Origin of the sequence: Mycolicibacterium tusciae (assembly GCF_002086795.1) — a bacterium.
Taxonomy (GTDB): Bacteria; Actinomycetota; Actinomycetes; order Mycobacteriales; family Mycobacteriaceae; genus Mycobacterium; species Mycobacterium tusciae.
Genome location: NZ_MVIM01000004.1, coordinates 341,988 through 398,365, shown reverse-complemented (window position 1 = coordinate 398,365; position 56,378 = coordinate 341,988). Strand labels below are relative to the sequence as shown.

Genomic DNA, 56,378 nt, shown 5'->3' with positions numbered 1-56,378 from the left:
CCTCGGGGACCGCTATCACGTCGCGAGTTCATTCCCTGAACCGGCCGAACATGGTCAGTGTCGGAACGATCGTGTGGCTCTCCAGCGAGCTGATGTTCTTTGCCGGGCTGTTCGCGATGTACTTCACCGCCCGCTCGCAGGCCGGGGGCAACTGGCCACCCGAGCCGACCGAGCTGAACCTGGTCCAGGCCGTTCCGGTGACGCTGGTGCTGATCGCCTCGTCGTTCACCTGCCAGATGGGCGTGTTCGCCGCCGAGCGCGGTGACGTCTTCGGGCTGCGGCGCTGGTATGTCATCACGTTCTTGATGGGTCTTTTCTTCGTCCTCGGCCAGGGCTACGAGTACATCCAGCTCGTCCACCACGGCACCACGTTGTCCAGCAGCGCCTACGGGTCGGTCTTTTATCTGGCCACCGGATTCCACGGCCTGCACGTCATCGGCGGGCTCATCGCATTCCTCTTCCTACTGGCCCGAACCAGGATGAGTAAGTTCACGCCTGCTCAGGCCACCGCGGCGATCGTCGTCTCGTACTACTGGCACTTCGTCGACATCGTGTGGATTGCCCTGTTCGCCGTCATTTACTTCGTTCGGTGATCGGCTCGCCGATGCGTCCGCTGAGGGGTTCGAAGAGAAGGGGTTCGATGACCGAGAAGGCCACCGAAACCGGCAAACCGGCGACGATCAAGCGCCGCCGGCTACGCCGCCGCCTGTCAGCGGCGATGCTTCTGCTCGTCGGGCTGGGGGTCGCCGGTGGTCTGGCGGCGACGCTGACCCCGACCCCGCAGGTCGCGGTCGCCGACGAGTCGCAGTCGGCTCTGCTGCGTACCGGTAAGGAACTGTTCGACACCTCTTGCATCTCGTGCCACGGTGCGAACCTGCAGGGTGTGGCCGACCGCGGACCCAGCCTCATCGGTGTCGGTGAGGCCGCCGTCTACTTCCAGGTGTCCACCGGCCGCATGCCCGCCATGCGTGGTGAGGCCCAGGCACCGCAGAAGCCCCCGCAATTCGACGCCGAGCAGATCGACGCCCTCGGCGCATTCGTGCAGGCCAACGGTGGCGGCCCCGTGGTTCCACGCGACGAGAACGGGGCTATCGCCAACGAGTCGCTGCTGGGCAACGACGTCGCCCGCGGCGGTGACCTGTTCCGGCTGAACTGCTCGTCGTGCCACAACTTCACCGGCAAGGGCGGCGCGTTGTCGTCGGGCAAGTACGCACCCGACCTGGCGGGCGCCAATCCTGCCCAGATCTACACCGCGATGCTGACCGGACCCCAGAACATGCCCAAGTTCTCCGATCGGCAGCTATCGCCGGAGGAAAAGCGGGACATCGTCGCCTACGTCCGCATGGCCAGCACGGCTCCCGACCCGGGTGGCTACGGACTCGGCGGCTTCGGCCCCACGTCCGAGGGCATGGCGGCTTGGATTATCGGCATAGTGGGCGTCGTCATCGCGGCCCTGTGGATCGGAGCGCGAGCATGAGCGACGGCGACGGTAGCAACGATCGAGTCAAGGGAACCGACACCCCCGGACAGCAGGGCGTCCCCGGGCAGCCGACCGACGCCGAACTCGCCGCGATGTCGCGTGAGGAACTGCTGGAGCTTGGCGGCAAGCTCGACGGTGTCGAGATCGTCTACAAGGACGACCGCTGGCCGGTTCCCGGCACCAAGGCTGAGAAGCGCGCCGAGCGCGTGGTCGCGTATTGGCTGATGCTGGGCGGTCTTTCGGGCCTGGCGCTGCTGGTGGTCTTCTTGTTCTGGCCGTGGGAGTACCGCAGCGGAGCCGACCCCGACCACCTCTGGTACGACCTCGCCACCCCCATGTACGGGCTGACGTTCGGTCTGTCGATCCTGGCGATCGGCATCGGCGCCGTGCTGTACCAGAAGAAGTTCATCCCCGAGGAGATCTCGATCCAGGAGCGCCACGACGGCGCCTCCCCCGACATCCACCGAAAGACGGTGGTGGCCAACCTGTCCGATGCGCTCGAAGCGTCAACGCTGAAGCGGCGCAAATTGATTGGTCTGTCGCTCGGAGTCGGCCTCGGCGCGTTCGGCCTCGGCACCCTGGTGGCCTTCGCCGGTGGTCTGATCAAGAATCCGTGGAAACCGGTGGTGCAGACCGCCGAAGGCAAGAAGGCCGTGCTCTGGACGTCCGGTTGGACGCCGCGCTTCAAAGGCGAGACCATCTTCCTTGCCCGCGCAACCGGCAATGGCACCTACGCCAAGATGCGCCCAGAGGACATCGACGCCGGCGGAATGGAGACCGTGTTTCCGTGGCGTGAGGCCGACGGTGACGGCACCACCGTCGAGTCGCATCACCGGCTGGCCGAAATCACCATGGGTGTGCGCAACCCGGTCATGCTGATCCGCATCAAGCCGGTCGACTTGCCCCGGGTCGTCAAGCGAAAGAACCAGGAGAGCTTCAACTTCGGCGATCTGTTCGCCTACACCAAGGTGTGCTCGCACCTGGGTTGCCCGTCGTCGCTCTACGAGCAGCAGACCTACCGCATCCTCTGCCCGTGCCACCAGTCGCAGTTCGACGCGTTGCACTTTGCGAAACCCATATTCGGCCCGGCTGCGCGCGCGCTGGCGCAGTTGCCCATCACGATTGATCAGGACGGATACCTAGTCGCCAACGGCGACTTCATCCAACCCGTCGGCCCGGCATTCTGGGAGCAAACAAATTGAGTCCGAAACTGCCAAAACCACCGAACATGGCCGAGATCGCGGCCAGCCAAGGCGACGCCATCGATTCGCGCTATCACCCGTCGGCCGCGGTGCGGCGGCAGCTGAACAAGGTGTTTCCGACCCACTGGTCGTTCCTGCTGGGTGAAATCGCGCTGTACAGCTTCATCGTGCTGTTGCTCACCGGCGTATACCTGAGCCTGTTCTTCGATCCGTCGATGGCCGAAATCGTCTACGACGGTGTGTATCAGCCGCTGCGCGGTATCGAGATGTCGAAGGCCTACGCGTCGACACTCGACATCAGCTTCGAGGTGCGCGGCGGGCTGTTCGTCCGCCAGGTCCACCACTGGGCAGCGCTGCTCTTCGCCGCGTCGATCATGGTGCACCTCGCCCGCATCTTCTTCACCGGCGCATTCCGCCGTCCCCGCGAGGCCAACTGGGTCATCGGCTCCCTGCTGCTGATTCTGGCGATGTTCGAGGGTTATTTCGGCTACTCACTGCCCGACGACCTGCTGTCCGGCATCGGCCTGCGGGCGGCCATGAGCTCCATCACCCTCGGCATGCCGGTGATCGGAACGTGGCTGCACTGGGCACTGTTCGGCGGCGACTTCCCATGCGGCGGTGTGGGGTACCAGTGCGCGCAAGACGGCTACTGGATCCCGCGAATGTACTCACTGCACATCCTGTTGATACCCGGGATCATTCTGGCGCTCATCGGGATTCACCTCGCGCTGGTGTGGTTCCAGAAGCACACCCAGTTCCCAGGTCCAGGACGAACCGAGTCGAACGTCGTCGGTGTACGGGTCATGCCGGTGTTCGCGGTGAAGTCCGGTGCGTTTTTCGCGATGACCACCGGCATCCTTGGCCTGATGGGCGGCTTGCTGCAGATCAACCCGATCTGGCAATTAGGCCCCTACAGGCCGTCGCATGTGTCGGCAGGCAGCCAGCCGGACTTCTACATGATGTGGACGGAGGGCCTGGCACGCATCTTCCCGGCGTGGGAGTTGTACTTCCTCGGCCACACCGTGCCCTCGCCGGTCTGGGTGGCGCTGATCATGGGCCTGATCTTCATGCTGCTGCCCGCGTGGCCGTGGCTGGAGAAACGGTTCACCGGCGACAACGCTCACCACAACCTGCTGCAGCGACCTCGAGATGCACCGGTGCGCACCGCAATCGGCGCCATGGCGATCGCGTTCTACATGGTGCTGACGCTGTCGGCCATGAACGACGTCATCGCGCTGAAGTTCCAGATCTCGCTCAACGCGACGACGTGGATCGGCCGCATCGGCATGGTGGTCCTGCCGGCGATCGTGTACTACATCGCCTACCGCTGGGCCATCGGTCTGCAGCGCAGCGACCGCGCGGTGCTCGAGCACGGCATCGAGACCGGCATCATCAAGCGGCTGCCGCACGGCGCCTACATCGAGCTGCATCAGCCGCTCGGCCCCGTCGACGACCATGGTCATCCGATTCCGTTGGAGTACCAGGGCGCAGCGGTTCCGAAGCGGATGAACAAGCTCGGTTTCGCAGGCGCTCCGGGCAGCGGCAGCTTCCTCAAGGGAGATCCGCTGTCGGAGAACGACGCTCTCGTCGAGGCCGAGCACACGGCTCACCGCAGGGCGCTCACCGCATTGCGCGAGCACCAGGACCGCAACGGCTCGTCCAACGGCTCGTCGAATGGGTCATCCAACGGAGAGACGAACGGGCACCACTGAGCTGAAGTTACGCGCTCTCGCCGTCCAGCAGGGCGCGTAACTCGCGCAGGTAGAACCACGGGATCGCCGGCATTGCCAGCGTGACAAGCCCGCTCAGCACAAAGAAAACCCATGCGGCGGTGTCGCTTTCGATGGCCATCAAGTAGGTCGCCACGCCGATGACGACCATCGCGATGCCGACGGCGCACGCGATCAGGACAGCGCAGCGCAGCCACACCTGGTCGATGGCTGCCACCAGCGGAGCGGGCAGTGACGTGCTGTGCGTGACCGCAGCCGCATAACCCGGGCCGTTGTGGATACGGCCCACCGGTGCGCCGGAGATCCGCAGCCTCTCACTGCGCGTCGCGTCACCGCGTCCGAGGTCCTCGCGGCCGGGAGCCGGTCGCGATGCGTCACGGGCGGGCGGTTCGGGGGCGTCGGACATCGCGTCGCGGCGCGCGCGAATCAGCAGCGGCACCGCCCCGATGATCACCGCGGCGGAGACCGCGATCACGACGTAGAGCAGCCACGGGGTGCCCGAACTGTCCGCCGACTCCTGTTGGCTGCTCCCCAGATCGACAAGGGCCACGACAGCCGCAACGGCCGTGCCCAGCGCCACGAGCCATATCACCGCACAGGCGCCCAGCAGGATGCGGTCGGTTCGATCGAAGCCGCCGGTATCGAGGTTGGGGCGCACATGCAGGCTCCCCACGGGATCAGTGGCGTAAGGCATCAGCAGGCTGTCTGTGCGGAGTTATTGGTGTTGGACGACAACACGGTGCCGTCGCTCGTGGTGATCGAGCAGTTGAGCCTGCTCACGAGGAACAGGCTGGACGCCTGGACCGATCCCACCTCGGACTGCGAGATCGGCGTCACGGTGAGTGACCACGGGATGTAGACGTTGCGCTGGGTGCGACTGCGGCCGGATGCGTCGATATAGGTCACCGTGATGATGTCCCCCGGCGCCTTGGTTCCCGTGACCGAGTACGTGACCTGACGTGGTCCCGCGCGGGTGGTCGGCGGTGGCGGCGGCGCGGTCTCAGGAGGCGGCGGAGGCGGAGTGGTCGTGGTGATCTCGTCCTGCACCGGCGGCGGAGGCGGAGTGGTCGTTGAGGTTTCGGGCTGCGAGAGGTTGTCGGTGTCGGTCCGGGTCACCAGGACGGACACGGACACGACCAGCGCGATGGCGGCGACGATGGCCACCACCCCGACGACCCAGGGCCACCTCGGCGGCTCAGCAGGGTCCAGCCGGTCGCTCGGCTCGAAGGTGTCGTAGTCGTACAGGCCGGAGTCGGCGGGCACGTAGGGGCCGCTGGTGAACTGTTCGGACTCAGGAGCCGAGTAGGCCTGCGAGTAGGCGTCGGTCTCACTGCTCTCCGGCCCACCGGGGCTGCTGCCCTGACCAGGAAGATCGTCCCCTTCGTGATCCGGGGGGTTCGGCCCGCTCATTTACGCCTATCCTTCTCGACTCACACCTGTGGCGTAATCGGCCGCGTGTCCGCGACAAGCGACTGACCGTGCCTCGGCAACATTATCCAACCACCCGATCCGGATGGATTCACAGCACGGATAACGGGCGAAGTAGTGCTCCGATTGTGACCTTGTCCCGGTGCGGCGTTCGCGACGGCCTGGGCCCACGCGAAGCTGGGGAGCGTCAGTGCTTCTCGGCTCCGGTGTAGTACTCGAACACCAGGCCCCCGACCGTCGTCAGCACGAAGCAGACGCCGGCCACGATCAGCCAGGGGAGCCAGAGCGCGACGCCCACGGCCGTGATCGACGCCGACAGGGCGATGAAGATCGGCCACCAGCTGTGCGGGCTGAAAAAGCCCAGCTCGCCTGCGCCGTCACTGACCTCGGCGTCCTCGTAGTCCTCGGGCCTGGTGTCCAGGCGCCGGGCCACGAACCGGAAGAACGTACCGGTGATCAGGGTCAGGCCCGCCGTCAGAATCAGCGCGGTGGTACCGGCCCACTCGACGCCGCCGTACTGGAACATCGCCGTCAGCACGCCGTAGACAACCGCAGACAGGACGAAGAATCCGGTCAGGAACTCGAACAGCCTGGCTTCGATATGCATGTGGTGTCCCTACCCCTACTTGCTGGCCTGCGTTAGCTCGGGTGCCTGCTCACCGCGGCGGGTGTCGAATGGCTTTGTGGTGACCGCCAGGGGCTCCTGATTGATCGCCTGCAGCGCCTCGGCGTTGGTCTTGCCGTCCACCCGCTGCTCCAGGTACGCCTTGAAGTCGTTGGGCGACACCACTCGCAGCTCGAAGTTCATCATCGAGTGATAGGTGCCGCACATCTCCGTGCACCGGCCTACGAACGCACCGTTTTGGTTGATCTCGCTGATTTGGAAGATGTTGTCGGAGTTGTTCGCCTCGGGATTGGGCATCACGTCGCGCTTGAACAGGAACTCCGGCACCCAGAAGCCGTGAATGACGTCCGCGGATGCGATCTGGAACTCGATGCGCTTACCGGACGGCACCACCAGAACCGGGATCTCGGTGGACGTGCCCAGCGTCTCGACATCGTTGAAGTTCAGGTAGGTGCGGTCTTCGGGGTTCTTGCCCGCGATGGCGCCGAACTCGCCGCCGTGCTCCCCGATCTCGCCACCTTCAGGTCCTTCGACGCCTTCCGGCCCCGATGCGAGCGCTTCCTTGCGCTCAGGGTCGGCGCCCTCGTAGCTGAAGGTGCCGTCCGCGTAGTTGACCTTCTGATACCCGAACTTCCAGTTCCACTGGAAGGCGGTGACGTCGATGACGACCTCGGGATTGGGCTCCTTCTGCAGCATCCGTTCCTGCACCACGACGGTGAAGTAGAACAGCACCGAGATGATCAGGAACGGCACCACGGTGAGCACCAGCTCCAGCGGCATGTTGTAGCCGAACTGGCGCGGCAACTCGGTGTCGCCCTTCTTGTGCCGGTGAAACGCCGAAGTCCAGAAGATAAGGCCCCACACGATCACGCCGACGACCAGCGAGGCGATCACGGAGCCGATCCACAGCTCGCGGTTCAGATGCGCCTCGGGGGTGATGCCGCGGGGCCAGCCGAGGCCAAGAACCGTAGACCAGTCACACCCGCTGAGCAGCACCGTCATGCTGCCGAGGACGACTGACAACGCCACCACCTTCACACCGCGAGGTGTCACGCTGGCGCCTCCTAGAAGTCGGGACAGAAAGCCGAATACTACGCAGCGTAGACCACCTCAGGACGCAGGTCTCGACACAGGTCAGTCATTAGGCATACTGGCGCGGTGTGCGGACTGCTGGCCCTGGTAACCGACCCGTCCGCTGAGGTGTCCGGCGACCTTGTCGCCGCGGTATCGGGCGCGTCGCACCTGATGCGTCACCGCGGCCCCGACGAACCCGGTACCTGGTCCGACGACGCCGAGCATCCCACCACGGTGCTCGGGTTCAACCGACTGTCGATCATCGACATCGCCCACAGCCACCAGCCGCTGCGCTGGGGCCCGCCGGAGTCACCGGACCGGTATGTCCTGGTGTTCAACGGTGAGATCTACAACTACCTCGAGTTGCGGGAGCAACTACGCACCGAGCACGGCGCCGTGTTCGCCACCGACGGTGACAGCGAGGCGATCGTCGCCGCCTATCACTACTGGGGCACCGAAGCGCTGACCCGGCTTCGCGGCATGTTCGCGTTCGCGCTGTGGGACACCGTCCAAGGCGAATTATTTTGCGCCCGCGACCCTTTCGGCATCAAGCCGCTATACATGGCCACCGGTGGGGGCGGCACCGTATTCGGTAGCGAGAAGAAGTGCCTGCTGGATCTCGCCGGGGTCGTCGGTATCGATCTCGGTATCGACGAACGTGCATTGCAGCACTACACCGTGCTGCAGTACGTGCCGGAACCCGAGACGCTGCACCGCGGCGTGCGCAGGCTCGAATCGGGCAGTTATGCCCGCGTGCGCCCGGGTAAGCCACCCGAGGTCACCCGGTACTTCACCCCGCGGTTCACCGCGGTCGGGTTCACGTCCGGCGGCGAACGCGCACGCTACGACGAGATCACCGCCGTCCTGGAGGACTCGGTGGCCAAGCACATGCGCGCGGACGTCACAGTGGGCGCGTTCCTGTCCGGCGGGATCGACTCGACGGCGATCGCGGCGCTGGCCATGCGGCACAACCCGCGGCTGATCACGTTCACGACGGGTTTCGAACGCGAGGGCTACTCCGAGGTCGACGTCGCCGTTGCTTCGGCCGAAGCCATCGGCGCGCGGCACGTCACCAAGGTGGTCAGTCAGGCGGAGTTCGTCGCGGCGCTACCCGAAATCGTCTGGTATCTGGACGAACCCGTCGCCGACCCGGCGTTGGTCCCGTTGTTCTTCATTGCCCGCGAGGCCCGTAAGCACGTCAAGGTCGTGCTGTCCGGCGAGGGCGCCGACGAACTGTTCGGGGGGTACACCATCTACCGGGAACCGTTGTCGCTGCGCCCATTTGACTATCTGCCGCGACCGGTGCGACGGTCGCTTGGCCGTGCGTCGCGACCGCTGCCCGACCGCATGCGCGGGAAAAGCCTGCTGCACCGAGGATCGCTGACGCTCGAGGAGCGTTACTACGGCAACGCGCGTAGCTTCTCGGACGCGCAACTGCGCGCGGTCCTGCCCGGCTTCCGCCAGGAATGGACGCACACCGACGTCACCGCGCCGGTGTACTCGGCGTCCGACGGCTGGGATCCGGTGGCGCGTATGCAGCACATCGATCTGTTCACGTGGCTGCGTGGCGACATCCTGGTCAAGGCCGACAAGATGACGATGGCCAACTCGCTCGAGTTACGGGTGCCGTTCCTGGACCCGGAGGTCTTCGCGGTGGCGTCGCGCCTTCCGCTGGACCAGAAGATCACCCGAACCACCACCAAGTTCGCGCTGCGCCGGGCACTGGAACCGATCGTGCCGGCGCACGTGCTCAACCGGCCGAAGCTCGGCTTCCCGGTACCGATCCGGCACTGGCTGCAGGCAGGCGAGCTGCAGGACTGGGCATATCGGACGGTCGCGACGTCACAGGCAGGCGAGCTTGTCGATCTCTCGGCGGTCACGCGGATGCTCGACGAACACCGAAGCGGCACAAGCGATCACAGCCGACGGCTGTGGACCGTGCTGATCTTCATGCTGTGGCACGCCATCTTCGTCGAGCACAGTGTGACCCCGCAGATCAGCGAGCCGACCTACCCCGTCCAGCTCTGAGAAGGAAGCGCACCCGACTATCTGTCGGCGCCAAGCGCCTCCGAGATCTCCGCACCAGCCTCGGCGCCGTAGGCGTCGCTCAGCCGCTGTACGGCCTCCTCGCGGTCCCAGCTCCACTCCTGCGGTCCCGGCGCCTCGAAGACGAGAACGGCGACCAGCGAGGCCAGCTGAGCTGACCGCTCGTCGCTCAACCCGGCACTGCGGCCGGTGAGGAATCCGGCGCGGAACGCATCGCCGATGCCGGTCGGATCGGCCTGATGCTTCTCCGGGACGACGTCGACGTGAATGAAGGTGCCGGCCGAGCCGACGAGGTCGACGCCCTTGGGGCCCAACGTCGTGACGCGCATACCGATCTGGCTCATCACCTGAGCCTCGCTCCAACCCGACTTCTGCAGCAGCAGATCCCACTCGTAGTCGTTGGTGAACAGGTACGTCGCGCCGTCGATGAGCTTGCGAATCTCCTCACCCGACAGCCGGGCCAACTGCTGGGACGGGTCGGCTGCGAACGCCAGACCGAGCTTGCGGCACTCCTCGGTGTGCAGGAACATGGCCTCGGGGTCGTTGGCGCCGACGATCACCAATTCCGGTGTGCCGACGCGCTTCACGACGTCGGCCAGCGAAATGTTGCGTGCCTCCGACATGGCTCCGGGGTAGAAGGATGCGATCTGGGCCATGGCATCGTCGGTCGTACAGACGAACCGCGCGGTGTATGCGGTGTCGGAAACGAGCACGCTGCCGGTGTCCACGCCGACGGCCTCGAGCCACGTGCGGTATTCGTCGAAGTCGCGTCCGACTGCGCCGACCAGCGCGACGCTCCCACCCAGCACACCGATCGCGAAGGCCATGTTTCCTGCGACGCCACCGCGATGGACGACCAGATCGTCGACCAGGAAGCTCAGCGACACCTTCTGCAGATGCTCGGGCAGGAGTTGTTCGGAGAATTTCCCGGGAAACCGCATCAGATGGTCGGTCGCAATTGATCCGGTTACCGCAATGGTCACGAAACGTCACACCCTTCGTTCATTAAGCCGTCTACATAAACCTTACCCAGCGGGCCTCCGCCCAACGTGCGCTAACCTGCGTACGAGTGCCCGTTGGGCCACTGTAGACAGACCAATTCCGACGCACACTTCTGGGGAGCAAATATATGTCCGGTCCGTACCCGCCCGAATACGGCGCTGGACCGGCCGGCCCGCAAATGTATCCGAACACCGGGCCGCAACCATTTCCCCAACAGCCCTTTGCGGAGCCCTATCCGGACAATGCGCCGCCGTCGTACCCGGGAATGCTCCCGCCGCCGGTGCAGTACCGGAAAAAGCGGCGCTGGCCGCTGATCGCGGGCGCGCTGATCGCTGTTCTCGTCGCCGCCGCCACCGTGACGGGGATCGTGCTAGCCACCCGCGGCGGTGACGGGGCGTCGTCGGCTTCGGGCACATTGTCCGACGATGCGGCCAAGACCGCGATTCAGGAGTACCTGGATGCGATGACCAACGGCGACGACGAAACCGTCGCCAGGCACACGTTGTGCGGGATGTTCGACGCGGTCAAGGAGAAGCGCTCCGACTTGGCGCTCGCCAGCCTGGCCAGCGACGCCTTCCGGCAGCAATACGGGCGCGCCGAGGTGACGTCGATCGACAAGATCGTGATGTGGTCGCCCCATCAGGCGCAAGTACTGTTCACCATGCGCGTCGAGCCGTCGGGCACCTCGCGCCGTGGCGAGCCACGCGCCGAAGGTGAACAGCAGGGCGTGGCCCAACTGCTCGCCCAGGGCGACGAGGTGCTGGTCTGCTCTTATCTGCCGCGAACGGCCGGGCAGTACTGAATCAGTTGAACGAATCGCCGCAGGCGCAAGAACCGGTGGCGTTCGGGTTGTCGATGGTGAAACCCTGCTTCTCAATGGTGTCGACGAAGTCGATGACGGCCCCCTCGACGTAGGGCGCGCTCATCCGGTCGATCGTCAGTGCGACGCCGCCGAACTCGGCGGTCACATCGCCGTCCAAGGTCCGGTCGTCGAAAAACAGGTTGTAGCGCAGCCCGGCGCAGCCACCCGGCTGCACGGCGATACGCAGGGCCAGATCGTCGCGGCCCTCTTGGTCGAGCAGCGCCTTGGCCTTGGCTGCGGCGGCATCGGTCAGCTTCGCGCCATGGGTGGCGGTCCCGGTGGCCGACTCTCCCTGAACAGTCATTACGTCTCCTGTAAAGCCTCATCAAATGTGCGGCGTACTAGCTCAACGGTACCTTGTCCCGGCCCTATTCCCGAGTTTGTCCCCAGGTCCCGCCGGGCACGCCCGCGGACGGAAGTAATCTGGCAGGCGTGAACCTGCTGGGCCGAAAGAAAGACAACTCGCGGACACCCGATTCTGATGTGTCCGAAGACACCCCCGACGCCGGCCTCGAGGACACTGCGACAGGTTCCGGGGAGTCCGGGACCACCGCGCCCAAGGGCCGTCCGACACCCAAGCGCAGCGAGGCGACCCGGAAGCGCGGGCCGGTGGCGCCTGCTCCGATGACCGCCGCCGAGGCGCGCAAACGCCGCAAGGAAGCGCGCACCAAGCTGAGCAAGGAAGAGCGCAAGGCCGAGAAGCTCACGCGTCGCGCCGACATGGCTCAGCGCCGCGAGAAGATGATGGCCGGTGACGACGCCTACCTGCTGCCCCGGGACAAGGGTCCGGTCCGCCGGTATGTCCGCGACATCGTCGACTCGCGCCGCAACGTGCTGGGCCTGTTCATGCCTGCCGCGCTCGCGCTGATCTTCGTGATGCTCTCGGTGCCGTCGGTGCAGGTGCAGCAGATGGTCTCCCCCGCGATGCTGGTGCTCGTCCTCATCATGGTGATCGACGGATTCATCCTGGGACGCAAGGCCAACAGATTGGTCGATGCAAAATTCCCGGAGAACACCGAATCCGGTTGGAAGTTAGGCTTTTACGCGGCCAGCCGCGCCTCGCAGCTGCGCCGCATGCGCGCACCCCGGCCGCAGGTGGAACGCGGCGCAAGTGTCAGTTGACGGAACCTGACACCCTGGTGCGCATCCTGGTGCTCGGTGGCATCCGGTCGGGAAAATCGCAATGGGCGGAGTCGGCGATCGCCGAGTCGGTCGATGCGACGGCGGCCGTGCGCTACCTGGCCACCGGCCCCGCGGCGCACGGTGACGTCGAGTGGTCTGCGCGGGTGGAGGCACACCGCCGGCGCCGGCCCGCAAATTGGTCCACGGTCGAAACCGCCGACGTCGCAACGCAGTTGCGCGAAGACTCCACCCCGACGGTCGTCGACGACATCGGAGCGTGGCTGACTGCGGCCATGGATCGAACGGGCGCGTGGACTGACGGATCTGTGTCGGCCGACGTCGACGACCTGGTCGATGCGGTGGACACGTTCGACTCTGCGTTGGCCCTGGTGTCTCCCGAGGTTGGGCTGACGGTAGTGCCCGCAACGACGTCGGGCCGACGGTTCGCCGATGAACTGGGCGCCCTCAATCAGCGACTCGCCGCCGTGTGTGACCGCGTGGTGCTGGTGGTCGCCGGTCAGCCCGTCACCGTCAAGGACGCCGCGCTGGGGGCAGGGGGATGACCGAGTTCGAGACCGTCTCACCACCCGACCCCGACGTCGCCGTCGCCGCGCGCGCCCGCCAGCAGCGCTTGACCAAACCGCCTGGCTCACTGGGCCGGCTCGAGGACCTCTCGGTCTGGGTGGCGTCATGCCAGGGCGAGTGTCCGCCCCGGCCGTTCGAGCGGGCACGGATTGTGGTGTTCGCCGGCGACCACGGCGTCGCGGCGGCCGGGGTCTCTGCGTTTCCCGCCGAGGTCACCGCTCAGATGGTCGCCAACTTCGACGCCGGCGGCGCCGCCATCAATATCCTCGCCGAAGCGGCGGGCGCGACCGTGCGCGTGGTGGATATCGCCGTCGATTCCGACGAGCCGTTCGCGCCGTCCATCGGTGCACACAAGGTGCGCCGCGGCAGCGGCAACATCGCCGTCGAGGACGCGCTGACCGACGACGAGGTGATAGCTGCGCTCGATGCCGGGTGCCGGATCGCCGACGAAGAGGTCGACTCGGGCGCAGACATTCTCATCGTCGGTGATATGGGGATCGGAAACACCACGCCTGCAACGACTTTGATCGCCGTACTAACCGACTCCGAACCGGTCGCGGTGGTCGGCCGGGGCACCGGCGTGGACGACGCCGGATGGGCCCGCAAGACCGCCGCCATCAGGGACGCATTGTTTCGGAGCCGTGGTGCCCGCGATCCCGTTGCGCTGCTGCGGGTCTGCGGTGGGGCCGACCTGGCGGCGATGGCGGCATTCTGCGCCCAGGCCGCCGTCCGGCGTACGCCCGTGCTACTCGACGGTGTCGTGGTGACGGCCGCGGCGCTGGTGGCCGACAAGCTCGCGCCCGGCGCCCGGCAGTGGTGGCAGGCCGGCCACCGGTCCACCGAGCCCGCGCATGCGCAGGCATTGCGCAAGCTGGAGCTCGAGCCGATCGTCGATCTGCAGATGCGTCTCGGCGAAGGCACCGGCGCCGCGGTCGCGCTGACGATCGTGCGGGCCGCGGTGGCGACGCTGGGGTCGATGGCGACCTTCGATGAAGCCGGCATCACCCAGGCACCCGCGAAGCAGTGATCCGTTCGGTCGCCGGGGCGCTGGCATTCGGGACCGTGCTCCCGGTGCGTTCGCCGACGCCGTTCGGCCGGGGGGCGCTGACCGCGCTGCCACTGGTGGGCATCGCGCTGGGGGCCGCAGCCGCCGCGACGGTGTGGGCGTCGGAATGGGCCTTCGGATCGGCGAATCCGTTGGGTGGCGTGCTCGCGGTCGCGGTGCTGCTGCTCGCCACCCGCGGGCTGCATGCCGATGGGCTCTCCGATACCGCCGACGGCCTCGGCTGCTACGGCCCGCCCGACAGGGCTTTGACGGTGATGCGCGACGGGTCGGCCGGGCCGTTCGGCGTCGCGGCGTTGGTGGTCGTCCTCCTGACGCAGGCATTCGCGTTCACGGCCTGCGGCCCCGTCGGGGTGATCGTCGCAGTGACCGCGGGCCGGGTCGCCGCGGTGTTGGCGTGCCGGCGTTCGGTGCCCGCCGCGGCGGGGAGTTCGCTCGGTGGGATGGTCGCGGGCACCCAGCCGATGGCGGTGGCGGGGCTGTGGGTGGTGGCGGTCGCGGCGACGGCCGTAGTGGCCGGCCCGCGGCCGTGGCAGGGTCCGGTGGCCGTACTGGTTGCATTGGCCTGCGGCGCCGCGCTGGTCGCACATTGCGTGCGCCGGTTCGGCGGTATCACCGGCGATGTGCTGGGTGCGGCGGTCGAAATCACGACGGCGGTGGCCGCCGTCGGACTGGCGATCGGGCCGTCGTAGCGCCTCCAAGAATCTGTCAAGAATTCGTCAAGCGCGGTATCGGAGTCTCTTCCTACCCCACCGGGAAGATCGACCACCGAAAGGAACCGCAATGCCCACCTTCCGTCACCTCACCGCCGCCATCGCCGCTGCCGCCGCCGCCTCCAGCCTGGGCATCGCCGCGCTCGTCGGCGCGGGCATGGCAGGAGCGACCACCACCGACGACATGTTCGTCAGCGTGCTCACCGACGAGGGCATCCAGCCGCCGTCGACCGAGGAGGCCGTCAGCCTCGCCTACGACGTCTGCGTGATGTTCGATCACGGCCAGTCGCTGTACGACGCCGTCGGCTCCGTCTCTGACACCACCGACTTGGTACAGGAGGATTCCGCGTTCTTCGTCGGCGCGGCCGTCGCCACCTACTGCCCTGAACACGAGGCCGCGCTCGGCTGACGCACTCTCAATAGACGGGGACCCCACTGCGGTGGGGTCCCCGGTCTTTCAGTTCAGCCTGGCCATCCAGCCGTGCGTGTCGGCGAACATGCCGCGCTGAATTCCGGTCAGCGTGTCGCGCAGGGCCATGGTGATCTCGCCGGGACCACCGTCGGCGATGGTGAACTCACCGTCGGCGTGCTTGACGTGGGCGACGGGTGTGATGACCGCGGCCGTGCCGCAGGCGAACACCTCGGTGATCTCGCCCGCCGCCACCTTCTTCTGCCACTCGTCGACGTCGATCTTGCGTTCCTCGACGGCGAATCCGGCGTCGCTTGCCAACTGCAGCAACGAATCTCGCGTGACACCGGGAAGTATCGAGCCGCTCAACTCGGGAGTGACCAGGCGCGCCGATCCGCCGCTGCCGAACACGAAGAACAGGTTCATTCCACCCATCTCTTCGACGTAGCGGCGTTCCGCCGCATCCAGCCACACCACCTGATCGCAGTCGTGCTCGACGGCCTGCGCCTGCGCCAGCAGCGATGCGGCGTAGTTGCCGCCGAACTTCGCCGCGCCCGTGCCGCCGGGGCAGGCCCGCACATACTCGGTCGACAGCCACACGCTGACCGGCTTGATGCCGCCCTTGAAGTACGCCCCGGCCGGCGAGCCGATGACCATGTACCGGTACTCGTTGGCCGGCCGCACGCCAAGGCCCGGTTCGGTGGCGATGATGAACGGCCGCAGATACAGCGACTCTTCGCCGCCGGCCGCGGGCACCCACTGCTCGTCGACGGCGATCAGTTGGCGCAGCGATTCGATGAACACTTCTTCGGGCAGTTCGGGAATGGCCAGCCGCTTCGCCGAGGTCTTCAGCCGCCTGGCGTTGGACTCGGGCCGGAACGACACGATGGACCCGTCCGCCCATCGATACGCCTTGAGACCCTCGAAGATCTCCTGGGCGTAATGCAGCACGATCGCTGACGGATCGAGTTCGATCGGGCCGTACGGGACGACCCGCGCGTCGTACCAGCCTTTGCCGTCCGCGTAATCGATCGACACCATGTGGTCGGTGTGGAACTGGCCGAATCCGGGATTGGCCAGTATCGATGCCCGTACCTCGTCAGTCGCCGGAGTTGCGTTGCGCTCAACCGTGAACTCGAGGGGGCCGTCAGTCATGCAGCGATTGTATATCCGCTGACTACCGAGTTTTCGGCTCGACGAACGGGGGCTTGACCACTTCACATTCCAGCGCGCGCCCACGGACGTCGACCGACACGTGTTGCCCGTCGGCGATCTCGGCGTCGGTGTCGATGAGCGCTAGCGCGATGCCGACTTTCAAAGTCGGAGAAAAGGTTCCCGATGTCGTGACGCCGATCTGGCGGTCGCCGTCGAGCACGGTGAGGTCGGGCCGCAGTACTCCGCGGCCGACGGCCTTCAGCCCACGCAGCAGCCGTCGCGGTCCGGCCTCCTTTTCCGCCAGCAGCGCGTCGCGGCCCCAGAACGCGTCCTTCTTCCAGCCGATGGCCCAGCCGCAGCGCGCCTGCAGCGGCGACAGGTCGAGCGACAGTTCGTGGCCGTGCAGCGGATAACCCATCTCGGTGCGCAGGGTGTCGCGGGCGCCCAGGCCGGCCAGCTCTCCGGGGGCCGAACCGACCGCGTCGACGAGAGCGTCGAACACGACATCGGCCCGATCCCACGGCGGCAGCAGCTCGTAGCCGTGCTCGCCGGTGTAGCCGGTGCGGCAGACCCGCACGGGGACACCGCGGAATTCGGCGTCCACATAACCCATGTAGTCCATGTCCGTGGCCAGCCCGAGCGCGCCGAGGACCTCGGGCGACTTGGGCCCCTGCACCGCGAGCACGGCATACGAGCGGTGCTCGTCGGTGATCGTGAGTCCGGCAGGCGCGCGATCTTTCAATGCGGCGACGACGGCGGCGGTGTTGGCCGCGTTGGGCACCAGGAAGATCTCGTCGTCGGAAACGTAGTAGGCGATGAGATCGTCGACAACGCCACCCGAGTCGGTGCAGCACAATGTGTATTGCGCCTTGCCGGGTCCGATGCGGCGCAGGTCGTTGGTGAAGGCGGAGTTGACGTACTCGGCCGCGCCCGGGCCGCGCACCAGCGCCTTGCCGAGGTGGCTCACGTCGAAAAGCCCGACGGCGCTGCGCGTGGCAGCGTGCTCGGTGACGGTGCCCGCGTACGAGACCGGCATCAGCCAGCCGCCGAACTCGGCAAAGCTGGCACCGAGCTGGCGATGACGTTCTTCGAGGGGGCCCTGCAAGACTTCGCTCGTCACGGAAATCCACCCTAATCGGATCGTCGACGCTGGCAGACTCGGGTAGTGGTCGATTTCGACGCGCTCGAAGCCGCAGGAATCGCCAATGCGCGCGGCCGGGCGGCTTTGATCGATTACCTGAACAAGCTCGGGTTCTCGGCCGACGAGATGGTCGAGGCCGAGCGCCGAGGCCGGCTGTTCGGCCTGGCCGGCGACGCGCTGCAGGGGCCGGGTCGTCCGATTTACAGTCTGCGGACGGCCGCCGACGCGCTGGCCGTGTCGCTGCCAGAGGTGGCGACCGCGTGGACCGCGTTGGGACTGACCATCGCCGACCCGGACGCGCTCACGCTGAGTCAGTTGGACGTCGACGGGCTGTCGACGTGGGTGGCGATCAAGGAGCTGGTCGGCGACGAGCCTGCGCTCGCCTTTCTGCGGACTCTCGGCAACGCGATGGCGCGGGTCGCCGAGGCTGGCGGGACGATGGTGCGGATGGCGCAACCCGACCTGCTGATGGCGATCAGCAACGACGAACTCACCACGGCGATGGCATATCGCGAAATCACGGAGATCACCCAGACCTTCGGCGTGCTGATCGATGCGGTGTTCCGACAGCACATCATCAGTGCCAGAACGCATTTCGAGGGTGTCATCACCGACGCGTCGGCGAATGTGACGTGTGGCGTCGGGTTCGCCGATCTCACCGGCTTCACCCAACTGACGCAGGTGATGGACCCGACCGACCTGTTGGACCTGCTCATGGAGTTCGGCGGCTCGGTGTCGGACATCGTGCACACCGACGGTGGCCGCGTGGTGAAGTTCATCGGGGACGAAGTCATGTGGGTGACCTCGACGCCAGAGCTGCTGGTCAAGGTGGCGATCGACCTCGTCGAGCATCCGCGGGCCCGCGAGACCGGCCTGAGGGTGCGCGCCGGCCTCGGATACGGCTCCGTGCTGGGCATATACGGCGACTACTTCGGCAATCCGGTGAACCTGGCGGCCCGCCTCGTCGCGGCGGCGGCCCCCGGCCAGATCCTGGCCTCCTCCGATGTCCGCGACCAGCTGCCGGAATGGCCCGCCATTCCGCAGGAACCGTTGACACTCAAAGGTTTCGACGAGCCGGTCGCGGCCTACGACCTGCACCTTGCCCGGTGAGCGATATGGTTATCGCTCGTGAGCCCAGCTAGCACCGGTTTTCAGGTCCCCACCGTCACCGTCAGTTCGTCGCTGCCCAAGCGCAAGGTCGACGACTCCGTGCTGATCGTCGCCGTGATCAGCGGCTCCGATGAGGACGCCAAGGCAACGGTGGTCGGCAACCCGTTCCTCGACGCCGAAGCGGTCGGTGAGATCGAGGTGGCCCTCGAGGCACTCGGCGCGAAGGGCGGCTCCGACCAGGTCACCCGAGTCGTCGCGCCGTCGCTGCCGGTGGCGAGCGTGGTAGCGGTCGGGCTCGGTAAGAACCGCGACGCGTGGCCCGCGGACGCGATCCGGCGTGCGGCCGGCGTCGCCGCGCGATCGCTCAACGGTGTCGAGAACGTCATCACCACGCTGTCGGACATCGATCTGGGCGCCGCGATCGAGGGGCTGATCCTGGGGGCCTACCGCTTCAACGACTTCCGCAGCGAGAAAACCGCTCCCAAGGACAACGGCCTGCGCGCCATCACGGCGCTGACGGCCGACACGAAGACCAGGACCAAGGAGGCCGCGGCCAGGGCGACGGATATCGCCACCGCCGTGGCGACTGCGCGCGATTTCGTGAACACTCCGCCCAGCCACCTCTTCCCCGCCGAATTCGCCAAGCGCGCAGAGGCTTTGGGCAAGGCAGCGGGCCTGGACGTCGAGGTGCTCGACGACAAGGCACTCGACAAGGCGGGCTACGGAGGAATCATCGGAGTCGGCAAGGGCTCGTCGCGTCCGCCCCGGCTGGTCCGGCTCACTCACCGCGGAGGTAAGGGCAAGAAATCGAAGACGGTCGCGCTGGTCGGCAAGGGCATCACCTTCGATACCGGCGGCATCTCGATCAAGCCGGCCGCGAACATGCACCACATGACCTCCGACATGGGCGGCGCGGCAGCCGTCATCGCCACCGTGGTGCTGGCCGCCAAGCAGAAGCTGCCGATCGACGTCATCGCCACGGTGCCGATGGCCGAGAACATGCCGTCGGCGACCGCGCAGCGACCGGGCGACGTACTCACCCAGTACGGCGGCATCACCGTCGAGGTGCTCAACACCGATGCCGAGGGCAGGCTGATCCTGGCCGACGCGATCGCGCGGGCCTGCGAGGACGACCCCGACTACCTGATCGAGACATCGACGCTCACCGGCGCCCAGACCGTTGCGCTGGGCGCGCGCACCCCTGGCGTGATGGGCAGCGAGGAGTTCCGCGATCGGGTGGCCGAACGCAGCCAGCAGGCCGGTGAGAACGCGTGGCCGATGCCGCTGCCCGAGGAGCTCAAGGACGACCTCAAGTCGACGGTGGCCGACCTCGCCAACGTGAGCGGTTCGCGCTACGCCGGAATGCTGGTCGCCGGAACGTATCTGCGCGAGTTCGTCGCCGACGGGGTGCAGTGGGCGCACATCGACATCGCGGCGCCCGCGTACAACACCGGCGGGCCATGGGGCTACACCGGCAAGGGGGGCACCGGCGTCCCGACGCGGACGATGTTCGCCGTCCTGGAAGACATCGCCGAGAACGGGTAACTCACCCAACAGCCGGCGAACGTGGGTTACCCGCACGCAATAGGTCGGTTGGGCGTGACACACCTCCACACTCGAGACCGGTGGCGGACACTCGGCTAGCTACAGAATCTTGCCGCGCGCGGTGCTCCGCATCACCTGCGGCAGCAGGCGTGAAACGCCATAGAGGACGTAAGCCTCGGGTGCGACGGGCCGGATCGCCTTGTTCTTGCGCACCGACGAGACAATGGCCTTCGCCACCTTCTCCGGACCGTAACGCCTTGCGGAGAAAGCCTTTTCAATCTGCTTACGGCGCGCTTCGACCTTCGCCAACTTGTTGGCGGGCACGTCGAACCGGGTTGTGTGGACGATGTTCGTGTCGATGACGCCGGGGCAGATCGTCGTGAGTCCGATACCGGCCTCATCGAGTTCGGCGCGCAGGCAGTCGCCGAACATGAACACGGCGGCCTTGCTGGTGGAGTAGGCGTTCATCGACTGTTGTGGCGAGTAGGCCGCCATCGACGAGACGTTGACGACATGCCCGCCCGCTCCGCGGTCGACGAGCCTGCGCCCGAATGACCTGCAGCAGTTTACGACTCCACCGAAGTTGATGTTGAGCACGCGGTCGTACTCATCGCGGGGGGTGTCGAGAAACATGCCTGAATGCCCGACACCCGCGTTGTTCACGACGACATCGGGCACCCCGTGTTCGGCGCACACCTCCTCGGCGAACCGCTCGACGGCGTCGGCATCGGCGACGTCGAGGGCGTACGCATGAGCCATTCCGCCCCTTGACACGATCGCCGCGGCGGTCTCCTTGGCGCCCGCCTCGTTGATATCGCTGACTACCAGTTCCGCACCCAGCCTTGCGAATTCGAGGGCGGTAGCGCGCCCGATACCGCTGCCTGCGCCGGTGACCGACACCAACGTGTCGCCGAACGGTTCACGGGGACGGCCGACCTGTGCGCGCCGCAGCTCTCTGCTCGGCGGCTCGCCCTCGAGGAAGTCGACCAGCTGGTGCACCGACCGCGCGACCGTCGCCGGGTGCGACATCGGCGACCAATGGCCGGCGCCGATGTCGCGACGCCACAGTCGCGGCACCCAGTTGTGGGTGTCCGCATAGACGTAAGGCCGGATGAACGGATCGTTCGAATTCACGATGACCTGGACCGGGACGTCGATATAGGGATCGCGCTTGGGGGGCACGAATGCGCGGAAGTAGTTGGCGCGGTAGACCCTCAAGCTGTTGACAGCGTCGGTCTTGTAGGTCTGCGAATGGTGCACCTGATCGGCCGGTATGCCGTCGCGGTTCTTCAGCATCGAGGTGACCCGATCGGCGAGGGTTCTGCGGACAGCCATCGGTGCGAGCACGGGGACGGAAAACGCACCCATATAGGTCAGCCGGCCCAGCTGGCCGAGCGCCTGCGCGAACCTGCGCAGCTGGTAAGGCCGTCTGAGGCTGCTCATCACGAATCGGTTCGTGTGATCGATGCTGGGGCCGGACAGCGTCGTGAACGACGCGACATGGTCGCTCGCGTCGGGCCGGGCCAGGTACTCCCACATGCCCGCCGAGCCCCAGTCGTGCGCCAGCACGTGCACCTTCTCACCGGGCGCGAGGGTGCCGATCACCGCGGCGAAATCATCTGCGTAACAAGACATCCGATATTCGGATGTCGATGTCGGCGCCGACGAACTCCCCACTCCGCGGTTGTCGTAGCGCAGGACGCGGAAACGGTCCGCCAGCAGCGGCACTACGCCGTCCCACAGCACATGGGAATCGGGCCAGCCATGCACCAGCACGATCGGAGGACCGTCGGGGTTGCCTTCTTCGTACACCGCGATCTGAACTCCGCCGCTGCTGTCGACGCGCCGTTCAGTAGCCTCCGCCGTCGACCTCATGGCACCTCCGCGAGTTAGTGGGACCGCTGGTACCGTATCAGCCTTCCAGCTCCTCGCGGGCGGCACGTTTGCGTTCGATCCGTCGCCGAGCGTCGTAGTCGCGCATCCGTTGTGGGTATCCGACCTTCTGCACGTCGTAGACCGGGATCTTGAGCCGGTCGGAGAGCCTGCGCGCTCCGGCGTCTCCCCCCGCACGTCGCCTCGTCCACTCACCGTCGGCAGCCACCAGCACGACCGTGACGTCGGTGACGGTGGTTCTCGGCTCGACGAATGCTTCGACACCGTGGTGGTCGGCAACCCACTGGCGGAGGTACTTCAGATCCGCGGCCGGGTCGTCCCCGCCGCTCTTTGACCTGCGCGCACCGCGCGAGAACCTGTCGAACAAACCCACCTCGGGCCGCGCTCCCTTCGTCTACCTCCTTCGATAGTGCCAGAGCATCGGCTCACCGAGTCTGCGGCGAAAGCTTGGTACGGACGTGACAGGATGGGAACAGATAGATCGACCACCTGCGACAGACCGTTCGAGGGAGCCCAAACGCATGGCCATCTCCGTTCAGATGCCCGCACTCGGTGAGAGCGTCACCGAGGGGACTGTCACCCGCTGGCTCAAGCAAGAGGGAGACACGGTCGAACAGGACGAGCCGCTGTTGGAAGTGTCCACCGACAAGGTCGACACCGAGATTCCCTCGCCCGCGGCCGGAGTGCTGCAGAAGATCGTGGCCCAGGAGGACGACACCGTCGAGGTCGGCGGCGAGCTGGCCGTCATCGGCGAGGCGGGCGAATCAGGCGGCGATGACTCCGGATCCGACTCCGAGCCCGACGAGAAGCCTGCCGAGGAAGAGCCCAAGCCGGCCGAAGAACCTGCCGCGCAGGAGGAGCCCGCCGCCGAGGAGCAGGAAGAAGAAGAAGCGCCCGAGCCGGAATCCAAGCCCGAGTCCAAGCCGGCCGCCAAGTCATCGGGCTCGGCCACGTCGGTGAAGATGCCCGAACTCGGTGAGTCGGTGACCGAGGGCACCGTGACCCGGTGGCTGAAGAAGGTCGGCGACACAGTCGAGGTCGACGAGCCGCTTGTCGAGGTGTCCACCGACAAGGTCGACACCGAGATCCCGTCGCCGGTGGCCGGCACGCTGGTATCGATCACCGCCGAAGAGGACGACACCGTCGAGGTCGGCGGCGAGCTGGCCAAGATCGGCGACGCGGACGCTGCAGCCGAGTCCGAACCGGAGCGAGAGCCAGAGCCGGAGCCCGAGCCCGAGCCCGAGCCCGAGAAGGAACCCGAACCCAAAGAAGAAGCCAAGCCGGAACCCAAGCAAGAGGCCAAGTCCGAGCCCAAGCCGGAACCCAAGCAAAAGGCCGAGCCCGAGCCCAAGCCGGAACCCAAAGCGGAGCCCAAGCAGGAGGCGAAACCCGACTCCGAGGCGCCGTCGGGTGACGGCTCGCCGTATGTGACGCCACTGGTCCGAAAGCTGGCCGCCGAGAACGACGTCGACCTGGCCTCGGTGAAGGGAACCGGCGTCGGCGGACGCATCCGTAAGCAGGATGTCCTCGCCGCCGCCGAAGCCAAGAAGGCACCGGCGGCCGAGCCGGCCGCGCAGGCGCCTGCGACCCGCGCCGCCGCACCGCAGCAGCCGGCCACTCCGGCACCCGCGCTGGCGCATCTGCGCGGCACCACGCAGAAAGCCAACCGGATCCGGCAGATCACCGCGAAGAAGACGCGTGAATCCCTGCAGGCCACAGCGCAGTTGACGCAGACCCACGAGGTCGACATGACCAAGGTGGTCGCGCTGCGGGCCAGGGCGAAGAAGGACTTCGCCGAGCGCGAAGGCGTCAACCTCACGTACCTGCCGTTCATCGCACGCGCGGTGATCGATGCGCTGAAGACGCATCCCAACGTCAACGCGAGCTACAACGAAGAGTCCAAGGAGATCACCTACTACGACGCCGAGCACCTTGGCTTCGCGGTGGACACCGAGCAGGGCTTGCTTTCGCCGGTGGTCAAGAACGCCGGGGACCTGTCGCTCGCCGGGCTGGCGCGCGCGATCGCCGATATCGCGGATCGCGCGCGTTCGGGCAACCTCAAGCCAGACGAACTGTCCGGCGGTACGTTCACCATCACCAACATCGGCAGCCAGGGCGCGCTGTTCGACACGCCGATCCTCGTTCCGCCGCAGGCGGCGATGCTGGGCACCGGTGCGATCGTGAAGCGGCCGCGGGTGATCGTCGACGACTCGGGGAACGAGTCGATCGGTGTGCGGTCCATCTGCTACCTGCCGTTGACGTATGACCACCGGCTGATCGACGGCGCAGACGCCGGACGTTTCGTGACCACCATCAAGCGGCGTCTCGAGGACGGCGCGTTCGAGGCCGATCTGGGTCTCTAAAGACCGGGAAGGACTGCCGTCCGTCGTGTCCGACGCCGTCATTGCGATCGCCGGATCGTCCGGCCTCATCGGTTCTGCTTTGGTGTACGCCCTGCGGGCCACCGATCGCCGGGTGCTGCGGATCGTGCGCCGCGCACCGTCCAACCCCGACGAGGTGTTTTGGAACCCCGACACCGGCGAATTCGACCCGGGCGCGTTGGCCGGGGTCGACGCCGTGGTGAACCTGTGCGGTGTCAACGTCGGCGACAAACGATGGTCGGGGGCGTTCAAGCAGGCCCTGCGCGACAGCCGTATCGGGCCGACCGAGGTGTTGTCCGCCGGGGTCGCCGAAGCCGGTGTGCCGGTGCTCGTCAACGCCAGCGCGGTCGGTTACTACGGCAACACCGGCAGCCGCACCGTCGACGAAACCGCGCCCCCCGGCGACGGCTTCCTGGCCCAATTGAGCCAGGACTGGGAAGCCGCGGTGGCGGCTGCCGAGCGTAACGGCGCCAGGGTGGTTCTGCTGCGCAGTGGACTGGTGCTGACGGACGCCGGCGGGGTGCTCGGGCGCCTCAAACTGCTGTTCTCGCTTGGCCTGGGTGCCCGGCTCGGCGACGGACGCCAATACATGCCGTGGATCAGCCTGGAGGACGAGGTGCGCGCGATACTGTTCGCGATCACCAAGGACGAGTTGTCGGGTCCGGTGAATTTGACCGGACCCGCGCCGGTTACCAACGCCGAGTTCACCACCGCCCTTGGACGCGCGGTGAATCGCCCCACACCGCTGATGGTGCCCGGATTCGCGTTGCGGGCCGCGTTCGGTGAATTCGCCGACGAAGGCCTGCTCGGAGGCCAGCGCGCCATTCCGGCCGCCCTGGAGCGCGCCGGATTCGAGTTCCACCACAACACGATCGGCGAGGCGCTGGCGTTCGCCACCGCGCCGAAGGCCGGCTAGCGCGTACCGTCAAAGACATGGCGCCAGTGTCCATTCGGTCGGTGACGACACCCATCGACGTGCAACGACTTGGCACCGTCGACTATCGGCAGGCCTGGCAGCTGCAGCGCGAGCTGGCCGACGCGCGCGTCGCAGGCGGCCCCGACACACTGCTCCTGCTCGAACACCCGTCGGTCTACACGGCGGGCAAGCGCACCCTGCCCAGTGAGAGGCCCGGCACGCCCGACGTTCCGGTCATCGATACCGACCGCGGCGGCAAGATCACCTGGCACGGTCCCGGACAGTTGGTGGGCTATCCGGTGATCGGTCTGGCCGAGCCGTTGGACGTGGTGAATTTTGTTCGGCGCCTTGAGGAGTCGCTCATCACGGTGTGCGCCGACCTCGGCTTGGAGACGTGCAGGATCGAGGGCCGCTCCGGGGTGTGGGTGCGTGGGTCGTCCTCGAGATCGGCTGCCGCTCCGGCCCGCAAGGTGGCCGCCGTCGGTATCCGGGTGTCGCGATCGACGACACTGCACGGGTTCGCGCTGAACTGCGATTGCGACCTGTCCGCGTTCTCGGCGATCGTGCCGTGTGGCATCTCCGATGCCGGGGTCACCTCGTTGACCGCCGAGTTGGGCCGGCAGATCCGGGTCGCCGATGTCATCGACCCGGTGGCCGCGGCCGTCGGTGCCGCCCTCGACGGCCGCCTGTCGGTAGCATTGACGCAGTGACAATCGCTCCTGGGTCCAACGCCGCCGGTCATGCGGCTCCGGAGGGCCGAAAGCTGCTGCGTCTCGAGGTGCGCAATGCCGAGACGCCCATCGAGCGTAAGCCGCCGTGGATCAAGACCCGGGCCAAGATGGGCCCGGAGTACAAGGACCTCAAGGCGCTGGTCCGTCGCGAGGGCTTACACACGGTCTGCGAGGAGGCGGGCTGCCCCAACATCTTCGAATGCTGGGAGGACCGGGAGGCCACGTTCCTCATCGGCGGCGAGCAGTGCACCCGGCGCTGCGACTTCTGCCAGATCGACACCGGCAAACCCGCCGAACTCGACCGTGACGAGCCGCGCCGCGTCGCCGAAAGTGTGCAGGCGATGGGACTGCGTTATTCGACGGTCACCGGGGTGGCCCGCGACGACCTTCCCGACGGCGGTGCCTGGCTGTACGCCGAGACCGTCCGCGCCATCAAACAGCTGAACCCGACCACCGGCGTAGAGTTGCTGATCCCCGACTTCAACGCCGATCCGCAACTGCTGGCCCAGGTGTTCGAGGCGCGGCCAGAAGTGTTGGCGCACAACGTCGAAACGGTACCCCGTATCTTCAAACGGATCCGTCCGGGCTTCCGCTACGAACGCAGCCTTTCGGTGCTGACCGCGGCGCGCGCCGCGGGTCTGGTCACCAAGTCCAACCTGATACTCGGCATGGGCGAGACGCCGGACGAGGTGCGCGCGGCATTGACCGATCTGCACGAGGCGGGTTGCGACCTCGTCACCATCACGCAGTACCTGCGACCGTCGGTGCGGCATCACCCCGTCGAGCGCTGGGTCAAGCCCGAGGAGTTCGTCGAACACGAACGCTTCGCCACCGAGCTCGGCTTCGCCGGTGTGCTCGCCGGCCCGCTGGTGCGGTCGTCGTACCGCGCGGGACGCCTGTATGCGCAGGCCGTCGCGGCTCGGCCCGCGGACTCCACCGGAGCCGCGACGTCGGCGGCATCGCACTCCGTATCCTGAACAAATGGCAAAACCCCGCAATACCGCCGCGAACAAGGCGGCCAAGGCCGAGGCCAAGGCGGCTCGCAAGGCGGCCTCGAAGCAGCGCCGCAGCCAGCTGTGGCAGGCCTTCCAGATTCAGCGCAAAGAGGACAAGCGGCTCCTGCCCTACATGATCGGCGCGTTCGTGCTGATCGTGGCGGCCTCGGTGGCCCTCGGGATCTTCGCCGGCGGGTTCACCACGTACCTGATGATCCCGCTGGGCGTGGTGCTTGGAGCACTCGTCGCGTTCATCATCTTCGGCCGCCGGGCGCAGAAGTCGGTGTACCGCAAGGCCGAAGGGCAGACTGGTGCGGCGGCGTGGGCGCTGGACAATTTGCGCGGCAAGTGGCGGGTTACTCCAGGCGTCGCGGCCACCGGTCATTTCGACGCGGTGCACCGGGTGATCGGGCGTCCCGGCGTGATCTTCGTGGGTGAAGGTTCGGCGTCGCGGGTCAAGCCGCTGCTGGCTCAAGAGAAGAAACGCACCGCGCGACTGGTGGGCGACGTCCCTATCTACGACATCGTGATCGGCAACGGCGAGGACGAGGTTCCGCTCGCCAAGCTCGAACGCCACCTCAACAAGCTGCCCGCGAACATCACCGTCAAGCAGATGGACTCACTGGAGTCGCGGCTGGCGGCGCTCGGCAGCAAGATCGGACCAGCCGCGATGCCGAAGGGCCCGCTGCCGGCACAGGCCAAGATGCGCGGCGTGCAACGCACTGTCCGAAGGAAGTGATACCGGGGGGAACCAGGTGTGCACTGCGTGCGATTGGGCACCGCACTTCGCCGCATTCGGTCGCGAGCCGGCGACATCAAGCCGGAGTGATCGCCCGCCTCTCACGCGCCGCACACTGCTGACCGCCGCCGGCGTCACTGTCGCGGTGACGGCGGCCAGCGCGTGTACGGTCCAGCCCGGCCCCGAGGCACCGCGGACGTCCGTCGGCGGCGCACCGAATCGTGCCGACTTCGTGTTCCGCAACGGCCCGATCTACACCGTGTCGACGGCGGCGCCGTGGGCCGAAGCCGTCGCCGTCACCGGCAACGCGATCAGCTACGTCGGAGACGAGGCGGGCGCGATGGCGCTCACCGGACCCGACACGAAGGTCATCGATCTGGCGGGCCGACTGCTGATGCCTGGTTTCGTCGAGGGCCACATCCACCCATTCCTCGGCGCGTTCCTGACCACCGGCGTAGACCTGCAGGTGCCGACGGGCGCCGACGCATTGGCCGCGATCGCCCAGTACGCCAAGACCAACCCAGAGGGCCCGGTGCGTGGATTCGGTTGGCGCGTCGACATGTTCGGCCCCGACGGGCCGACCCGCGCCGACCTCGACAAGGTTCTGCCGGACCGACCCGGCTTCTTCTTCGCCATCGACGGGCACAGCCTGTGGGCCAACAGCAAGGCTCTGGAGACGGCGGGCATCACCCGCGAATCCGAGGACCCCATTCCCGGATTCAGCTACTACGTCCGCGACGAGAACGGCGAACCGACCGGCTACGTCCTTGAAGTCAATGCCGTGCTCGGTCTGGTCAACGCGATCGAGCCGATCTCCCCCGAGACCATGGGAAAGCTGATGGAGGCGTGGCTGCCGAAGGCCTCGGCGGCGGGCATCACGTCGGTGTTCGACGCGGGTGTGCCACCCATCGGTGACGACCAGGGCGCGTTGATCGAGCTCTATGCCGACACCGAGTCCAGGGGCGCGTTACCGTTCCGCGTCGTCGCGTCCTACAGCGTCAAATCGCCGCCGGTCGTCGACGCGGCCGCCAAGCTGACCGACATCCGCGACCGGATCTCGACCGAGCTGGTCCAGGTCGACGCCGTCAAGATCATCGGTGACGGGACCCAGGGCGGATACACGGCGTGGCTGATCGAGCCGTACGCGGACAAACCCGACTCCGCCGGCGCGTCGCCGTTCACCGATGACCAGTGGCACCAACTAATCGGCGGAGTCGACGCCGCCGGATTCGACGTGCACGTCCATGCGTGTGGTGAACGGACCGCGAGGGTCGCGCTGGACTCCATCGAGCGGGTCATCGCGGCGAACCCGCCCCGGGACCGCCGACACACTGTCGCGCACCTGGTCTATGTCCAGGACCCCGACAACCAGCGGTTCGGCAAGCTCGGGGTCGTCGCCCAGTTCTCCGCGAACTGGATGTCCGCTGACCCCGACACGGTGGTGAACATGGCGGCCCGGTACGGCAAGCCCCGCCAGGATCTGATGTACCGCCCGCGGGACGTGTTGGAGTCCGGCGGCCGCATCTCGTTCGGCACCGACTGGCCGGCGGCGGGGTACTTCTCGACCTACAAACCGCTGGATTCAATACAGCTCGGTGTGACACGCCAATTGATCGGTGAACCCGACGCCGAGGTGCTGCCACCTGCCGACCAGAGGCTGTCAGTCGAGGAGGCGGTGCACGCCAACACGCTGGGTGCCGCCTACCAGATCCGGTTGGACGACAAGGTGGGCTCGCTCGAGGTCGGCAAGCTCGCCGACATGATCGTTCTCGACACGAACATCCTCGAGGTCGATCCGCACGACATTCACCGGGCCCGGGTCACGATGACCGTGATGAACGGCCAGGTCCGCCACCAGGTCTGAGGCATCAGCGTTTGACGACCGCCGTGCCCGTGAAGCGGTCCTGGTAGCCGCGCAGATCGCTGTCGGTGAACAGCGCCGGGATGACGAAGAACACCAGTATCCCGCGTACGGTCGCCCGGCCGAGACCGACGTGAATCCGATTGTCGATGGAGGCCACCCGCACGCCGAGTGCCAGCTGTCCCGGAGTGAAGCCGAACAGGCGCACGGAGATGATGCCGAGCACGACCCAGACCACGGCGATGGAGGTCGATCCCAGCGGGGTGTAGAGGAAGGTCTGCTGGTTCATCAGACCGACGGCGACGAGCAGCCCGACCAGCCCGTACGCGATGAACCAATCGATCAGCAACGCGGCGATGCGCCTGCCGAACCCGGCGATCGATCCGGCACCGGACGGGGGCAGGCCGAGACGCTGGCCGGGGTATTCGTTGGCTCCTGATTCGCCGCTCGGGTCCGAACCCGACAGCCAGGACCCCAGGGGACGGGACATACTGTCAGGATATGCGCTGCGGCATTGCGTAACTTCGGCGCAACATGAGGTTGATGACGGTGCAACATCGTGTCCATAGCGTCTACGCGCGGGTTACCAGATATAAGGAGAGTTCTCAGTGGCAGATAAGACGGCTGACGACGTCATCAAGCTGATCAAGGATGAGGAAGTCGAATACGTCGACATCCGGTTCTGCGATCTGCCCGGCGTGGTCCAGCACTTCTCGATCCCAGCGTCCGCGTTCGACGAGAGCGTTTTCGAGGACGGTTTGGCCTTCGACGGTTCGTCGGTGCGCGGCTTCCAGTCGATCCACGAGTCCGACATGATGCTGTTGCCCGACCCCGAGACCGCGCGCATCGATCCGTTCCGCGCGGCCAAGACGGTGAACCTCAACTTCTTCGTGCACGACCCGTTCACCCGCGAGGCCTACTCGCGCGACCCACGCAACGTGGCCCGGAAGGCGGAGAACTACCTCGCCAGCACCGGCATCGCCGATACCTGCTTCTTCGGCGCCGAGGCCGAGTTCTACATCTTCGACTCGGTGAGCTTCGACTCCAAGATGAACGGCACCTTCTACGAGATCGACTCCGAGTCCGGGTGGTGGAACTCGGGCGAGCCGTTCGAGGCCGACGGATCCCCCAACCGTGGCTACAAGGTGCGCCCTAAGGGCGGGTACTTCCCCGTTGCCCCGTACGACCACTACGTCGACCTGCGCGACCAGATGTGCACCAACCTCCAGAACGCCGGCTTCATCCTGGAGCGCGGCCACCACGAGGTGGGCACCGCCGGACAGGCCGAGATCAACTACAAGTTCAATACGCTGCTGCACGCGGCCGACGATCTGCTGCTGTTCAAGTACATCATCAAGAACACCGCATGGCAGGCGGGCAAGACCGTCACGTTCATGCCCAAGCCGCTGTTCGGCGACAACGGCTCCGGCATGCACGCCCATCAGTCGCTGTGGAAGGACGGCCAGCCGTTGTTCCACGACGAGTCGGGTTACGCGGGCCTGTCGGACACCGCACGCCATTACATCGGCGGCATCCTGCACCACGCACCGTCGCTGCTGGCATTCACCAACCCGACGGTGAACTCCTACAAGCGCCTGGTGCCGGGCTATGAGGCGCCGATCAACCTGGTGTACAGCCAGCGCAACCGCTCGGCGTGTGTGCGTATCCCGATCACCGGCAACAACCCGAAGGCCAAGCGCCTCGAATTCCGTTGCCCGGACAGTTCGGGCAACCCGTACCTGGCGTTCGCGGCGATGATGATGGCCGGCCTGGACGGCATCAAAAAGAAGATCGAGCCGCAGGCGCCGGTCGACAAGGACCTCTACGAGTTGCCGCCGGACGAGGCCGCCAGCATCCCGCAGGCTCCGACGTCGCTGTCCGCGGTGATCGACAAGCTCGAAGAGGATCACGAATACCTCACCGAGGGTGGCGTTTTCACCGAGGACCTAATCGAGACCTGGATCTCCTACAAGCGGGAGAACGAGATCATGCCCGTGCAGATCCGTCCTCACCCCTACGAGATCGCCCTGTACTACGACGTGTAAGTAGTGGAGCTCTGACCGAGGGGCCGGGTGGCGTTCGCGCCATCCGGCCCTTCGTGATCCGACTGTGAAAATTCTGCCCGTCTACGCGTAGGGTCGATGGGCATGACGACCAATTTGGACGCCCGTCTCGCCGGCTACCACTCGCCCGTCTTGAGCCTCTTCCGCATCGTCTTAGGCCTGATGTTCACGATGCACGGCACGCAGAAGCTGTTCGACTGGCCGATCGCGTCGCCTGCGCCGATCGAAACGGGCTCCTTCCCGTACTGGTGGGCCGGGCTCCTCGAACTGGTCTTGGGCATCCTGATCACGCTTGGGCTGTTCACCCGGATCGCGGCGTTCATCGCCTCCGGCGAGATGGCGTTCGCGTACTTTTACGCGCACTGGCCCATCCTCAAGGGCGATGCAACCCAGCCGTTCTGGCCGATCGCCAACGGCGGCGAACTCGCCGTCGCGTACTGCTTCGGCTTCCTACTGCTCGCCACGACGGGTGCCGGTGTCTGGGCTGTCGATAGCCGACGGCGCACCCGCGCCGGCGGCGTCGCACCCGGCCGTGTGGTCACCGGCACCGCGGCACCGGCAGGCCACGCGACAGGTCAGCCCGTCCGCCGCGGCGGACTGCTCAGCCGCTTCCGCCGCCGGTAGCTCAGTCCAGCGCCATGTCCTTGCGGAACTTGCGCATGCCGTCGATCTTCTCGTCGAGGGTGGCCAGCGGTCCCGAGTAGAACATCCACGGCATGGTGATGATGCCATCGATGCCGCCCGCGGTCGCGCGGGCGTAGTGCTCGGGGGTGAACGCGTCGGTCAGCGGCGTGATAACGACGAAGTCGTCCATCGACAAGCCCTGCGCCGCCCGCATTTCGCGCAACTTTTCCACTCGTATCAGCGCCTGGTCGGTGCTGATCAGGTCGCCAATCCAGCCGTCGTGTTTCGCGGCGCGACGCAAGGCGATGTCGGAAAGCCCACCGACGTAGATCGGAATGGGCGGTGGCGTCGGCTCCATCTCCAGCCGCGGTGTCTGGTAGAACTCGCCGTCGAACTCGGTCCAGCCCGGCTTCCAGAGCTCCTTCATCAGCGCAAGCATCTCGTCCGTGCGCTTTCCGCGACGGGCGAATTGCTGCCCCATCAAGGTGAACTCTTCCTCGCACCAGCCGACCCCGATACCGAGTTCCAACCGCCCGCCGGCCAACAACGCCGACGTGCCAATCGATTTCGCCGCCGAGTACGGGTCACGCATCGCGGGCAAATAGACCGTCGTGACGAACCGCAGCCGCGTCGTCACCATGGCGAGGGCGCCGATCAGCACCCAGGGGTCCGGCCAGTCGGTGAAGGCTTCCCACCGCCGCTTGCCGTCCTTGGTATACGGATACGGCGTCTTCAGCGTCTCGAGGTTGATGACGTGGTCCGGGATGCCCAGGCCGTCGTAGCCGAGATCATCGGCGGCCTTGGCGATCTCGACGACTTCGCTGGTATCGAGGAAGGCAGCGCTCACATAGATCTTCATCCGGCGTCACGCGCCCACGCCGGGCGAATGAACACGCCTTCCGCCTCGACCGTCGGGCCGTCGGCATCCTTCAAATAGCCTCGGGCGAAAGTCTTCACACCCTCGGACCGCTCTACAAAAGCCTCCGCGCGCAGCGGCCCCAGCGGCGTGCCACGCAAATAGCGCAGTGAGATCGTGCCGGTGAACTTCGGTTGGGTCAGCCCCTCGCTGGCCGCCTCGCCGAGCAGGTGGTCGAGCACCAGGGCGCAGATGCCGCCGTGCACCCATCCCGGTGGCCCCTCGTAGGCGCCGCTGAGGGTGAATTCGCTCCAACACTGTCCATCGTCCTCGTGGTGGATGATCATAGGTGGCGCGATCGCATTCCGCAGTCCCACAGCGGGATTGGCCCACGCCAGCGGCCGCCCGGTGGCCTCGTGCCGCAGCGTCGACGTGACGGCGCGCTGCTTGCTTTCGAGCAGCGCGGTCAACGCGTCGATCTTGTGCTGAGCGTCGCGCACGGTGTCCTCGTCGACCTCGGTGTGCAGACCGGCGTCGATGAGCCTGCGCAGCGATTCAGTCAGCGGACCGTACAGCGCGCGTTGGCGCTCGTACTCCGCATCGCTGATCAGGTCGAACCCGAAGTCCATGCTCACTCGCCGAACACCTTTCGTACCACCGCTTTTGCCCTACGCGTAACTCGTAGGTAGTTGTCGAGGAACTCGCCGCCATCGTCACTCTCCCAGCCGGCGGCCAGCGCCACCGCATTGAGCTGACGTCCCGGCCCCGGAAGCTGATCAGTCGCCTTCCCGCGCACCAGCACCAGCGCATTGCGCGCCCGCGTCGCGGTCAGCCAGGCCTGCCGAAGCAGTTCGACATCGCCCTCGGCGATCAGCTCGGCCGCGCCGATCGCGTTGAGTGCCTCGAGCGTCGAAGAGTTGTGCAACGCAGGAACTTTGTGGGCATGCCGCAGTTGGATCAGCTGCACTGTCCACTCGATGTCGGCGAGTCCGCCGCGGCCGAGCTTGGTGTGCGTATTCGGGTCGGCGCCGCGCGGCAGCCGTTCGGCATCGACGCGCGCCTTGATGCGCCGGATCTCCTGGACCGCCTGCTGCGAGACACCGCCCGCGGGATACCGCGTCTTGTCGATCATCAACAGGAAGCGCTCCCCCAGATCGGGATCACCGGCCACCCGGTGCGCGCGCAGCAGCGCCTGCACCTCCCACGTCTGAACGTACTTCTCGTAGTAGGCCTCATAGGAGGCAAGCGTTCTCACCAACGGACCGCTGCGGCCCTCGGGTCGAAGGTTGGCGTCGACCTCCAACGGCGGATCCGCGGACGGCGTGCCGAGCAGCGTGCGCACCTTCTCCGCCACCGACCCCGCCCACTTGACCGCGACCGAGTCCTCGAAGCCCGCGTTCGGTTCACACACGAACATCACGTCGGCGTCCGACCCGTAGCCCAATTCGGCGCCACCGAGGCGGCCCATCCCGATCACGGCGATACGCGCGGGCGCGCCGTCTTCACCTGTGTTGTCCCGGATCACCGCCTCCAGCGCGGCCTGCAGTACGGCCACCCACACCGACGTCAGCGCCTGGCACACGTCGGTCACCTCGAGCATGCCCAGCAGGTCGGCCGACGCGATGCGGGCCAGTTCGCGCCTGCGCAGGGTGCGCGCCGCGGCGATCGCCCGCACCGGGTCGGCATGACGCCCCGCCGAGGCGACAAGCGCTCGGGCCACCCCTTCTGGCTCGACTTCGCACAGCTTCGGTCCGCTGGGCCCGTCAGCATAGAGCTGGATGACCTCAGGGGCCCTCATCAGCAGTTCGGGCACATACGCCGAGGTGCCCAGCACTTGCATCAGCCGCTTGGCCACCGCGCCCTCGTCGCGAAGTGTCGACAGGTACCACCGCTCGTCGGACAGCGACTCGCTGATCCGCCGGTACGACAGCAGACCGACGTCGGGGTCGGGCGTATCCGAGAGCCAGTCCAGCAGGGTCGGCAGCAACACCCGCTGTACCTGTCCGCGGCGGCCGCCCTCGCCCGTCAGCGCCCTCAGATGGGTCAGCGCGCTCTGCGGCCCCTCGTAGCCGAGCGCGGCCAGCTGACGCTCGGCGGCGTCGGCACTGAGTCCCTCCGGAATCCCGAAGGCGCCAACCGATTCCAGCAGCGGCTGATAGAAGAGCTTGGCGTGCAGCCGCGATACCCGCATGCTCTGCCGCTTCAGCTCTTCGCGCAGCACGCCGAGAGCATCGTGGGTGCCGTCGGGGCGGATGTGTGCGGCCCTCGCCAGCCAGCGCAGCGCCTCGTCGTCGTCATCCTCGGGGAGGATGTGCGTGCGCTTGAGCCGTTGCAGCTGCAACCGGTGTTCGAGCAGCCGCAGGAACTCGTATGACGCGGTCAGGTTCGCGGTGTCGTCGCGGCCGATGTAGCCGCCGTTGCCGAGCGCGGCCAGCGCGTTGACCGTCGACGCCACGTGCAGCGATTCGTCGTGGCGGCCGTGCACCAGCTGCAGCAGCTGGACCGCGAACTCGACATCACGCAGCCCGCCGGGTCCGAGTTTGATCTCGCGGGCGCGCATGCCCGCGGGCACGTTGTCGATGACGCGACGACGCATCGCCTGCACCTCGGGAACGAAGTCCTCCCGCTCGCATGCCGTCCATACCATCGGCATCAACGCGTCGATGTACTGCTTGCCGAGCTCGGCGTCACCGACGGCGGGTCGCGCTTTCATCAACGCCTGGAACTCCCACGTCTTGGCCCAGCGCTGGTAGTAAGCGACGTGCGAGTCGAGCGTGCGGACCAACTGGCCGCGTTTGCCCTCGGGACGCAGCGCGGCGTCCACTTCGAAGAACGCGTCACCTGCGAAGCGCATCATCTCGCCGGCCACCCGGGTCGCGATCGCGAGCTGGTCCGCCGAGCCCTCGGCCACGAAGATCACGTCGACGTCGCTTACGTAGTTCAGCTCCCGCGCACCGCACTTGCCCATCGCGATGACGGCCAACCGTGGCATCTCGCCGCCCACCGACTTGTGCGCAACGGTCAACGCTGCGTCGAGCGCCGCATCGGCAAGGTCGGACAGATGCTCACCGACCGTCGTGAACGGCAGGACGGCTTCGTTTTCCACGGTCGAAGCCAGGTCCAGACCCGAAAGCACCAGCAGCCCGTCGCGATACAGGCTTTGCAGCGGTTGCAGCGCATCCCTTGCATCCGTTGCCTTTTCGGCAAGATCGCGGAAGGTTGTGCGCAACTCCTCGGCCGACGGCAACGTCACCCGTCCGGCCAACAGCTTCCAGCTCTCGGGGTGGGCGACAAGGTGGTCGCCGAGCGCCAGCGACGACCCGAGCACGCTGAACAGCCGGCCGCGCAGACCGCGGTCGGTCAGCAGTTGATGATTGAGTTCGCTCCAGCCGTCGCCCAACGCGTCGACCAAACGGACCATCGCGGCCAGCGCGGTGTCGGCGTCCGGTGCGCGCGACAACGACCACAACAACTCGACGTGGGCATCGGTGTTCCAACCCAACCGATCGAGGTCGGCGGGCGCGGAGGGTTCGACCAGCCCAAGGCGTCCCACGCTGGGCAGCTTCGGTCGCTGCGTCGCAGGTTTGGCCACGGCTCGACGTTAGCGCACCAGCTCCGGGGGCTGGATTACAGACGGCTACAGCGACAAGTAGGTCTTGAGCTCGAAGGGCGTGACGTGGCTGCGGTAGTTCTCCCACTCGGCGCGCTTGTTGCGCAGGAAGTAGTCGAACACGTGCTCCCCCAACGCTTCTGCGACGAGTTCGGAGTTCTCCATCTCGGTGAGCGCCACACCGAGGCTGCCCGGCAGCTCCTTGTAGCCCATCGCGCGGCGTTCCTCGGGGGTGAGGTTCCACACGTTGTCCTCGGCCTGGGGACCCAAAACGTAGTTCTTCTCAATGCCGCGCAGCCCCGCGGCGAGCAGGACGGCGAAGGTCAGATAGGGGTTGCACGCCGAGTCGGGGCTGCGCACCTCGACGCGTCGCGACGATGCCTTGCGCGGTGTGTACATCGGGACCCGCACGAGCGCCGACCGGTTGGCCGCTCCCCAGCTCGCCGCGGTCGGCGCCTCGCCGCCGTGGACGAGCCGCTTGTAGGAGTTCACCCACTGATTGGTGACGGCGCTGATCTCGTTGGCGTGTTCGAGGATGCCCGCGATGAACGACTTGGCGACATCGGAAAGCTGCAACACGTCATCGGGGCTGTGGAAGGCGTTGTTCTCGCCCTCGAACAAGCTCATGTGGGTGTGCATCGCCGAGCCGGGATGTTCGGAGTACGGCTTGGGCATGAACGTGGCCCGCACACCGTCGCCGAGCGCGACCTCCTTGACGACGTATCGGAAGGTCATCACGTTGTCGGCCATCGACAGCGCATCGGCGTAACGCAGGTCGATCTCCTGCTGGCCCGGGGCGCCCTCGTGGTGGCTGAACTCCACCGAGATGCCCATCTGCTCGAGTGCGTCGATGGCGTGGCGGCGGAAGTTCGGCGCGGCGTCGTGCACGGCCTGGTCGAAGTAGCCGCCGTTGTCGGCGGGGACGGGCACGCTGCCGTCGTACTCACCCGGCTTGAGGAGGAAGAACTCGATCTCGGGGTGCACGTAGCAGGAGAAGCCGAGATCGCTGGCCTTGGACAGCTGGCGGCGCAGCACGTGGCGGGAGTCCGCCCACGACGGCGAACCGTCGGGCATCGTGATGTCGCAGAACATGCGCGCTGAGTGGTGGTCGCCGGCACTGGACGTCCACGGCAGCACCTGGAACGTGGACGGATCGGGCCGCGCCACCATGTCGGCCTCGGAAACCCGGGCGAAGCCTTCGATCGCCGAACCGTCGAAGCCGATGCCCTCCTCGAACGCGCCTTCGAGTTCGGCGGGCGCGATGGCGACCGATTTGAGGTAACCGAGCACATCGGTGAACCACAACCGGACGAAGCGGATATCGCGTTCTTCCAGCGTGCGCAGCACGAATTCCTTCTGCCGGTCCATATCCGCAGGGTATGCACCGGCTGTTAAATCTGTGTTACGGCGATGAGCGCTTGCGCGAAGAGCAGGTAAATCGGGCGGCTTGACATGGCAGTGCGTACGGTCAGGCGTCGAGTTCGTAGCTCAGCCAGGTCGACTTCGCCGCGCCGATTCCGTCGTATAGCCGTTGCGCCGTCGCGTTGTCAGGGGCCGTCTCCCACACCAACTTCTCGGCACCGCGGTCGCGGCACAGCTGCAGACCCCGCTCGATCAGCGTCCGGCCGGTGCCGTTGCCACGGGCCGCCGACTCCACGTACAGATCGTTGAGCACGCCGACGCGAGCGGCGTACAACGTCTGCCAGGTCCAGTAGATCGTCGCAAATCCCAGCGGTGTTCCGTCGACGCGCGCGATCAGCTGCACACCCTCGTCGGGGTGGTCGATCAGAGAGTTCGACAGGGCCAGCAGGCGCTCATCGGACGGCTCCACGCGATAGAAGTCGCAATAGCCGCGCATCATCGGTAACAGCTCCGGCAGATCCGAAGCCGTGACACCGGTGATGTTCACTCGCAACGGACGCCCTCGGGCGGGACCGTGAGATCGACCAGGTACGACGCCGCGATGTCGTCGATGCAGCCCTCGCCCTGGAAGCCGACGGTGTGCTGCGTGCCGACGAAGGTGACCAGCGTGCCACCCAGCTGACGCGCCAGGTCGACGCCCGCCTCGTACGGGGTGGCGGGGTCGTTGGTCGTCGAGATCACCAGGATCGGCGGCAGCCCGTCGACCTTGATCTCGTGCGGTTCGGTCGTCGGAGGGACTGGCCAGAACGCGCACGTCCCCAGCGGAGCGTGCCCGGTGAACTCGCCGTAGCTCATGAACGGCGCCGCTTCACGAGCCCGCCGGTCCTCCTCGATGGCCTTGGCACGGTCCGTCACCGCCGGCTTGTCGACGCAGTTGACCGCCACGCGGACGTCGGTCGAGTTGTTGTAGTGGCCGTTCTCGTCGCGGCCCATGTAGAGATCGGCCAGCGCCAGCATCGTGTCGCCCTCCCCGTCCTCGATCTCCTTGAGGGCCTGGGTGAGGTGGCGCCACAGATTCGGCGAGTACAGCGGCAGGATGGTGCCGACGATCGCGTCGGAGTAGCTCAGCCCGCGCGGATCACGCGTCTTCAACGGGTTCTCCACCAGCGGGTCGACCATGCTGCGGTAGACGTCGACCGCCTTGGCGGGATCGGTGCCCAGCGGGCAGTCCGCGTTCTCGGCGCAGTCGGCGGCGTAATCGTTGAACGCGGTCTGGAATGCCTTGGCCTGGCGGATGTTGGCCTCGGTGGGATCGGCGTTGGGGTCGATGGCGCCGTCGAGGATCATCGCGCGCACCTTGTCGGGATAGGCCTCCGCGTACAGCGCGCCGATGCGGGTGCCGTACGAGTAGCCCAGATAGTTCAGCTTCTCGTCGCCGAGAGCCTGCCGCATCGCGTCGAGATCCTTGACGACGCTGGCGGTTCCGACGTTGGCGAGGAACTCGTCGCCCATCTTGTCGACGCAACGCTGAACGAACGCCTTGGTTTCGGACTCGATGTGCTCGACACCCTCGGGCGTGTAGTCCACCTGAGGGTCGGCGCGGAGCCGGTCGTTGTCCGCGTCGGAGTTGCACCACACCGCGGGCGTGGAGGCCGCCACGCCGCGCGGGTCGAAGCCGACCAGATCGAATCGTTGGCGGACGCTGTCGGGTAGCAGCCCGACCATGCTGGTCGCCGCCGCGACACCCGACTCGCCAGGACCGCCGGGGTTGACGATCAGGGAGCCGATCTTGTCTCCGGTCGCCTTGAACCGGATCATCGCCAGCCGCGCGACCTCGCCGTCAGGCTCGGCCCAGTTCACCGGAACCGACAACATTCCGCACTCGGCACCGACGGGTGCCGGTTCGCCGTCGGAGGACGAGTTCTCGCACTCGCCCCACTCGATCGGCGATCCCGGCGGGGGCACGGCGACAACGCCGCGGCCCTCGACCAGATTCGTGCAACCGGCGACCAGCAACATCAACGCCGTCACTTGGACGCCGATCTTCAGGCTCATGGCACCACATGCTGCCATGACCGCACATCCGCGCTGGCTAGGCGGCTATCGCGTGGCGCTCAGCAACTCGTCGAGGGCGGCCTTGAAGTCGTCGGCCATGTCCCACAGATCGGGCAGCAACTCCGGACAGGACACGATGCCGACGTTGAGCTTTCCGGCCAGCGACATCACGGTGATGTTCAGACCCGAGCCATGGAAAATCGGCCCCAGCGGGTACATGGCGTCCACCTCGCAGCCCAGGTAGTACAGCGGAACCTGTGGGCCCGGGACGTTGGAGACGACGAGGTTGTGCACCGGCCTGGCCCCGCTCAGCCGGCTGGCGGCGTAGACCCGCATCGCCACACCGAACACCGCGGGTGCCGCGAATTGGGTCCAGTCCTGTAGCAGGGTCGCCCCGATCGCCGAACTATGTTGTTTGGCAACCGAATTCGAGTCGGCGATGGATTTCAGCCGCTCCGCCGGGTCCTCGATGTGCGTCTCCAGCTTGGAGAACATGCCCGACACCTGGTTGCGACCGGGCCGGTCCGACTTGTCGTGCACCGACACCGGCACCATGGCGACCAACGAGTTCTCCGGCAACTCACCGCGATCGTCGAGGAACTTGCGCAGCACACCGGACACCAGCGCCATCACCACGTCATTGACCTTGACCCCGAAATGGTTCTTGACGGTCTTGATGTCCTCGAGGTCCAGCTGCGCGAACGCCACGTTGCGGTGTCCGGTGACGTTGCTGTTCCACGCGGTCTTGGGAGCGACGAACGGGGCCGTCATGGCGTTGCCCCCGCGGGCCCGGCGGGCAGTGTCCACGACCGTCGACAGGGTCGACGGCAGCGCATTGATCAGCTTCAGCGGCCGGGTGGCGAACTTGAGGGCGCCGGATACCGCGATCTCGAGCTCGCTCGCATCACCGGGACCGTCGACCGGGTCGGGAGGTGGGGCGTCGGCTTCGGTGCTGCACAGCTGCGACATGAGGTTGGCTCCCGAAACCCCGTCGACACCGGAGTGATGGACCTTGGTCATCACGACGATGCGTCCGCCCTCCTGCGGGTCGGTGCCGTCGACGTTCTCGATCACCCACTTCTCCCACAGCGGCCGGCTGCGGTCCAGCGACAACGATGCGATGTGCCCGCAGATCTCGGCCAGCTCGCGCCGGCCTCCCGGCGATGGCAGCCCTATGCGGTGCAGGTGCCGGTCGACATCGAAATCCTTGTCGTCCACCCACACTGGATGGTCGAGGTTGAACCGGCTGTCGGCGAGCTTCTCCCGGAATTGCGGCATCGCCTTGATCCTCAGGTCGAACGCGTCGCGGAATCTGTCGAAGGTGTAGCCGCCTGGCATGGTCGACGTGTCCAGCTCGAGGATCGAGCACACATGCAGCGGTTGCTGCGCGGTCTCGAGATACAGGAAACTGGCGTCGAGTCCGCTTAACCGTTGCATGCCGCCGATGTTAGGCCGGGCTGAGCCCGGTGTGAGGAAATCCACTCAACGCGCCTTTCAACTTCGGCGCCCGAAGTGGCAGACTGAACAGGTCAGACGAACCCGGGGACCCGGATGGGCCTCGAGGATCGACCCGACCAACCCGTGAGGGACAACGATGTCTGAGCAGACTGTCTACGGCGCTGCGGCGGATAAGCCGCGGCCTAAAATAAGAACCCTTCACCTGCAGAAGTGGAAGTCAGAAGGCCACAAGTGGGCCATGCTGACGGCCTACGACTTCTCCACCGCCCGCATATTCGATGATGCAGGCATTCCCGTCCTGCTGGTCGGCGATTCGGCGGCCAACGTGGTCTACGGCTACGACACCACGGTCCCGGTGACCCCCGACGAGCTCATCCCGCTGGTCCGCGGCGTCGTCCGCGGCGCTTCGCACGCACTCGTGGTCGCCGACCTGCCGTTCGGCAGCTATGAGGCAGGCCCGCAGCAGGCCCTTGCGACCGCCACCCGGTTCATGAAGGAGACCGGCGCGGGTGCGGTCAAACTGGAGGGTGGCGAGCGCGTAGCCGATCAGATCGCGACGCTGACTCAGGCCGGCATCCCTGTGGTCGCGCACATCGGATTCACCCCGCAGAGCGTCAACAGCCTGGGCGGGTTCCGCGTCCAGGGCCGCGGCGACGGCGCCGAGCAGACCGTCCACGACGCAATCGCCGTGCAGGAAGCCGGGGCCATCGCCGTGGTGCTCGAGATGGTTCCCGCTGAGCTGGCGACTCAGATCACCGGCAAGTTGACCATCCCCACCATCGGCATCGGAGCCGGACCCAACTGCGATGCGCAGGTGCTGGTGTGGCAGGACATGGCCGGCATGACGAGCGGTAAGACCGCCAGGTTCGTCAAACGTTTCGGCGATGTGGGCGCCGAATTGAGCCGCGCCGCAACGCAGTACGCCGACGAGGTCGCCAGCGGGACGTTCCCGGCCGAAGAGCACTCCTTCTAGGAGAAGTCCGGCTTCCGCTTGGCCATGAAGGCGTCGACGCCTTCGCGGCCGTCGGCGGAGTTGGCGCGCTCGGCGATCAGCCGGCTCTCGAATTCCATCTGCTCCTCGAGACCGCTGTTGAACGTCGACAGCAACAGTGCCTTCACGGAGCCGTTGGACCCGGCGCAGGTGGCCGCCATTTTCTCCGCCAGGGCGTCGGCACGTGCGGCCAATTGATCGTCGGGCACCACCTCGGTGACCAGACCCCACTGTGCGGCGTCCTGGGCCGAGAGAGTGCGGTTGGTCAGCATCAGTTCCTTGGTCTTGGCGATACCGATGAGACGCGGCAGGAAGTACGACGAACTGCCGTCCGGCGAGAGTCCCACCTTGGTGTAGGCCATCGTGAACGACGCCGACTCCGCGGCGAGGACGAGATCGCCCGTCACCGCGATCGAGAAGCCCGCTCCGGCGGCGGTGCCGTTGACCGCGGTGATGAGCACGGCGTCCATCCGGGAGAAGCTGGAGATCGCGCGATGCAGATCGTTCGCGACACCCTTGATGTGCAGGCCCCTGTCGGGCGCGGGTGCAAAGGACTTCAGATCGCCTCCGGCGCAGAAGAACCGACCCGAACCGGTGAGCACGACCACCTTCGTCGCCGCGGTGTCGCAGCGCCGTGCGGCATCGGCGAGCTCGCGAGTCATGGTGTTGTTCATTCCATTTGCGGCGTCGGGCCGGTTCAGGGTGATCCGGGTAATGGCACCGGACGGCTCGAATTCGATGGTTTCGTAGTCGGTCACCCCTGGACTTTATCGCCGCTGTCGAGCTGCCCAACTGCTCCCCCGGGCTGCTCGTTTACCTGAATGTGGCAGTCTTGCCCGCACCATGGGCAAATCCACTTCGAGCTATCTGGAGGTCGAGCGCAAGTTCGACGTCGTCGACTCCACCGTCTCCCCGTCATTCGACGGGCTCTCAGCGGTCGCGTCGGTGAAGCGTTCTCCCGTGCAGCAACTCGACGCCGTCTACTTCGACACCCCTCACCGCGACCTCGCCGCGCACCGCATCACGTTGCGCCGCCGCACCGGCGGACCCGACGCCGGATGGCACCTCAAGTTGCCCGCAGGCGCCGACGCCCGCACCGAGGTGCGGGAGCCGCTGGACAGCTCGGGTGACGACGTGCCGGAGGCGCTGCGCGACGTCGTGTTGGCCATCGTGCGGGACCGCCCGTTGGCTCCCGTGGCGCGAATCTCGACCGAGCGCACCGTCGACTTGCTCCACGGACCTGACGGCGTGGTGCTCGCGGAGTTCTGCGACGACCAGGTCACCGCCTCTGCCGGGCTGGACGGCGCGGAACAACGGTGGCGCGAATGGGAGCTCGAGCTCGCCGAGGGTGGCGACCGAGAACTGCTGGAGCGGCTCGCGAACAGGCTGCTGGATGCCGGTGCGGTACCTGCCGGCCACGGTTCCAAGCTGGCCAGGGTGCTCGAATCGACGGCCGAGTCCGAGCCGTCGGAGCTGCCCGACGATCCGATCCACCGGGCGGTGGCCGGACATGTGGACGAGCTGCTGGAGTGGGATCGGGCGGTTCGCGCCGACGTCTACGACTCCGTGCACCAGATGCGGGTCACGACGCGCAAGATCCGCAGCCTGCTGCAGTCGTCCGAGGACGCGTTCGGGATCACCGACGACGCCTGGATCCTCGACGAACTGCGCCAGCTGGCGGCCGTGCTGGGTGTGGCGCGCGACGCCGAGGTGCTCGCCGAGAAGTACGAGAAAGCACTCGACGAACTGCCCGCGGAATTGATCCGCGGTCCGGTGCGCGAGCGACTGGTCGACGGTGCGAAGAAGCGCTACTCCGCGGGGCACCGGCGGTCGCTGATCGCGATGCGCTCCGATCGCTACTTCCGGCTGCTCGATGCTCTCGAGGCGTTGGTGGCCGCTCCCCCGCCACCGCCCCTGCCCGGTGACGAAGAACCCACAACGCTGACCATCGACGCCGCGTACAAGAAGGTCCGCAAGGCGGCCAAGGCAGCGGACTCCGCCGAGTCCGACACCGAGCGGGACGAAGCCTTGCACCGAATCCGTAAGCGCGCCAAACGACTTCGGTATACCGCGTCGGCGACGGGTGACGACAAGGTGTCCGACCGCGCGAAGGCCATTCAGTCGTTGCTCGGCGATCACCAGGACAGCGTCGTCAGTCGGGATCACCTCAGCAAGGAGGCCGCCGTCGCGCACGCCGCCGGCGAGGACACCTTCACCTACGGGGTGCTCTATCAGCTTGAAGCCGAAGTCGCACGCCGGGCCGAGGACAGCCTCGGCGCCGCACTGAAGAAGCTGGGCAAGTCCGTTCGCTAGGAGTCGTGACTCAGACGGCTGCGTGGGCTCCGCGCAGAATGCGGCGCAGCTCGAGCATCGCCTCGTGCAGCTCGGTACGGACGACCGGTTCTGTGGTGCAGTACTCGGAGGCGATCTGCGCTGTGGTGCGCCCGAGGTAGTAAGCCCGGTAGATGAGCGCGCGGTGCGGAACCGGCAGCATCGCCATGGCCTGTCGAATCACCCTGCCGTCGGTCATGGTGAGAGCACCGCATGCGGGTCGAGCACCGAAGGATGGTCGACGAGGTAGTCGAGTATGTGGTCGTGCGCCTTCACGAGGTGGTCGCCGATGAGACGCGCCGTGGTGGCGGCATCCCCGCGTTCGACGGCAGCCAGTATCTCGGCATGCTCGCTGCCGATGTGCCCGGTCTGACCGATCACCTCGAGGTGCAGGTACACGTAGCGATCGGTCAGCCGCCGCAGGTGCTCGATCAGTTCGATCGTGCGCGGGCGGTTGGACCGTCGGTAGACCGCGGCGTGGAATTCGGTGTTGGCCGCGAGCCAGGTGCGCGCATCGGTTGGCTCGGACATGATCGCCAGCTGCTTTCGCATGTAGATGATCTCGGCGCGGCCGACGTGGGGGACGGCGATCGCGGTGGTCTTCGGCTCGATCGACAGCCGCAGGTCGTACAACTCCTGCAGTTCCTCGATCGACATGCGGGTGACGATCGCGGTGGCGTTGGACAGCGGCTGCACCAGGCCTTCGCCGGCGAGCAGCGCCAACGCGTCGCGCACCGGGATCCGGCTGACGCCGAACCGTTCGGCGAGGCCGACCTGGGCGAGCTTGGCGCCGGGCGCGACGTCCCCGTGCAGGATCTCGGCCCGCAGCTGTGCGGCGATGCGCGCTGCGGAACTTTCGGATGCCATAGCGTTGTCCTGTCTACGATCTTGAACTCTTGTATACAGACGCTGGCTGTGAGGAAGCATGGAAAGAGGGATGAGTTGGCCTGTAAGCCGGATTCTGTTCCGCACCGCCGCGAGTGATCACGGCGGTGAAGCGGCGACCATCCATCTGGACACACCGTTGCCGGGTGCCTCGAGCGGCCGACCCGCAGGCTCGGGCGAGCAGCCCTCGAGCGCCTGCGCGGCCGCACCAGGTGCGGCCTTCTTGGCCTTGCTTCGGGTGGGGTTTGCCTAGCCATTCCGGTCACCCGGAATGCTGGTGCGCTCTTACCGCACCGTTTCACCCTTACCGCCTCCAGGGCGGCGGTCTGTTTTCTGTGGCACTTTCCCGCGAGTCACCTCGGATTGCTGTTAGCAATCACCCTGCTCTGCGAAGTCCGGACTTTCCTCGAATCATCTAGCGATGATCCGCGGCCGCCCGGCCAACTCATCCGCGCAATAAACTTAGCTCATGTCCCAGGTTCCCCCGGCCCGTTATCTCCTGAGGGCCAAGGATCTGGTCGACGCACGCTATGCGGATCCCATCACCGTCGACGATCTCGCCGCCGCGGCGGGACTGTCGCGGGCCCATTTCAGCCGGATGTTCACCCGGACGTTCGGGGAGTCTCCCCGGGCATATCTGCAGACCAGGCGACTGGAGCGCGCGGCGTCATTGCTGCGCCACACCGACCGCTCGGTGGCCGACATCTGCGTGATGGTGGGACTGCAGAGCGTCGGGTCGTTCACCACCAGCTTCTCGCGGGTGTACGGCATGCCTCCCGCGGCGTATCGGGCCAGCATGCCGCCGGCAGCGATCTACGCGCGAGTGCCCAGTTGCATCCTCGCGCGCGACACCCGGCCGCCCGCCGACAGCCGCGTGCGCAAGACAGCACACGGGGAGAAGACGGGCGACGACGACCGAACGTAGCGTCGTTCACATGATCAAAGTTGCAAGCGCCCACCTGTGGGTACACGACCAGGATGTCGCACTGAAATTCTGGACCGAGAACGTCGGAATGGAAGTGCGCCAAGATGTTTCGCTGCCCGATATGGACAACACGTTTCGGTGGCTCACGGTCGGTCCGCCGGGCCAGGACGACGTGTCGATCGTGTTGATGGCGGTCCCCGGCGAACCTGTGATGGATGAGGTCACGCGCAAGCAGGTGCAGGAGCTCACCGCCAAGGGCTTCGCCGGCACCGTGTTCCTGACTACCGAAGACATCCAGTCCGACTACGACGAGATGACTGCTCGCGGCGTCGAATTCACCGAGCCGCCGCATCAGATGCCATACGGCATCGACTCCGGATTTCGTGATCCGTCCGGCAACAGCGTGCGATTGACCCAATTAGCACCGCTGCCCGCCGATACTGTCTAGGTGCGAACCACCACCGCAGCACTGGGTTCGGCGGCGTTCTTCGTCGTGGCGCCCGGCACGTTCGTCGGGCTGGGCCCGTGGCTGATCACCCGCTGGGAGATCCCCGAGTCCAGCCCGCCGTTACGTCTGGTGCTGGGGGCGGTCTTCGTCGTCGCCGGCCTGATCCCGCCCATTCACGCGTTCGTCCAGTTCACCAAGGCAGGCGGGACTCCGATGCCCGTCGCGCCGACCGAACGGCTCGTCGTCGGAGGGTTCAACCGCTTCGTCCGGAACCCGATGTACGTCGGCCTGTTGACCGCGATCCTGGGTCAGGCGCTGCTCTTCGACAGCCTGTGGTTGGTGGTCTACGCGGTGATCGGCTGGATCGCGACGGCGTCATTCGTGCACTGGTACGAGGAACCGACGCTGGTGCGCACCTACGGCGAGCAGTACGAGGAATACCGGCGCAATGTGCCCGCATGGACTCCACGCCTCACGCCGTGGCGGCCGCCTGGTGTGCAGTCAGATCGCAAAATCGCCTGAAAGCAGGTGAATCGCCGATCTCAGCGCACACTCGGCCATTCCTGACATCCCGCCCGATTGTCATGCATCGATCTCACGTCTCGCCGACCACCGTCGTTTACAGGATATGAACACTCGACACTGCGTCATCGACAGCCAGCTCGGCGAGCTCACCCTGGTCGCCGACGGCAACGCCCTCATCGGCGTGTACTTCAAGCATCACTGGCATCGCACCGACCCATCCACCTTCGGAGCGCGGGTCGACGCGGACTCCGATGCCCTGCTTGCCGAGGCGGGCGTCCAGTTGGCGGACTACCTTGCGGGAAACCGCGCCGACATCGCCCTGCCTGTCAGCCTACGGGGCGACCAACGGCAGTTACGCGTCTGGAAAATGGTGTCCGACATCCCCTTCGGCGGCACCATCACCTACGGGGAGCTCGCCATTGCTCTTGCCGACGGAACGACGCCGCAGGAAGTCGGCCAAGCGGTCGGCCGCAATCCGTTGTGCGTCGTCATCCCCTGTCACCGTGTGGTCGGAAGCAACGGTCAACTCACGGGCTACGCGGGCGGGCTGAAGCGCAAGCAGTTCCTGCTCGAACTCGAGGAGAGCGCCGACGTCAAGGCGGCGAGGCTGTTCTGATGCATCGGAAACGGGTCGACTCGGGTGATTGGGACGCAATCACCGCTGAGCTCAACGAGTTCGGCGGGGCACTGCTACCCCGGCTGCTCACCGATGCCGAGGCTGAGGCGATCAAGCGGCACTACCTCGACGACCACATGTTCCGCTCGACCATCGACATGCGCAGATACCGGTTCGGCGAGGGCGAGTACCGATACTTCCGCCGGCCCTACCCCGCGCCGATCGAAGAACTCAAGCAGGCGCTGTACCCACGCCTACTGCCGATCGCGCGAGACTGGTGGGCCAAGCTCAACCGCCCATCCCCGTGGCCGGACACCCTCGACGACTGGCTCGACATGTGCCACGTGGCCGGCCAAACGAAGTCGACCGCGATTCTGCTCAAATACGGCGCTGGAGACTGGAACGCACTGCATCGGGACCTGTACGGCGAGTTGGTCTTTCCACTGCAGGTCGTGATCAACCTGAGCGAGCCGGGCGTCGACCACACCGGCGGCGAATTCCTGCTCGTCGAGCAGCGCCCCCGGGCCCAGTCGCGCGGCACCTCCACACTGCTGCCATGCGGTCACGGCTTCGTGTTCACCACCCGGGAGCGACCGGTCCGATCGGCGCGCGGCTGGTCGGCGGCACCGGTCCGGCACGGCGTCTCAACGGTCCGCTCGGGCCAGCGGTTCACGCTCGGCCTGGTGTTCCACGACGCGGCGTGAGAGATGCAGCGCTACAAGCTGGCCGCCGCCGCAGCACGATCACGTTGTCGTGCCAGATGAAAGGCTCCCTGTCGGGCCAGTTCACCTCTCGCTCGACCACTTTCGTCTGCGCCGGCTCCCACTCCGCAGCTGAGAGATTCAGTGAGGCGACGACCTCCTCCGGACTCAGGAACATATGGCGGTGGTGATCGAGCTTCGAGTCACCCGGCGGAGGGGCGCTGTGGTCCACGATCAGCAGCGTGCCGCCCGGTTTCAGGGCCGCGGCTGCCCGCAGGAAGATGCGCGTGCGATCCAGCGGCAGGGTGGAGTGCAAGAAGTGGGCACTCACCAGGTCGAACTCGCCGTCCGGAAATGTCTGTGACAGGTCGTGTTGCTGAAAGTCGATCCGGTCCAGCACACCGCGCGTCTCGGCTGCTGAACGAGCGCGCTGCAGCGCGGTATCCGAGATATCCGCGGCGATTACAGCCCAGCCACGCTCTGCCAGCCACACCGAGTCCGCTCCCTCGCCGCAACCGAGGTCCAGTGCTCGACCGACCGGCAGTCCGGGAACCACCTCGGCGAGGCGCAGGTTGACCCGTCCGCTCCACACTCGGTCACGTTCGCCGTAGTGCTGCTCCCAATGCTCCTTGGCGTCAGGCGTTGACACGTTGTCTCCCTTCAGGAACGGCCAGACCGGATTCGTCGGCCATCAAACTCTGCACTACCGCCGCGGCTGCGTGTGAGCCGCTCGCGATCGCCGCCGCCACCTGTGGCATCTGCACGCTCAGGTCGCCTGCGGCGAACACCCCGGGTGCCGTCGTTCGGTAGAAGCCGTCCACCGCGATCGGGTTCTGCGCAACCGGTGTCGGGTCGGCGGGCTCGGCGCCCAGCGCTTCGGCCAGGTTCGAGCGCTGATGCAGGGTGGTGGCGACGAGTAACCCCTTGCGCGCCAGCCGGGTTCCGTCGGTGAACACGACGGCGCTCAATTCGCCGTTCTCGGAGTCCAGTTCCGCCACGCGTCGCTCGTCAATGGTGATGTTCGCGTGGGCCAGCCGGACGCGGTCGTCATCCTCCAGGCCGTCGGGCCCGTCGGTCAGCACGACGATGTCGTCGCTCCAGCCGCGCAGCAACAGCGCCGAATGGACCGCACGCGGACCTCGGGCCAGGACGGCCAGCGGTTGGTCCCGCATCTCCCAGCCGTGGCAGAACGGGCAGTGGAACGCCGATCCGCCCCACAGCTGCGCGAGGCCGGGCAACTCCGGCGGGCGGTACTCCATGCCGGTGGCCAGCAGTACGCGTCGGGTGCGCTCGCGCGTGCCGTCGGCCAGTTGCAGGACGAAATCGCCTTCCGACCGTTCGCCGGTCACCACCTCGCCGCTGCGCACCTCGACACTCGGGTATACCGATAGCTCACTCCGCCCGATCTCGTATAGCTCGGCCGGACTCCGTCCGTCGTGTCCGAGCAGGCCGCCGATGCCATGAGCAGGCAGATTGCTCTGCGCTCCGGCATCGACGAGCAGAGTGCGCCGCCGTGCCCGTCCGAGCACCAATCCGGCACTCAGGCCGGCCGCACCGCCTCCGACGATGATGCAGTCCCAGATGTTGTCCATGACTCCACCTTGCAGGCGCCATGGCAGAAGTGCCAAGCTTTCTTGCCATGCAGGCAAATGACGAAGAAAGCGTCGATCTGCGGGTGCGCAAGCGTCTGCGTGATCTGCGGATGCAGCGTGGCCTCACCCTCGAGGAGGTCGCGACGCGATCGAGCATCGACGTGTCGACGCTGAGTCGTCTGGAATCCGGTAAGCGGCGGCTGGCTCTTGACCATCTCCCCCGGCTCGCCGCAGCACTCTCGGTGAGCACCGACGAACTACTCCGGGCCCCCGAGACCGAAGATCCTCGGGTGCGGGCGAACTCGCACACCAGCCACGGCGTCACCTACTGGCCGCTGACCCGTCAGGCCGCCGCGGGCGGGCTCCACGCGTACAAGATCCGCATCAGCGCGCGCCGACGCACGCCGCCTCCCGAGCTGCCCGTGCATGAGGGCCAGGAGTGGATGTACGTGCTCTCCGGCCAGGTACGGCTGATCCTCGGCGAGCGCGACTTCATCGTCAAACCCGGTGAAGCCGTTGAATTCTCGACATGGACCCCGCACTGGTTCGGTGTCGTGGACGGGCCTGCCGAGGCGATCACCATCTTCGGCGTGCACGGCGAACGGCTGCATCTACACGGCTGAAGGCTGACGCGTCTGCTGATGCAGCTACACCCGATCTTGTGCCAGCTCAGCGAGGTGCTTGAGCGAGTTGTCGAGGTGCTGCCGGTCGAATGGCGGGAACCCGATCTCTTCGCGAATGGCCTGCGGCACCGCCGACCAGTCATACGTCAGCGTGACCTCCGTCCGGTCGTCGGCGACCGGCTCGAAGTCGTAGCGCCAGATCCAGCCGCCGAAGTCGAGGTTGCCGTCGTCGTTGCTTTGGCCCGGAAGCCATGCGATCGCGTGTGGCGGCTCGAAGACCTCGACCCGATTGGCGATCTCGTAGTGCATTCCCCCGTAGTTCGAGTGGTACATCGCCATCCGGAAGACCTGGCCCACTTCGGTCAGCCGCTTGCCGTCGAGCGACTCTCGGACCCAACCGGTGCCGTCGATCGCCTGATGCGTGTTCGGGTCGGCCAGCACGTCGAACACGGTTTGGGCCGGCGCATCTACCGCACGCGTCGATTTCATCGTTTCGTCAGTCATGTCCGTACCGACCGATGGCGACTCAGAAACTCATCGCTCCAGCACGTCCAACCGGCCGTCACCTATTCCAGGTAGGCCGTCTGGTTGACCAGCCGCACCGAGGCCGCACCGTCGGGGTAGAACTCGGCGATCGACAGCGACGCCAGGTCCAGATGCATGCGGTAGAGGACGCTCGGGCCCGCATCCAGCGCAATGCGCAGCAGCGTCTTGATGGGCGTCACGTGCGACACCACCAGCACCGTCTCCCCCGGATGCTCGGAGATGATGCGCGCCCGCGCCCTGCCGACCCGCTCGGCCGCGGCGTCGAAGCTCTCCCCGCCGGGCGGCGCCACACTGGTGTCGCGCAGCCAGCGCTTGTGCAGCGCGGGATCACGTTCGGCCGCTTCGCCGAACGTCAGCCCCTCCCAGCCGCCGAAGTCCGTCTCGATCAGGTCGGCGTCGACGCTGACGTCGAGGCCCAGCGTTTTGGCCGCTGCATCGGCGGTGTCGTGCGCACGCTGCAGCGGCGAGGTGATCACGGCCGAGATGCCGCCCCTGTTGCCCAGGAACTGCGCGGCCGCGTCGGCCTGGCGACGGCCGAGGTCCGTGAGCGCCGGGTTGCCGCGGCCCGAATACCTGCGTTCCACCGACAGTTCGGTCTGCCCGTGTCGCAGCAGCAGAAACCGGGTGGGCGCACCCCGCGCACCGGTCCAGCCGGCGGGGTTGGTGAGCTGTTCCGCTTTCGGTTCCGCCGCGGACGTTTCCAGTTCGGCTGCCGCATCCATCGCCTCGTTCGCCAAGCGGTCGGCATGGCTGTTCTTCGCCCGCGGAACCCAGGTGTAGGTGACGCGGTCGAATCGCGTCGACAGCGCGGTGGCCTCCTGATACAGCGGCACCATGTCCGGATGCTTGACCTTCCAGCGTCCCGACATCTGCTCCACGACCAGCTTGGAGTCCATGTTCACGTCGACCTCGGAGGCGCCCAGGTCCGCGGCCTCCTCCAAACCGGCGATCAACCCGCTGTACTCGGCGACGTTGTTGGTGGCACGGCCGATCGCCTGTTTGCGTTCGGCGAGCACCGTGTTGTGATCGGCGGTCCACACGACCGCGCCGTATCCAGCCGGGCCGGGGTTGCCGCGCGATCCCCCGTCGGCTTCGACGACAACCTTCACGCGCCGGTCCCCTTGACCCGCAACAGAATCGCTCCACACTCGGGGCACCGCAGCACTTCGTCCTCCGCGGCGGCGGAGATCCTGGCCAGTTCGCCACGGTCGATCTCGATGCGGCATGCACCGCACCGGCCACCCTGAAGCAGCCCGGCTCCCGCGCCGCCGCGAGTGCGCTGACGTTCGTACAGCGCCACCAGGTCGGGGTCCAGGCCGGCGACGAGTTCGTCGCGCCGCGAAAGTGATTGGTCGCGTTGGCGGTCGAGTTCGCTACGCGCCTCGTCGCACGCCCGCTGCGCCTCCCCGAGGTCCTTCTGCAGCTCGTCGATCTTCGTCAACTCGGCGGCCTGCTCGCCCTGCAGCTCCTCGCGGCGCTCCATGATCTCCAGCAGCGAGTCCTCCAGCGACGCCTGCCTGCGCTCGAGTGTCTCCAGTTCGTGCTGTAACTCGGTGAGCTGCTTGGCATCTGTGGCCCCCGAGTCCAGCAGCTTGCGGTCGCGATCCTCTCGCTGGCGGACCGAGTCGATCTCGGCCTCGAACTTGCTCACCTGCTCGTTGAGGTCGTCGAGCGCGATCTGCAGCACGGCCAGCCGGTCGTTGGCTTCGCGGTGCGTCGCCTGGATGGTTTCGAGCCGCTGCGACTCGGCGAGGTGGCCCGCACGATGTTCGATACGGCCTCGTTCGGCATCCAGCTCGGCCAGTTCGAGCAGCGAACGTTGGTGAATCACTTCAGCTTTCATGCCTCGTTCTCTCCACGTTCCAAGGGTCAGTACGAACCGCTGACACCCGCACGGGTAACGCTTCGCCGAAATGACCTCGCAACAGGTCGGCGGCCTGTGTGCACCACGGATATTCGCTCGCCCAGTGCGCGACGTCGATGAGCGCCACCTCTGATGCCCGCCGGTGCTCGTCGGCGGGATGGTGCCGAAGGTCTGCGGTCACAAAGGCCTGCACTTCGGCGCGCGCGACGGTGTCGAGCAGGGAGTCGCCTGCACCGCCGCAGACCGCCACCCGCGATACCGTGGCCTCGGGATCGCCGGAGGCGCGAATCCCCCACGACGTGCCCGGCAGCGCGTCGTGCACCCGTGACACGAAGGCCGACAACGGCTCCGGGCGCGCCAGCGCGCCCACGCGGCCCAACCCGACGTCGCCCGGCAGGGGCGCCAGCTCGAAGACGTCGAACGCGGGCTCCTCGTAGGGGTGCGCCGTGCGCAACGCCGCCAGCACGCGGCCGCGAATCCGCGACGGGGCGATCATCTCCACCCGCTCCTCGGGCACCCGCTCAACCGTCCCGACGGCGCCGATCGCCGGCGTAGCACCGTCGTGCGGTAGGAATTGGCCGATACCCGTCGCGGTCCAGCTGCAGTGCGAGTAGTCGCCGATGTGTCCGGCGCCCGCGGCGAACATCGCTTCCCTTACCGCGTCGGCGTTTTCGGGGCCTTCGGTGGGGACGAAGACCACCCACTTGTCCAGGCCCGTCCCGGCCGGGATGGGCGCCAAGACTTCTTCGACGGTCAGGCCCAATGCGACGGCCAGGGCGTCCGATACTCCAGGCGATGCCGCGTCGGCGTTGGTGTGCGCGGTGAACAGGGCCCGGCCGGTGCGGATCATCTGGTGCAGCAGCGCACCTTTGGCGGTGTCGGCGGCGACGGTGTCGACCCCGCGCAACAGCAGCGGATGATGCGCGAGCAGCAGTCCCCGGTCGGGCACCTCGGCGACGACGGCGGCGGTGGCGTCCACGGCGACCGTGACCGTCTCGACGGTCTCCGACGGGTCGCCGCAGACCAGGCCCACCGAATCCCAGTCCTGCGCCAGGTTCGGCGGGTAGGCCGTCTCGAGAACGTCGATGATGTCGGCCAGCCGTGGTCCGGCCGAGCGGCTCCTGGCGCTCACCGGATCACCTCGGCCATCGCCTCGACCAGCACCGGCCACTCGGGCCGCACCGCCGCACGCAGGAACTGGCCGTCCAGTCCGACGAAGGTGTCGCACCGGCGCACCGCAATGCCCTTGCCGTCGAGGTGTTTTCGCATCAGTTCGGCGTCCTCGACGGCGAAGAGGACAAAGGGAGCACATCCGTCGACGACATCTACGCCGATGCTAGTCAGCCCGTCGACCATCTCCGCGCGCAGGCGGCGCAGGCGTTGTGCGCCGCGTTCGGCCTCGGCCACGGCGTGCGGTGCGCTGCAGGCGGCGATCGCCTCGAGCTGCAGCGTGCCCAGCGGCCAGTGCGGACGTCGCGCGGTCATCCGATCGAGCAGGTCGGCGGGTCCCAGCGCATAGCCCACCCGTAGGCCGGCCAGCGCCCATGTCTTCGTGAGGCTGCGCAGCACCACCACATCCGGGAGCGGTACGGCCGCCGATGACTCCGCCTCACCGGGCACCGAGTCCGCAAACGCCTCGTCGACGACCACGATCCGGCCCGGTCTGCGCAGCGCGGCGATCTGCTCCCGCGAGTGCAGCACCGACGTCGGGTTGGTCGGATTTCCGACGATGACGAGGTCGGCATCGTCGGGCACGGCCGCCTCGGCCAGCTCGTAGGGCGGCCCGAGAACGACGTGCTGGAATGGCACACCGGCCGCGGCGAGGACGGCCTCGGGCTCGGTGAACGACGGCGCGATCAGCGCCGCGGACTGTGGCTGCAGGGCGGGCAACAGCGCGAACCCTTCGGCGCCCCCGGCCAGCAGGGCGACCTCGGCGGTCTCGCGGCCGTGCCTGGCGGCGACGGCGGCGCGGGCACGCTGCTCGTCGGCGGCGCTGGGATACCTGCCCAGGTCGGCCATCCGCGCCGTGAGCCGATCGACCAGCCACGACGGCGGCACGTCAGCGCGGACGTTGACGGCGAAGTCCAGCATGCCCGGACCTGCGGCCTGGTCGCCGTGATAGCGCGCTCCCGGGCGGGATTGGCTTGCCACATCACGACACTAGTGGGCCGTCGGGGACAATGAGTTTGTGACAGCGTCCCCGCAGTTGGTGATCTTCGACCTCGACGGCACCCTGACCGACTCGGCTCAGGGCATCGTGGCGAGCTTCCGTCATGCGCTGGACGCCGTGGGCGCCGTCGCCCCCGAAGGCGACCTGGCCCCCATGATCGTCGGCCCGCCGATGCATCACACGCTGCGCGACATGGGCCTCGGCGAGCAGGCCGACGCTGCGATCGCCGCCTACCGGGAGGACTACCTGGACCGGGGTTGGGCGATGAACCGCCCGTTCGACGGGATCCCCGCACTGCTCGCCGACCTGCGGACCGCGGGAGTCC

The 56,378-nt window shown here is 66.8% G+C and carries 58 protein-coding genes and 1 other RNA gene (2 of these 59 cut by a window edge); 30 read left to right on the top strand and 29 right to left on the bottom strand.

Annotation, left to right across the window (positions count from 1 at the left end):
- The 4 genes in view from ctaE to qcrB are tightly spaced (at most 47 nt apart) and all read left to right on the top strand, a layout consistent with a single transcriptional unit that may run on beyond the window.
- Positions 1-593 carry the 3' portion of an aa3-type cytochrome oxidase subunit III gene (gene ctaE / locus BST47_RS10500; RefSeq protein WP_083125452.1) on the top strand. 19 nt of this gene lie to the left of the window's left edge, so the window shows 593 of its 612 coding nt (coding positions 20-612); its start codon lies off the left edge, out of view; it ends in the stop codon at positions 591-593.
- Positions 594-640: 47 nt separating this feature from the next.
- Positions 641-1,477, top strand: a complete 837-nt coding sequence (qcrC, locus tag BST47_RS10495) for a cytochrome bc1 complex diheme cytochrome c subunit (protein WP_083125451.1) — start codon at positions 641-643, stop codon at positions 1,475-1,477.
- Positions 1,474-2,682 carry a cytochrome bc1 complex Rieske iron-sulfur subunit gene (gene qcrA / locus BST47_RS10490; RefSeq protein WP_083125450.1) on the top strand — a complete coding sequence of 403 codons (1,209 nt, stop codon included), beginning with the start codon at positions 1,474-1,476 and terminating at the stop codon, positions 2,680-2,682. The genes qcrC and qcrA overlap by 4 nt, the downstream gene beginning before the upstream one ends.
- The gene (qcrB, locus tag BST47_RS10485) at positions 2,679-4,394 is read left to right on the top strand and encodes a cytochrome bc1 complex cytochrome b subunit (protein ID WP_083125449.1); all 1,716 of its coding nucleotides are present in this window, start codon (positions 2,679-2,681) and stop codon (positions 4,392-4,394) included. The genes qcrA and qcrB overlap by 4 nt, the downstream gene beginning before the upstream one ends.
- Before the next feature lie 7 nt (positions 4,395-4,401).
- Here the strand turns inward: qcrB and BST47_RS10480 are convergent, their stop codons facing one another.
- The 4 genes from BST47_RS10480 to ctaC all read right to left on the bottom strand — a co-directional run bounded on the left by BST47_RS10480 (position 4,402) and on the right by ctaC (position 7,545).
- On the bottom strand, positions 4,402-5,106 hold the full coding sequence (locus BST47_RS10480; protein WP_083125448.1) for a DUF2561 family protein: 705 nt from the start codon (positions 5,104-5,106) through the stop codon (positions 4,402-4,404).
- Positions 5,106-5,822: an MmpS family transport accessory protein gene (locus BST47_RS10475; RefSeq protein WP_083125447.1), complete on the bottom strand. Its 717-nt coding sequence runs from the start codon at positions 5,820-5,822 to the stop codon at positions 5,106-5,108. The genes BST47_RS10480 and BST47_RS10475 overlap by 1 nt, the downstream gene beginning before the upstream one ends.
- 205 nt (positions 5,823-6,027) lie before the next feature.
- On the bottom strand, positions 6,028-6,447 hold the full coding sequence (locus tag BST47_RS10470) for a cytochrome c oxidase subunit 4 (RefSeq protein WP_083125446.1): 420 nt from the start codon (positions 6,445-6,447) through the stop codon (positions 6,028-6,030).
- 15 nt (positions 6,448-6,462) lie between these two features.
- Positions 6,463-7,545 (bottom strand): aa3-type cytochrome oxidase subunit II, encoded by a 1,083-nt coding sequence (gene ctaC, locus BST47_RS10465; protein ID WP_474623428.1) that lies wholly within the window; start codon positions 7,543-7,545, stop codon positions 6,463-6,465.
- 78 nt (positions 7,546-7,623) lie between these two features.
- Between ctaC and asnB the strand changes: the two genes are divergently transcribed.
- Positions 7,624-9,567, top strand: a complete 1,944-nt coding sequence (gene asnB / locus BST47_RS10460) for an asparagine synthase (glutamine-hydrolyzing) (RefSeq protein WP_083125444.1) — start codon at positions 7,624-7,626, stop codon at positions 9,565-9,567.
- Positions 9,568-9,584: 17 nt separating this feature from the next.
- On the opposite strand, the gene BST47_RS10455 is transcribed toward asnB, so the two are convergent.
- On the bottom strand, positions 9,585-10,568 hold the full coding sequence (locus tag BST47_RS10455; RefSeq protein WP_083125443.1) for a carbohydrate kinase family protein: 984 nt from the start codon (positions 10,566-10,568) through the stop codon (positions 9,585-9,587).
- A 146-nt stretch (positions 10,569-10,714) separates the two neighbouring features.
- Here BST47_RS10455 and BST47_RS10450 point away from each other — a divergent pair, with 146 nt between their 5' ends.
- Complete coding sequence (locus BST47_RS10450; RefSeq protein WP_083125442.1) at positions 10,715-11,389, top strand: Rv0361 family membrane protein; 675 nt, start codon at positions 10,715-10,717, stop codon at positions 11,387-11,389.
- 1 nt (position 11,390) lies between these two features.
- Here BST47_RS10450 and BST47_RS10445 read toward each other — a convergent pair whose 3' ends face one another.
- Positions 11,391-11,753, bottom strand: coding sequence for an iron-sulfur cluster assembly accessory protein (locus BST47_RS10445; RefSeq protein WP_083125441.1), 363 nt, complete (start codon positions 11,751-11,753; stop codon positions 11,391-11,393).
- A gap of 128 nt (positions 11,754-11,881) precedes the next feature.
- On the opposite strand from BST47_RS10445, the gene BST47_RS10440 reads away from it, so the two are divergent.
- The 5 genes from BST47_RS10440 (at position 11,882) to BST47_RS10420 (ending at position 15,341) form a co-directional block, all read left to right on the top strand.
- Positions 11,882-12,571 carry a DUF3043 domain-containing protein gene (locus tag BST47_RS10440; RefSeq protein ID WP_083125440.1) on the top strand — a complete coding sequence of 230 codons (690 nt, stop codon included), beginning with the start codon at positions 11,882-11,884 and terminating at the stop codon, positions 12,569-12,571.
- Between the two features lie 17 nt (positions 12,572-12,588).
- Positions 12,589-13,134, top strand: a complete 546-nt coding sequence (locus BST47_RS10435; RefSeq protein ID WP_083125439.1) for a bifunctional adenosylcobinamide kinase/adenosylcobinamide-phosphate guanylyltransferase — start codon at positions 12,589-12,591, stop codon at positions 13,132-13,134.
- The gene (gene cobT, locus BST47_RS10430; protein ID WP_083125438.1) at positions 13,131-14,183 is read left to right on the top strand and encodes a nicotinate-nucleotide--dimethylbenzimidazole phosphoribosyltransferase; all 1,053 of its coding nucleotides are present in this window, start codon (positions 13,131-13,133) and stop codon (positions 14,181-14,183) included. The genes BST47_RS10435 and cobT overlap by 4 nt, the downstream gene beginning before the upstream one ends.
- The gene (locus BST47_RS10425) at positions 14,180-14,911 is read left to right on the top strand and encodes an adenosylcobinamide-GDP ribazoletransferase (RefSeq protein ID WP_083125437.1); all 732 of its coding nucleotides are present in this window, start codon (positions 14,180-14,182) and stop codon (positions 14,909-14,911) included. The genes cobT and BST47_RS10425 overlap by 4 nt, the downstream gene beginning before the upstream one ends.
- A gap of 91 nt (positions 14,912-15,002) precedes the next feature.
- Positions 15,003-15,341 (top strand): DUF732 domain-containing protein, encoded by a 339-nt coding sequence (locus BST47_RS10420; RefSeq protein ID WP_083125436.1) that lies wholly within the window; start codon positions 15,003-15,005, stop codon positions 15,339-15,341.
- Positions 15,342-15,389: 48 nt separating this feature from the next.
- On the opposite strand, the gene BST47_RS10415 is transcribed toward BST47_RS10420, so the two are convergent.
- Entirely contained in the window at positions 15,390-16,496 is a 1,107-nt protein-coding gene (locus BST47_RS10415; RefSeq protein WP_083125435.1) for a branched-chain amino acid aminotransferase, read from the bottom strand.
- Positions 16,497-16,518: 22 nt separating this feature from the next.
- Positions 16,519-17,616 (bottom strand): glycine cleavage system aminomethyltransferase GcvT, encoded by a 1,098-nt coding sequence (gene gcvT, locus BST47_RS10410; protein WP_207568580.1) that lies wholly within the window; start codon positions 17,614-17,616, stop codon positions 16,519-16,521.
- 45 nt (positions 17,617-17,661) lie between these two features.
- Here gcvT and BST47_RS10405 point away from each other — a divergent pair, with 45 nt between their 5' ends.
- Together BST47_RS10405 and BST47_RS10400 are read left to right on the top strand one after the other, a co-directional pair.
- A complete protein-coding gene (locus BST47_RS10405) occupies positions 17,662-18,747 on the top strand; it encodes an adenylate/guanylate cyclase domain-containing protein (RefSeq protein WP_083125434.1) in 1,086 nt (361 codons plus the stop codon).
- Between the two features lie 18 nt (positions 18,748-18,765).
- Positions 18,766-20,292 carry a leucyl aminopeptidase gene (locus BST47_RS10400; protein ID WP_083125433.1) on the top strand — a complete coding sequence of 509 codons (1,527 nt, stop codon included), beginning with the start codon at positions 18,766-18,768 and terminating at the stop codon, positions 20,290-20,292.
- 99 nt (positions 20,293-20,391) lie between these two features.
- Here BST47_RS10400 and BST47_RS10395 read toward each other — a convergent pair whose 3' ends face one another.
- A complete protein-coding gene (locus BST47_RS10395) occupies positions 20,392-22,167 on the bottom strand; it encodes an SDR family oxidoreductase (protein ID WP_083125432.1) in 1,776 nt (591 codons plus the stop codon).
- A gap of 37 nt (positions 22,168-22,204) precedes the next feature.
- Entirely contained in the window at positions 22,205-22,558 is a 354-nt protein-coding gene (locus BST47_RS10390) for an oxidoreductase (RefSeq protein WP_083125431.1), read from the bottom strand.
- 148 nt (positions 22,559-22,706) lie between these two features.
- On the opposite strand from BST47_RS10390, the gene sucB reads away from it, so the two are divergent.
- The 6 genes from sucB to BST47_RS10360 are packed head-to-tail and all read left to right on the top strand — an operon-like array spanning position 22,707 to position 29,811.
- Positions 22,707-24,548, top strand: coding sequence for a 2-oxoglutarate dehydrogenase, E2 component, dihydrolipoamide succinyltransferase (sucB, locus tag BST47_RS10385; RefSeq protein ID WP_083125430.1), 1,842 nt, complete (start codon positions 22,707-22,709; stop codon positions 24,546-24,548).
- A gap of 25 nt (positions 24,549-24,573) precedes the next feature.
- Positions 24,574-25,482, top strand: a complete 909-nt coding sequence (locus BST47_RS10380; RefSeq protein WP_083125429.1) for a TIGR01777 family oxidoreductase — start codon at positions 24,574-24,576, stop codon at positions 25,480-25,482.
- Between the two features lie 17 nt (positions 25,483-25,499).
- Entirely contained in the window at positions 25,500-26,192 is a 693-nt protein-coding gene (gene lipB, locus BST47_RS10375) for a lipoyl(octanoyl) transferase LipB (protein ID WP_083125428.1), read from the top strand.
- Positions 26,189-27,190: a lipoyl synthase gene (gene lipA, locus BST47_RS10370; RefSeq protein ID WP_083125427.1), complete on the top strand. Its 1,002-nt coding sequence runs from the start codon at positions 26,189-26,191 to the stop codon at positions 27,188-27,190. Before lipB ends, lipA begins: the two co-directional genes overlap by 4 nt.
- Before the next feature lie 4 nt (positions 27,191-27,194).
- Positions 27,195-27,947 (top strand): DUF4191 domain-containing protein, encoded by a 753-nt coding sequence (locus BST47_RS10365; RefSeq protein ID WP_083125426.1) that lies wholly within the window; start codon positions 27,195-27,197, stop codon positions 27,945-27,947.
- A gap of 16 nt (positions 27,948-27,963) precedes the next feature.
- Positions 27,964-29,811: an amidohydrolase gene (locus BST47_RS10360; RefSeq protein ID WP_083125425.1), complete on the top strand. Its 1,848-nt coding sequence runs from the start codon at positions 27,964-27,966 to the stop codon at positions 29,809-29,811.
- A 4-nt stretch (positions 29,812-29,815) separates the two neighbouring features.
- On the opposite strand, the gene BST47_RS10355 is transcribed toward BST47_RS10360, so the two are convergent.
- A complete protein-coding gene (locus BST47_RS10355; RefSeq protein ID WP_083125424.1) occupies positions 29,816-30,298 on the bottom strand; it encodes an RDD family protein in 483 nt (160 codons plus the stop codon).
- A gap of 118 nt (positions 30,299-30,416) precedes the next feature.
- On the opposite strand from BST47_RS10355, the gene glnA (BST47_RS10350) reads away from it, so the two are divergent.
- Both glnA (BST47_RS10350) and BST47_RS10345 read left to right on the top strand, forming a co-directional pair.
- Positions 30,417-31,853, top strand: coding sequence for a type I glutamate--ammonia ligase (gene glnA / locus BST47_RS10350; RefSeq protein WP_083125423.1), 1,437 nt, complete (start codon positions 30,417-30,419; stop codon positions 31,851-31,853).
- Between the two features lie 102 nt (positions 31,854-31,955).
- Positions 31,956-32,495, top strand: coding sequence for a DoxX family protein (locus tag BST47_RS10345; RefSeq protein ID WP_083125422.1), 540 nt, complete (start codon positions 31,956-31,958; stop codon positions 32,493-32,495).
- A 1-nt stretch (position 32,496) separates the two neighbouring features.
- Here BST47_RS10345 and BST47_RS10340 read toward each other — a convergent pair whose 3' ends face one another.
- The 7 genes from BST47_RS10340 to BST47_RS10310 all read right to left on the bottom strand — a co-directional run bounded on the left by BST47_RS10340 (position 32,497) and on the right by BST47_RS10310 (position 41,815).
- On the bottom strand, positions 32,497-33,354 hold the full coding sequence (locus BST47_RS10340) for a TIGR03619 family F420-dependent LLM class oxidoreductase (protein ID WP_083125421.1): 858 nt from the start codon (positions 33,352-33,354) through the stop codon (positions 32,497-32,499).
- Positions 33,351-33,980 (bottom strand): PaaI family thioesterase, encoded by a 630-nt coding sequence (locus tag BST47_RS10335; protein WP_083125420.1) that lies wholly within the window; start codon positions 33,978-33,980, stop codon positions 33,351-33,353. Before BST47_RS10335 ends, BST47_RS10340 begins: the two co-directional genes overlap by 4 nt.
- Before the next feature lie 2 nt (positions 33,981-33,982).
- Complete coding sequence (locus BST47_RS10330; RefSeq protein ID WP_083125419.1) at positions 33,983-36,943, bottom strand: bifunctional [glutamine synthetase] adenylyltransferase/[glutamine synthetase]-adenylyl-L-tyrosine phosphorylase; 2,961 nt, start codon at positions 36,941-36,943, stop codon at positions 33,983-33,985.
- 45 nt (positions 36,944-36,988) lie between these two features.
- Positions 36,989-38,329: a type I glutamate--ammonia ligase gene (glnA, locus tag BST47_RS10325; RefSeq protein ID WP_083125418.1), complete on the bottom strand. Its 1,341-nt coding sequence runs from the start codon at positions 38,327-38,329 to the stop codon at positions 36,989-36,991.
- A gap of 100 nt (positions 38,330-38,429) precedes the next feature.
- Positions 38,430-38,870: a GNAT family N-acetyltransferase gene (locus BST47_RS10320; RefSeq protein WP_234809645.1), complete on the bottom strand. Its 441-nt coding sequence runs from the start codon at positions 38,868-38,870 to the stop codon at positions 38,430-38,432.
- Positions 38,867-40,378, bottom strand: a complete 1,512-nt coding sequence (locus BST47_RS10315) for an alpha/beta hydrolase (RefSeq protein ID WP_107528918.1) — start codon at positions 40,376-40,378, stop codon at positions 38,867-38,869. Before BST47_RS10315 ends, BST47_RS10320 begins: the two co-directional genes overlap by 4 nt.
- 45 nt (positions 40,379-40,423) lie before the next feature.
- Complete coding sequence (locus tag BST47_RS10310; protein WP_083125415.1) at positions 40,424-41,815, bottom strand: WS/DGAT/MGAT family O-acyltransferase; 1,392 nt, start codon at positions 41,813-41,815, stop codon at positions 40,424-40,426.
- Between the two features lie 157 nt (positions 41,816-41,972).
- On the opposite strand from BST47_RS10310, the gene panB reads away from it, so the two are divergent.
- Positions 41,973-42,809 carry a 3-methyl-2-oxobutanoate hydroxymethyltransferase gene (panB, locus tag BST47_RS10305; RefSeq protein ID WP_083125414.1) on the top strand — a complete coding sequence of 279 codons (837 nt, stop codon included), beginning with the start codon at positions 41,973-41,975 and terminating at the stop codon, positions 42,807-42,809.
- Here the strand turns inward: panB and BST47_RS10300 are convergent.
- Positions 42,806-43,585, bottom strand: coding sequence for an enoyl-CoA hydratase/isomerase family protein (locus BST47_RS10300; protein WP_083125413.1), 780 nt, complete (start codon positions 43,583-43,585; stop codon positions 42,806-42,808). The genes panB and BST47_RS10300 overlap by 4 nt on opposite strands.
- Before the next feature lie 85 nt (positions 43,586-43,670).
- On the opposite strand from BST47_RS10300, the gene BST47_RS10295 reads away from it, so the two are divergent.
- Positions 43,671-45,140: a CYTH and CHAD domain-containing protein gene (locus tag BST47_RS10295; RefSeq protein WP_083125412.1), complete on the top strand. Its 1,470-nt coding sequence runs from the start codon at positions 43,671-43,673 to the stop codon at positions 45,138-45,140.
- Positions 45,141-45,150: 10 nt separating this feature from the next.
- Here the strand turns inward: BST47_RS10295 and BST47_RS10290 are convergent, their stop codons facing one another.
- The 3 genes from BST47_RS10290 to rnpB all read right to left on the bottom strand — a co-directional run bounded on the left by BST47_RS10290 (position 45,151) and on the right by rnpB (position 46,491).
- A complete protein-coding gene (locus tag BST47_RS10290) occupies positions 45,151-45,357 on the bottom strand; it encodes a sigma factor-like helix-turn-helix DNA-binding protein (protein WP_083125411.1) in 207 nt (68 codons plus the stop codon).
- Complete coding sequence (locus BST47_RS10285) at positions 45,354-46,025, bottom strand: GntR family transcriptional regulator (protein WP_083125410.1); 672 nt, start codon at positions 46,023-46,025, stop codon at positions 45,354-45,356. The genes BST47_RS10290 and BST47_RS10285 overlap by 4 nt, the downstream gene beginning before the upstream one ends.
- A gap of 67 nt (positions 46,026-46,092) precedes the next feature.
- An RNA gene (gene rnpB / locus BST47_RS10280) (RNase P RNA component class A) lies at positions 46,093-46,491 on the bottom strand.
- 21 nt (positions 46,492-46,512) lie between these two features.
- Between rnpB and BST47_RS10275 the strand changes: the two genes are divergently transcribed.
- From BST47_RS10275 to BST47_RS10255, 5 genes are all read left to right on the top strand, one after another.
- Positions 46,513-46,968: a helix-turn-helix transcriptional regulator gene (locus BST47_RS10275; protein WP_083125409.1), complete on the top strand. Its 456-nt coding sequence runs from the start codon at positions 46,513-46,515 to the stop codon at positions 46,966-46,968.
- Between the two features lie 10 nt (positions 46,969-46,978).
- Positions 46,979-47,416 carry a VOC family protein gene (locus tag BST47_RS10270; protein WP_083125408.1) on the top strand — a complete coding sequence of 146 codons (438 nt, stop codon included), beginning with the start codon at positions 46,979-46,981 and terminating at the stop codon, positions 47,414-47,416.
- Positions 47,417-47,938, top strand: a complete 522-nt coding sequence (locus tag BST47_RS10265; protein ID WP_083125407.1) for a methyltransferase family protein — start codon at positions 47,417-47,419, stop codon at positions 47,936-47,938. It abuts the gene before it with no gap.
- A 106-nt stretch (positions 47,939-48,044) separates the two neighbouring features.
- Positions 48,045-48,557, top strand: coding sequence for a methylated-DNA--[protein]-cysteine S-methyltransferase (locus BST47_RS10260; protein WP_083125406.1), 513 nt, complete (start codon positions 48,045-48,047; stop codon positions 48,555-48,557).
- Positions 48,557-49,261, top strand: a complete 705-nt coding sequence (locus BST47_RS10255) for a 2OG-Fe(II) oxygenase (protein WP_083125405.1) — start codon at positions 48,557-48,559, stop codon at positions 49,259-49,261. The genes BST47_RS10260 and BST47_RS10255 overlap by 1 nt, the downstream gene beginning before the upstream one ends.
- Here BST47_RS10255 and BST47_RS10250 read toward each other — a convergent pair.
- Together BST47_RS10250 and BST47_RS10245 are read right to left on the bottom strand one after the other, a co-directional pair.
- Complete coding sequence (locus BST47_RS10250; RefSeq protein WP_083125404.1) at positions 49,227-49,907, bottom strand: class I SAM-dependent methyltransferase; 681 nt, start codon at positions 49,905-49,907, stop codon at positions 49,227-49,229. The genes BST47_RS10255 and BST47_RS10250 overlap by 35 nt on opposite strands.
- The gene (locus BST47_RS10245; protein WP_083125403.1) at positions 49,894-50,850 is read right to left on the bottom strand and encodes an NAD(P)/FAD-dependent oxidoreductase; all 957 of its coding nucleotides are present in this window, start codon (positions 50,848-50,850) and stop codon (positions 49,894-49,896) included. The genes BST47_RS10250 and BST47_RS10245 overlap by 14 nt, the downstream gene beginning before the upstream one ends.
- 47 nt (positions 50,851-50,897) lie before the next feature.
- Between BST47_RS10245 and BST47_RS10240 the strand changes: the two genes are divergently transcribed.
- Positions 50,898-51,473: a helix-turn-helix domain-containing protein gene (locus tag BST47_RS10240; protein ID WP_083125541.1), complete on the top strand. Its 576-nt coding sequence runs from the start codon at positions 50,898-50,900 to the stop codon at positions 51,471-51,473.
- Between the two features lie 24 nt (positions 51,474-51,497).
- Here the strand turns inward: BST47_RS10240 and BST47_RS10235 are convergent, their stop codons facing one another.
- The 5 genes from BST47_RS10235 to cobC all read right to left on the bottom strand — a co-directional run bounded on the left by BST47_RS10235 (position 51,498) and on the right by cobC (position 56,034).
- Positions 51,498-51,977: an SRPBCC family protein gene (locus BST47_RS10235; RefSeq protein ID WP_083125402.1), complete on the bottom strand. Its 480-nt coding sequence runs from the start codon at positions 51,975-51,977 to the stop codon at positions 51,498-51,500.
- 62 nt (positions 51,978-52,039) lie between these two features.
- On the bottom strand, positions 52,040-53,128 hold the full coding sequence (locus tag BST47_RS10230; protein ID WP_083125401.1) for a bifunctional RNase H/acid phosphatase: 1,089 nt from the start codon (positions 53,126-53,128) through the stop codon (positions 52,040-52,042).
- Entirely contained in the window at positions 53,125-53,862 is a 738-nt protein-coding gene (locus tag BST47_RS10225; protein ID WP_083125400.1) for a zinc ribbon domain-containing protein, read from the bottom strand. The genes BST47_RS10230 and BST47_RS10225 overlap by 4 nt, the downstream gene beginning before the upstream one ends.
- Positions 53,852-55,015, bottom strand: coding sequence for a Nif3-like dinuclear metal center hexameric protein (locus BST47_RS10220; RefSeq protein ID WP_083125399.1), 1,164 nt, complete (start codon positions 55,013-55,015; stop codon positions 53,852-53,854). The genes BST47_RS10225 and BST47_RS10220 overlap by 11 nt, the downstream gene beginning before the upstream one ends.
- Positions 55,012-56,034 carry an Rv2231c family histidinol phosphate aminotransferase CobC gene (gene cobC, locus BST47_RS10215; RefSeq protein ID WP_083125398.1) on the bottom strand — a complete coding sequence of 341 codons (1,023 nt, stop codon included), beginning with the start codon at positions 56,032-56,034 and terminating at the stop codon, positions 55,012-55,014. The genes BST47_RS10220 and cobC overlap by 4 nt, the downstream gene beginning before the upstream one ends.
- Positions 56,035-56,071: 37 nt before the next feature.
- Here cobC and BST47_RS10210 point away from each other — a divergent pair, with 37 nt between their 5' ends.
- Positions 56,072-56,378, top strand: partial view of an HAD-IA family hydrolase gene (locus BST47_RS10210; RefSeq protein WP_083125397.1) — the start only. 347 nt of this gene lie beyond the right edge of the window; only the first 307 of its 654 coding nucleotides appear in the window; it begins with the start codon at positions 56,072-56,074; the stop codon falls past the right edge of the window.

Coding starts and splice junctions, on each gene's coding strand:
- qcrC (WP_083125451.1), top strand. CDS start 641: ATGACCGAGAAGGCCACCGAAACCGGCAAACCGGCGACGATCAAGCGC.
- qcrA (WP_083125450.1), top strand. CDS start 1,474: ATGAGCGACGGCGACGGTAGCAACGATCGAGTCAAGGGAACCGACACC.
- BST47_RS10480 (WP_083125448.1), bottom strand. CDS start 5,106: ATGCCTTACGCCACTGATCCCGTGGGGAGCCTGCATGTGCGCCCCAAC.
- BST47_RS10475 (WP_083125447.1), bottom strand. CDS start 5,822: ATGAGCGGGCCGAACCCCCCGGATCACGAAGGGGACGATCTTCCTGGT.
- BST47_RS10470 (WP_083125446.1), bottom strand. CDS start 6,447: ATGCATATCGAAGCCAGGCTGTTCGAGTTCCTGACCGGATTCTTCGTC.
- BST47_RS10450 (WP_083125442.1), top strand. CDS start 10,715: ATGTCCGGTCCGTACCCGCCCGAATACGGCGCTGGACCGGCCGGCCCG.
- BST47_RS10445 (WP_083125441.1), bottom strand. CDS start 11,753: ATGACTGTTCAGGGAGAGTCGGCCACCGGGACCGCCACCCATGGCGCG.
- cobT (WP_083125438.1), top strand. CDS start 13,131: ATGACCGAGTTCGAGACCGTCTCACCACCCGACCCCGACGTCGCCGTC.
- BST47_RS10420 (WP_083125436.1), top strand. CDS start 15,003: ATGCCCACCTTCCGTCACCTCACCGCCGCCATCGCCGCTGCCGCCGCC.
- BST47_RS10415 (WP_083125435.1), bottom strand. CDS start 16,496: ATGACTGACGGCCCCCTCGAGTTCACGGTTGAGCGCAACGCAACTCCG.
- BST47_RS10395 (WP_083125432.1), bottom strand. CDS start 22,167: ATGAGGTCGACGGCGGAGGCTACTGAACGGCGCGTCGACAGCAGCGGC.
- sucB (WP_083125430.1), top strand. CDS start 22,707: ATGGCCATCTCCGTTCAGATGCCCGCACTCGGTGAGAGCGTCACCGAG.
- lipB (WP_083125428.1), top strand. CDS start 25,500: ATGGCGCCAGTGTCCATTCGGTCGGTGACGACACCCATCGACGTGCAA.
- BST47_RS10365 (WP_083125426.1), top strand. CDS start 27,195: ATGGCAAAACCCCGCAATACCGCCGCGAACAAGGCGGCCAAGGCCGAG.
- BST47_RS10355 (WP_083125424.1), bottom strand. CDS start 30,298: ATGTCCCGTCCCCTGGGGTCCTGGCTGTCGGGTTCGGACCCGAGCGGC.
- BST47_RS10345 (WP_083125422.1), top strand. CDS start 31,956: ATGACGACCAATTTGGACGCCCGTCTCGCCGGCTACCACTCGCCCGTC.
- BST47_RS10340 (WP_083125421.1), bottom strand. CDS start 33,354: ATGAAGATCTATGTGAGCGCTGCCTTCCTCGATACCAGCGAAGTCGTC.
- BST47_RS10335 (WP_083125420.1), bottom strand. CDS start 33,980: ATGGACTTCGGGTTCGACCTGATCAGCGATGCGGAGTACGAGCGCCAA.
- glnA (WP_083125418.1), bottom strand. CDS start 38,329: ATGGACCGGCAGAAGGAATTCGTGCTGCGCACGCTGGAAGAACGCGAT.
- BST47_RS10315 (WP_107528918.1), bottom strand. CDS start 40,378: ATGAGCCTGAAGATCGGCGTCCAAGTGACGGCGTTGATGTTGCTGGTC.
- BST47_RS10310 (WP_083125415.1), bottom strand. CDS start 41,815: ATGCAACGGTTAAGCGGACTCGACGCCAGTTTCCTGTATCTCGAGACC.
- panB (WP_083125414.1), top strand. CDS start 41,973: ATGTCTGAGCAGACTGTCTACGGCGCTGCGGCGGATAAGCCGCGGCCT.
- BST47_RS10295 (WP_083125412.1), top strand. CDS start 43,671: ATGGGCAAATCCACTTCGAGCTATCTGGAGGTCGAGCGCAAGTTCGAC.
- BST47_RS10290 (WP_083125411.1), bottom strand. CDS start 45,357: ATGACCGACGGCAGGGTGATTCGACAGGCCATGGCGATGCTGCCGGTT.
- BST47_RS10285 (WP_083125410.1), bottom strand. CDS start 46,025: ATGGCATCCGAAAGTTCCGCAGCGCGCATCGCCGCACAGCTGCGGGCC.
- BST47_RS10275 (WP_083125409.1), top strand. CDS start 46,513: ATGTCCCAGGTTCCCCCGGCCCGTTATCTCCTGAGGGCCAAGGATCTG.
- BST47_RS10270 (WP_083125408.1), top strand. CDS start 46,979: ATGATCAAAGTTGCAAGCGCCCACCTGTGGGTACACGACCAGGATGTC.
- BST47_RS10260 (WP_083125406.1), top strand. CDS start 48,045: ATGAACACTCGACACTGCGTCATCGACAGCCAGCTCGGCGAGCTCACC.
- BST47_RS10255 (WP_083125405.1), top strand. CDS start 48,557: ATGCATCGGAAACGGGTCGACTCGGGTGATTGGGACGCAATCACCGCT.
- BST47_RS10245 (WP_083125403.1), bottom strand. CDS start 50,850: ATGGACAACATCTGGGACTGCATCATCGTCGGAGGCGGTGCGGCCGGC.
- BST47_RS10240 (WP_083125541.1), top strand. CDS start 50,898: ATGCAGGCAAATGACGAAGAAAGCGTCGATCTGCGGGTGCGCAAGCGT.
- BST47_RS10235 (WP_083125402.1), bottom strand. CDS start 51,977: ATGACTGACGAAACGATGAAATCGACGCGTGCGGTAGATGCGCCGGCC.
- BST47_RS10225 (WP_083125400.1), bottom strand. CDS start 53,862: ATGAAAGCTGAAGTGATTCACCAACGTTCGCTGCTCGAACTGGCCGAG.